The 56,407-nt window shown below is 70.5% G+C and carries 53 protein-coding genes and 1 pseudogene (2 of these 54 running past the window's edge); 19 read left to right on the plus strand and 35 right to left on the minus strand.

The genetic code is table 11. From position 1 onward, the window contains the following. Both ACGFNK_RS40145 and ACGFNK_RS40150 read right to left on the minus strand, forming a co-directional pair. Window positions 1–1,193, minus strand: the 5' portion of a protein-coding gene (locus ACGFNK_RS40145) for an ATP-binding protein (RefSeq protein ID WP_393424526.1). The gene continues 232 nt to the left of window position 1, outside the view; 1,193 of the gene's 1,425 nt are visible here — the first part of the coding sequence; it begins with the start codon at window positions 1,191–1,193; its stop codon lies beyond the left edge, outside the window. After that, window positions 1,190–1,369, minus strand: a pseudogene (locus tag ACGFNK_RS40150) (winged helix-turn-helix domain-containing protein); the annotation flags it as partial. The gene ACGFNK_RS40145 and the pseudogene ACGFNK_RS40150, both read right to left, overlap by 4 nt. Before the next feature lie 269 nt (window positions 1,370–1,638). Between ACGFNK_RS40150 and ACGFNK_RS40155 the strand changes: the two are divergent. The 3 genes from ACGFNK_RS40155 (at window position 1,639) to ACGFNK_RS40165 (ending at window position 4,950) form a co-directional block, all read left to right on the plus strand. Beyond that, window positions 1,639–2,328 carry a PepSY domain-containing protein gene (locus ACGFNK_RS40155; protein WP_393424529.1) on the plus strand — a complete coding sequence of 230 codons (690 nt, stop codon included), beginning with the start codon at window positions 1,639–1,641 and terminating at the stop codon, window positions 2,326–2,328. A gap of 461 nt (window positions 2,329–2,789) precedes the next feature. Next, complete coding sequence (locus tag ACGFNK_RS40160) at window positions 2,790–4,004, plus strand: NAD(P)/FAD-dependent oxidoreductase (RefSeq protein ID WP_393424532.1); 1,215 nt, start codon at window positions 2,790–2,792, stop codon at window positions 4,002–4,004. Window positions 4,005–4,014: 10 nt separating this feature from the next. Further along, the gene (locus ACGFNK_RS40165) at window positions 4,015–4,950 is read left to right on the plus strand and encodes a sigma-70 family RNA polymerase sigma factor (RefSeq protein ID WP_393424535.1); all 936 of its coding nucleotides are present in this window, start codon (window positions 4,015–4,017) and stop codon (window positions 4,948–4,950) included. A 291-nt stretch (window positions 4,951–5,241) separates the two neighbouring features. Here the strand turns inward: ACGFNK_RS40165 and ACGFNK_RS40170 are convergent, their stop codons facing one another. From ACGFNK_RS40170 to ACGFNK_RS40195, 6 genes are all read right to left on the minus strand, one after another. Continuing rightward, window positions 5,242–5,820, minus strand: a complete 579-nt coding sequence (locus ACGFNK_RS40170; protein WP_393424538.1) for a dihydrofolate reductase family protein — start codon at window positions 5,818–5,820, stop codon at window positions 5,242–5,244. Window positions 5,821–6,104: 284 nt separating this feature from the next. Further along, window positions 6,105–8,423: an SWIM zinc finger family protein gene (locus tag ACGFNK_RS40175; RefSeq protein ID WP_393424541.1), complete on the minus strand. Its 2,319-nt coding sequence runs from the start codon at window positions 8,421–8,423 to the stop codon at window positions 6,105–6,107. Further along, on the minus strand, window positions 8,423–11,272 hold the full coding sequence (locus ACGFNK_RS40180; RefSeq protein ID WP_393424544.1) for a DEAD/DEAH box helicase: 2,850 nt from the start codon (window positions 11,270–11,272) through the stop codon (window positions 8,423–8,425). The genes ACGFNK_RS40175 and ACGFNK_RS40180 overlap by 1 nt, the downstream gene beginning before the upstream one ends. Window positions 11,273–11,425: 153 nt before the next feature. Further along, window positions 11,426–12,007, minus strand: coding sequence for a sugar kinase (locus ACGFNK_RS40185; protein WP_393424547.1), 582 nt, complete (start codon window positions 12,005–12,007; stop codon window positions 11,426–11,428). Further along, a complete protein-coding gene (locus ACGFNK_RS40190; protein ID WP_386344997.1) occupies window positions 12,004–13,155 on the minus strand; it encodes an ROK family glucokinase in 1,152 nt (383 codons plus the stop codon). The genes ACGFNK_RS40185 and ACGFNK_RS40190 overlap by 4 nt, the downstream gene beginning before the upstream one ends. A gap of 249 nt (window positions 13,156–13,404) precedes the next feature. Continuing rightward, complete coding sequence (locus ACGFNK_RS40195) at window positions 13,405–14,142, minus strand: GntR family transcriptional regulator (RefSeq protein ID WP_344387457.1); 738 nt, start codon at window positions 14,140–14,142, stop codon at window positions 13,405–13,407. 127 nt (window positions 14,143–14,269) lie between these two features. Between ACGFNK_RS40195 and ACGFNK_RS40200 the strand changes: the two genes are divergently transcribed. Continuing rightward, the gene (locus ACGFNK_RS40200; protein ID WP_393424551.1) at window positions 14,270–15,280 is read left to right on the plus strand and encodes a Gfo/Idh/MocA family oxidoreductase; all 1,011 of its coding nucleotides are present in this window, start codon (window positions 14,270–14,272) and stop codon (window positions 15,278–15,280) included. Window positions 15,281–15,433: 153 nt separating this feature from the next. Here the strand turns inward: ACGFNK_RS40200 and ACGFNK_RS40205 are convergent, their stop codons facing one another. Continuing rightward, window positions 15,434–16,105 (minus strand): response regulator, encoded by a 672-nt coding sequence (locus ACGFNK_RS40205; RefSeq protein WP_393424554.1) that lies wholly within the window; start codon window positions 16,103–16,105, stop codon window positions 15,434–15,436. 79 nt (window positions 16,106–16,184) lie between these two features. Then, the gene (locus ACGFNK_RS40210) at window positions 16,185–17,459 is read right to left on the minus strand and encodes a histidine kinase (RefSeq protein WP_393424735.1); all 1,275 of its coding nucleotides are present in this window, start codon (window positions 17,457–17,459) and stop codon (window positions 16,185–16,187) included. 243 nt (window positions 17,460–17,702) lie between these two features. On the opposite strand from ACGFNK_RS40210, the gene ACGFNK_RS40215 reads away from it, so the two are divergent. Then, entirely contained in the window at window positions 17,703–17,903 is a 201-nt protein-coding gene (locus ACGFNK_RS40215) for a hypothetical protein (RefSeq protein WP_393424557.1), read from the plus strand. A 42-nt stretch (window positions 17,904–17,945) separates the two neighbouring features. On the opposite strand, the gene ACGFNK_RS40220 is transcribed toward ACGFNK_RS40215, so the two are convergent. From ACGFNK_RS40220 to allB, 4 genes are all read right to left on the minus strand, one after another. Beyond that, a complete protein-coding gene (locus ACGFNK_RS40220) occupies window positions 17,946–18,338 on the minus strand; it encodes a ribonuclease domain-containing protein (protein ID WP_393424560.1) in 393 nt (130 codons plus the stop codon). 117 nt (window positions 18,339–18,455) lie between these two features. Continuing rightward, window positions 18,456–19,085: a dihydrofolate reductase family protein gene (locus tag ACGFNK_RS40225; protein WP_393424563.1), complete on the minus strand. Its 630-nt coding sequence runs from the start codon at window positions 19,083–19,085 to the stop codon at window positions 18,456–18,458. A 129-nt stretch (window positions 19,086–19,214) separates the two neighbouring features. Beyond that, entirely contained in the window at window positions 19,215–20,360 is a 1,146-nt protein-coding gene (alc, locus tag ACGFNK_RS40230; RefSeq protein WP_393424566.1) for an allantoicase, read from the minus strand. A gap of 5 nt (window positions 20,361–20,365) precedes the next feature. Beyond that, on the minus strand, window positions 20,366–21,736 hold the full coding sequence (gene allB / locus ACGFNK_RS40235; protein ID WP_393424569.1) for an allantoinase AllB: 1,371 nt from the start codon (window positions 21,734–21,736) through the stop codon (window positions 20,366–20,368). A 253-nt stretch (window positions 21,737–21,989) separates the two neighbouring features. Between allB and ACGFNK_RS40240 the strand changes: the two genes are divergently transcribed. Continuing rightward, window positions 21,990–22,805: an IclR family transcriptional regulator gene (locus ACGFNK_RS40240; RefSeq protein ID WP_393424572.1), complete on the plus strand. Its 816-nt coding sequence runs from the start codon at window positions 21,990–21,992 to the stop codon at window positions 22,803–22,805. A gap of 90 nt (window positions 22,806–22,895) precedes the next feature. On the opposite strand, the gene ACGFNK_RS40245 is transcribed toward ACGFNK_RS40240, so the two are convergent. After that, entirely contained in the window at window positions 22,896–23,180 is a 285-nt protein-coding gene (locus ACGFNK_RS40245) for a DUF5955 family protein (protein ID WP_386344984.1), read from the minus strand. A gap of 214 nt (window positions 23,181–23,394) precedes the next feature. Here ACGFNK_RS40245 and ACGFNK_RS40250 point away from each other — a divergent pair, with 214 nt between their 5' ends. Both ACGFNK_RS40250 and aceB read left to right on the plus strand, forming a co-directional pair. After that, window positions 23,395–23,994 carry an NTP transferase domain-containing protein gene (locus ACGFNK_RS40250; protein ID WP_393424575.1) on the plus strand — a complete coding sequence of 200 codons (600 nt, stop codon included), beginning with the start codon at window positions 23,395–23,397 and terminating at the stop codon, window positions 23,992–23,994. A 165-nt stretch (window positions 23,995–24,159) separates the two neighbouring features. Further along, window positions 24,160–25,782, plus strand: coding sequence for a malate synthase A (gene aceB, locus ACGFNK_RS40255; protein ID WP_393424578.1), 1,623 nt, complete (start codon window positions 24,160–24,162; stop codon window positions 25,780–25,782). A gap of 18 nt (window positions 25,783–25,800) precedes the next feature. Here the strand turns inward: aceB and ACGFNK_RS40260 are convergent, their stop codons facing one another. From ACGFNK_RS40260 to ACGFNK_RS40270, 3 genes are read right to left on the minus strand one after another with little or no spacing between them, the layout of a single operon-like run. Beyond that, window positions 25,801–26,079 (minus strand): SelT/SelW/SelH family protein, encoded by a 279-nt coding sequence (locus ACGFNK_RS40260; RefSeq protein ID WP_344393872.1) that lies wholly within the window; start codon window positions 26,077–26,079, stop codon window positions 25,801–25,803. Beyond that, the gene (locus tag ACGFNK_RS40265) at window positions 26,076–26,990 is read right to left on the minus strand and encodes a HipA family kinase (protein WP_393424582.1); all 915 of its coding nucleotides are present in this window, start codon (window positions 26,988–26,990) and stop codon (window positions 26,076–26,078) included. The genes ACGFNK_RS40260 and ACGFNK_RS40265 overlap by 4 nt, the downstream gene beginning before the upstream one ends. 59 nt (window positions 26,991–27,049) lie before the next feature. Next, window positions 27,050–28,558, minus strand: a complete 1,509-nt coding sequence (locus tag ACGFNK_RS40270) for an IucA/IucC family protein (RefSeq protein ID WP_393424738.1) — start codon at window positions 28,556–28,558, stop codon at window positions 27,050–27,052. 82 nt (window positions 28,559–28,640) lie between these two features. On the opposite strand from ACGFNK_RS40270, the gene ACGFNK_RS40275 reads away from it, so the two are divergent. Next, entirely contained in the window at window positions 28,641–30,152 is a 1,512-nt protein-coding gene (locus ACGFNK_RS40275; protein WP_393424585.1) for an IucA/IucC family protein, read from the plus strand. A 34-nt stretch (window positions 30,153–30,186) separates the two neighbouring features. Here ACGFNK_RS40275 and ACGFNK_RS40280 read toward each other — a convergent pair whose 3' ends face one another. Beyond that, complete coding sequence (locus ACGFNK_RS40280; RefSeq protein WP_393424588.1) at window positions 30,187–30,822, minus strand: winged helix-turn-helix transcriptional regulator; 636 nt, start codon at window positions 30,820–30,822, stop codon at window positions 30,187–30,189. A gap of 86 nt (window positions 30,823–30,908) precedes the next feature. On the opposite strand from ACGFNK_RS40280, the gene ACGFNK_RS40285 reads away from it, so the two are divergent. Beyond that, window positions 30,909–32,117 (plus strand): pyridoxal phosphate-dependent aminotransferase, encoded by a 1,209-nt coding sequence (locus tag ACGFNK_RS40285; protein ID WP_393424591.1) that lies wholly within the window; start codon window positions 30,909–30,911, stop codon window positions 32,115–32,117. A gap of 134 nt (window positions 32,118–32,251) precedes the next feature. On the opposite strand, the gene ACGFNK_RS40290 is transcribed toward ACGFNK_RS40285, so the two are convergent. The 12 genes from ACGFNK_RS40290 to ACGFNK_RS40345 all read right to left on the minus strand — a co-directional run bounded on the left by ACGFNK_RS40290 (window position 32,252) and on the right by ACGFNK_RS40345 (window position 41,781). After that, window positions 32,252–34,468, minus strand: a complete 2,217-nt coding sequence (locus tag ACGFNK_RS40290) for an alpha-N-acetylglucosaminidase (RefSeq protein ID WP_393424594.1) — start codon at window positions 34,466–34,468, stop codon at window positions 32,252–32,254. Window positions 34,469–34,652: 184 nt separating this feature from the next. Beyond that, entirely contained in the window at window positions 34,653–35,051 is a 399-nt protein-coding gene (locus ACGFNK_RS40295; protein ID WP_393424597.1) for an acyl-CoA thioesterase, read from the minus strand. Between the two features lie 96 nt (window positions 35,052–35,147). Beyond that, entirely contained in the window at window positions 35,148–35,807 is a 660-nt protein-coding gene (locus ACGFNK_RS40300; RefSeq protein WP_393424600.1) for a hypothetical protein, read from the minus strand. A 118-nt stretch (window positions 35,808–35,925) separates the two neighbouring features. Further along, window positions 35,926–36,459, minus strand: a complete 534-nt coding sequence (locus ACGFNK_RS40305) for a hypothetical protein (protein WP_393424603.1) — start codon at window positions 36,457–36,459, stop codon at window positions 35,926–35,928. 50 nt (window positions 36,460–36,509) lie between these two features. Continuing rightward, entirely contained in the window at window positions 36,510–37,883 is a 1,374-nt protein-coding gene (locus ACGFNK_RS40310) for an 8-oxoguanine deaminase (RefSeq protein WP_393424606.1), read from the minus strand. Between the two features lie 72 nt (window positions 37,884–37,955). Then, the gene (pucL, locus tag ACGFNK_RS40315; protein ID WP_393424609.1) at window positions 37,956–38,849 is read right to left on the minus strand and encodes a factor-independent urate hydroxylase; all 894 of its coding nucleotides are present in this window, start codon (window positions 38,847–38,849) and stop codon (window positions 37,956–37,958) included. Window positions 38,850–38,855: 6 nt separating this feature from the next. Next, window positions 38,856–39,197, minus strand: a complete 342-nt coding sequence (gene uraH / locus ACGFNK_RS40320) for a hydroxyisourate hydrolase (protein WP_393424612.1) — start codon at window positions 39,195–39,197, stop codon at window positions 38,856–38,858. After that, window positions 39,197–39,715 (minus strand): 2-oxo-4-hydroxy-4-carboxy-5-ureidoimidazoline decarboxylase, encoded by a 519-nt coding sequence (uraD, locus tag ACGFNK_RS40325; protein ID WP_393424615.1) that lies wholly within the window; start codon window positions 39,713–39,715, stop codon window positions 39,197–39,199. The genes uraH and uraD overlap by 1 nt, the downstream gene beginning before the upstream one ends. Before the next feature lie 72 nt (window positions 39,716–39,787). Next, window positions 39,788–40,156: a helix-turn-helix domain-containing protein gene (locus tag ACGFNK_RS40330; RefSeq protein WP_386344954.1), complete on the minus strand. Its 369-nt coding sequence runs from the start codon at window positions 40,154–40,156 to the stop codon at window positions 39,788–39,790. Next, the gene (locus ACGFNK_RS40335; protein ID WP_393424618.1) at window positions 40,153–40,404 is read right to left on the minus strand and encodes a hypothetical protein; all 252 of its coding nucleotides are present in this window, start codon (window positions 40,402–40,404) and stop codon (window positions 40,153–40,155) included. Before ACGFNK_RS40335 ends, ACGFNK_RS40330 begins: the two co-directional genes overlap by 4 nt. Before the next feature lie 223 nt (window positions 40,405–40,627). Then, the gene (locus ACGFNK_RS40340; protein ID WP_393424621.1) at window positions 40,628–41,005 is read right to left on the minus strand and encodes a VOC family protein; all 378 of its coding nucleotides are present in this window, start codon (window positions 41,003–41,005) and stop codon (window positions 40,628–40,630) included. Further along, window positions 41,002–41,781, minus strand: coding sequence for an ArsR family transcriptional regulator (locus tag ACGFNK_RS40345; protein WP_393424624.1), 780 nt, complete (start codon window positions 41,779–41,781; stop codon window positions 41,002–41,004). Before ACGFNK_RS40345 ends, ACGFNK_RS40340 begins: the two co-directional genes overlap by 4 nt. Window positions 41,782–41,866: 85 nt before the next feature. Here ACGFNK_RS40345 and ACGFNK_RS40350 point away from each other — a divergent pair, with 85 nt between their 5' ends. Next, on the plus strand, window positions 41,867–43,138 hold the full coding sequence (locus ACGFNK_RS40350) for an APC family permease (RefSeq protein ID WP_393424627.1): 1,272 nt from the start codon (window positions 41,867–41,869) through the stop codon (window positions 43,136–43,138). Between the two features lie 60 nt (window positions 43,139–43,198). Here the strand turns inward: ACGFNK_RS40350 and ACGFNK_RS40355 are convergent, their stop codons facing one another. Beyond that, window positions 43,199–43,825 carry a DUF2218 domain-containing protein gene (locus ACGFNK_RS40355; protein ID WP_393424630.1) on the minus strand — a complete coding sequence of 209 codons (627 nt, stop codon included), beginning with the start codon at window positions 43,823–43,825 and terminating at the stop codon, window positions 43,199–43,201. 123 nt (window positions 43,826–43,948) lie between these two features. Between ACGFNK_RS40355 and ACGFNK_RS40360 the strand changes: the two genes are divergently transcribed. Further along, a complete protein-coding gene (locus tag ACGFNK_RS40360; RefSeq protein WP_393424633.1) occupies window positions 43,949–44,632 on the plus strand; it encodes a TetR/AcrR family transcriptional regulator in 684 nt (227 codons plus the stop codon). Window positions 44,633–44,701: 69 nt separating this feature from the next. Here ACGFNK_RS40360 and ACGFNK_RS40365 read toward each other — a convergent pair whose 3' ends face one another. From ACGFNK_RS40365 to ACGFNK_RS40375, 3 genes are read right to left on the minus strand one after another with little or no spacing between them, the layout of a single operon-like run. Continuing rightward, window positions 44,702–46,366 carry a hypothetical protein gene (locus ACGFNK_RS40365; RefSeq protein WP_393424636.1) on the minus strand — a complete coding sequence of 555 codons (1,665 nt, stop codon included), beginning with the start codon at window positions 46,364–46,366 and terminating at the stop codon, window positions 44,702–44,704. Further along, window positions 46,363–48,636, minus strand: a complete 2,274-nt coding sequence (locus tag ACGFNK_RS40370) for a hypothetical protein (protein ID WP_393424638.1) — start codon at window positions 48,634–48,636, stop codon at window positions 46,363–46,365. Before ACGFNK_RS40370 ends, ACGFNK_RS40365 begins: the two co-directional genes overlap by 4 nt. Then, entirely contained in the window at window positions 48,633–49,388 is a 756-nt protein-coding gene (locus tag ACGFNK_RS40375; RefSeq protein WP_393424641.1) for a hypothetical protein, read from the minus strand. The genes ACGFNK_RS40370 and ACGFNK_RS40375 overlap by 4 nt, the downstream gene beginning before the upstream one ends. A gap of 272 nt (window positions 49,389–49,660) precedes the next feature. On the opposite strand from ACGFNK_RS40375, the gene ACGFNK_RS40380 reads away from it, so the two are divergent. The 7 genes from ACGFNK_RS40380 to ACGFNK_RS40410 all read left to right on the plus strand — a co-directional run. Beyond that, window positions 49,661–50,737: a sigma-70 family RNA polymerase sigma factor gene (locus ACGFNK_RS40380; protein WP_393424644.1), complete on the plus strand. Its 1,077-nt coding sequence runs from the start codon at window positions 49,661–49,663 to the stop codon at window positions 50,735–50,737. A gap of 117 nt (window positions 50,738–50,854) precedes the next feature. Further along, a complete protein-coding gene (locus ACGFNK_RS40385) occupies window positions 50,855–51,850 on the plus strand; it encodes an ABC transporter ATP-binding protein (RefSeq protein WP_393424647.1) in 996 nt (331 codons plus the stop codon). Further along, complete coding sequence (locus tag ACGFNK_RS40390; protein WP_388677498.1) at window positions 51,847–52,617, plus strand: MlaE family ABC transporter permease; 771 nt, start codon at window positions 51,847–51,849, stop codon at window positions 52,615–52,617. Before ACGFNK_RS40385 ends, ACGFNK_RS40390 begins: the two co-directional genes overlap by 4 nt. 3 nt (window positions 52,618–52,620) lie before the next feature. Further along, a complete protein-coding gene (locus ACGFNK_RS40395) occupies window positions 52,621–53,454 on the plus strand; it encodes an MlaE family ABC transporter permease (RefSeq protein ID WP_386350171.1) in 834 nt (277 codons plus the stop codon). Between the two features lie 23 nt (window positions 53,455–53,477). Continuing rightward, complete coding sequence (locus ACGFNK_RS40400) at window positions 53,478–54,716, plus strand: MCE family protein (RefSeq protein ID WP_393424651.1); 1,239 nt, start codon at window positions 53,478–53,480, stop codon at window positions 54,714–54,716. Beyond that, complete coding sequence (locus ACGFNK_RS40405; protein WP_393424654.1) at window positions 54,713–55,765, plus strand: MCE family protein; 1,053 nt, start codon at window positions 54,713–54,715, stop codon at window positions 55,763–55,765. Before ACGFNK_RS40400 ends, ACGFNK_RS40405 begins: the two co-directional genes overlap by 4 nt. 128 nt (window positions 55,766–55,893) lie before the next feature. Beyond that, window positions 55,894–56,407: the 5' portion of an MCE family protein gene (locus ACGFNK_RS40410; protein WP_393424741.1), read on the plus strand. It continues 467 nt past the right edge of the window; 514 of the gene's 981 nt are visible here — the first part of the coding sequence; the start codon lies at window positions 55,894–55,896; its stop codon lies beyond the right edge, outside the window.

Here is a 56,407-nt window from a genome sequence, read left to right on the forward strand (position 1 = left end):
TCGGCGTCCGTGCGCAGGGTGACGGCGATGCGGTCGCGGGCGTGGCGGCGGGCGTTGTCCAGGAGGTTGCCGAGGACACGGCAGATCTGGTTGCGGGAGCCGCGCACCTCCACGGACTTGACGCTGTCGAGGGTCACTCCGTCCCGGGAGGACACCTCCTCCGCCACGACCTTCGCCAGGTCGAAGCGCGCGTCCGGCGGGGGCCGCTCCCCCGCGTCCAGCCGGGCGAGCAGCAGCAGGTCGGCGGCGAGGCTCTGCAGTCGTACGGTGTCCTCGACGGCCCCGTCCAGGTCCAGCAACTCCGGGTGCGCGGCGCCCACTTCGAGCTGGGTGCGCAAGGACGCGATGGGGCTGCGCAGCTCGTGTGAGGCGTCGGCGACGAACGCGCGCTGCCGCTCGACCGAGGTCTCCAGGGCGGCGAGAGTCTCGTTCGTCGTGCGGGCCAGGCGAGCGATCTCGTCGTGCGTGTCCGGCTCGGGGACGCGGCGGGAGAGGTCCTCGGAGGCGGTGATGGCCCCCATCTCGGCGCGGATGCCTTCGACGGGGCGCAGCGCCCGCTTGGTGACGACGTACGTCACCCCGCTGACCGTCAACAGCAGCAGGGGCAGCCCTATCAGCATCGTCGTCAACGCGGTGCTGACGGCGTCCTTTTCGGTGGAGAGCGGGGCGCCCGCGTAGACGGTGAGCAGGACACCTCCCGGCGTGATCAGGTCGACCGCGGCGAACCGGTACTCCGCTGTCACCCCCTCGACGGTCGCGGCGCCCTCGCCGTACCAGGTCTCGTCGGCGATCTCCCCGGCGGAGAGAGTGCCCCCGTCCTCCGCCTCGCGATCGCCCTCCGCCTTGTCGTCGGCGTCGTCGTTGGTCTCGGAGTTCAGCCGGTCCGAGGCGACGGCGGTCACGTTCATGGCCTCGACGTCCTCGCCGGCCGCGACGGGCTTCTCGTTCCGGTCCAGGACCTCGACGGGGTTCTCGTCGCCGTCCGGCAGCTTCAGCTCGTCGTACGCGAACCCGTTCGCCAGCGCCGAGGCGGCGTTGCGGGCGACGGAGTCGGCCTCGGCATCCGCCTTGTCGGTGAGGGAGAACCGCAGCGAGAGCAGTACGGCGGTGCCTGCGGCGACCAGGGCTATGGCGACGACGACGGTCGTGGCGAGGGTGGCGCGGGCCCGCACGGAGCCGAGACGACGGTTCACGGGCGGGCCTCCAGTCTGTATCCGGCCCCGCGTACGGTCTTGATGAGTGCGGAGCCGACCTTGCGGCGGAGAGTGCTGATGTAGACCTCGACGATGTTCGGGGCCCCCTCGTACGCGAAGTCCCAGGCGTGGTCCAGGATCTCGGACTTCGACACGACCTCACCGGCTCTCACGGATCGGCACGTCGCGGCCGGCGGCGCGCAGGGCGGCCTGCACAGGCGTTCAGCTCTGGGGAGCCTCGAGCAGCGCGGTGGTGGGAGACGGGCGGGTGCATTCGTTCAGCTTGGCAAACCGAACCTGAAGTGGCTTTCAGGTGGCTTCAGGTTCGCTTCAGCGTCGATCGGCCAGATTGGTTCCCGTCGAAAGCAGATGAGGCAGACAAGCCGACTGCAACCGTCAACAACATCCGTTACTGGTCGCAACCAGTCGCATTCTGGAGGAACCCGTGAAGCGCAACGTCGTCATCGCCACCATCGCGGCCGTCGCCCTGATCGGCGGCGGCACCGCGACCGCCCTCACGGTCACGGGTGACGACGAGGCGGTGGCGAAGAAAACCGTGACGGTGTCGAACGACGACACCAACCGCCACGACGTCGACAACGCCGACGGCACGGCCCAGGACAGGGCCGAGGACCAGTCCGCCCGCGCCACCGACGAGGACGCCGAGGACAAGGCCGAGAACGCCGCCGACGCGAAGGCCGGGCAGATCACGGCCGCCGACGCGATCAGGGCGGCGCTGAAGCACACGACGGGTACGGCGGTCGCGGCCGACCTGGACGACGAGGGCACGGCCCACGTGTGGGAGGTCGACGTGCTGACCAACGGCGGTGCCTGGCACAGCATCCAGATCGACCCGGCCAACGGCAAGGTTCGCGGCTCGCACACCGAGAAGGACGACGACGGCGACGATGCCGCCGAGACCGCGCAGGTCCGTGCCGCCCTGAAGGGGAGCTCCGTGACCGCCGCGGAGGCCGCCGAGGCCGCCGCCAAGGGCACGGTGACCTCCGTCGACCTCGACGAGGAGAGCACGGACCAGGCTTGGGAGGTCGACACCACCGCCGCCGACGGCACCGGCAGCGACTGGCGCGTGAACCCCGACTCCGGCAAGGTCACCGCCGACCGCTCGAACGACTGACCCAGGCACACGAACCACCGGGAGGAGTGACCCGGCCGCCCCCGTCGGCCCACGGTCACTCCCCCAGGAGGACCGCGTCTCCTTCCTCCATACCAGGAGACCGACTCCTCCTCCCTCCCCGGGAAGGCCGAAACCTCCACTCCCCCTTGAGGAAGGACGCCTTCCCCACCCCATAGGTAGGGGCACCCGACACCGGGTGCCCCTACCGCCGCGTGCGGGTTGCTCAGCGCCGCCGGTGGGCTCGTTCGCCGCCGCGGGCCTGCCCACCACCGTGTGGGCTTGTTCACCGGCCGTACGCAGGCGCTGTGTGGTTGATGCCGCCCCCTGTTGCGGACGCGCCTCCGGCGCGCCCGCGGAGAGCCACCCGCACCGTCCGGTGACCCACCTCACACCCGGCTCCTGTCAGGAATCGCTGCGCTGTCCCGCTCAAGGGGGCAAGCGATTCAGACAGGAGGCACACCATGAAGCACCGCATCCTCGTCCTCGGCGCCGGTTACGCCGGGGCCTTCGCCGCCGGGAGCCTGGCCCGCCGCCTCTCGCCCGCCGACACCGAGATCACCGTCGTCAACGCCGAGCCGGTCTTCGTCGAGCGGATGCGCATGCATCAGCTCGCGGCGGGCCGGGAACTCGCGACCCGGCGGCTCGCCGACGTGTTCGCGGGCACCGGGGCACGGCTGCGCGTGGCGCGTGTCACCGCGGTGGATCCGGAGCGCAGGACCGTCGCCGTGACCGGCGAGGACGGAGACAGCGAGCTCGGGTACGACACGCTGCTGTACACGCTCGGCAGCCGGGTCGCCGACCACGGTGTCCCTGGTGTGGCCGAGCACGCCTTCGACGTCGCGGGACGGCCGTCGGCGCTGCGGCTGCGCGCACGCCTGGACAGTCTGGGCTCAGGCGGCACCGTGCTGGTCGTCGGCGAGGGCCTGACCGGCATCGAGACCGCCGCCGAGATCGCCGAGTCGCGTCCCGGTCTTTCCGTGGCGCTCGCCGCCCGTGGTGAGCTGGGAGCCTGGCTCTCCCCGGGGGCCCGGCTCCACCTGCGGGAGGCCTTCGACCGGCTGGGCATCACCGTCCACGAGCACACCGGCATCGAAGCCGTCGGGGCGACGTACGCGGTCGGTGCGGACGGCACCTCCTTCCCGGCCGACGCGACCGTGTGGACGGCCGGGTTCGCCGTCGACCCCATCGCGGCCGCCGCCGGTCTCCAGGTCACCGAAGACGGCCGGATCGTCGTCGACGACACCATGCGCTCGGTCTCACATCCGGACGTCTACGCCGCGGGCGACAGCGCGTACGCGATCGGCGCGAACGGCCGGCCGCTGCCGATGTCCTGCGCCTCGGCAGGACATACCAACATGCAGGCGACGGACGCGATCGTGGCACGGCTGACCGGACGCCGGGTTCCGAACGTCAAGAAGACCTACATCGGCAACCACATCAGCCTCGGGCGGTACGACGCGATCTTTCAGATGGTCGACGGCGACGTACGGGCGAAGCCCTGGTTCGTGGGCGGCCGGAAGGCCGCGCGGTTGAAGGCGGGCGTCCTCAAGGGCAGCCTGTGGGGCGTCTCGCACCCGACCTTCGGCATGCCGAAGCGCAAGCGCCGCCTGACCGCCACCACGACGGCTGCCGGCACCACGGCCGTTGCCACCGCGCCCGAGAACGCTGCCGCATAAGGTCGTCTGCATGGAGAGCACCGTTGATCGCTTCGAGGCCGGCCGGGCACGGCTGGCCTCGCTCGCGTACCGTCTGCTCGGCTCGGCAGCAGACGCCGAGGACATCGTGCAGGACGCGTACCTGCGCTGGCACGCCGCCGACCGGGAGCGGATCGAGGTGCCGGAGGCGTGGCTGACCAAAGTCGTCACCAACCTGTGCCTGGACCGGCTCCGCTCGGCACCGGTGCGCCGCGAACGGGCGGCCGGCGCCTGGATGCCCGAGCCGCTTCTCGACGGCGACCCGATGCTCGGCCCGGCCGACACCTTCGAGCAGCGCGAATCGGTGTCGCTCGCCGTCCTGACCCTGATGGAGCGGCTCTCGCCGGTCGAACGGGCCGTCTACGTCCTGCGCGAGGCGTTCTCCTACCCCCACTCCGAGATCGCCGGGATCCTCGACATCTCGGAGTCCGCGAGCCAGCAGCACGTCCACCGGGCCCGGCGCCGGGTCGCAGCCGCGCGCCGCGGCGGCGGTGAGGTCGACCCGGCGTCCGCGCGCAAGGTCCTCGAGGAGTTCCTCGCCGCCGCGTCCTCTGGTCGTACCGAACGTCTGGTGGCGCTCCTCACCGACGACGCGACGGCGATCTCCGACGGCGCGGGCCTCTCCAGGACGCTGTGGCGCTACGAGACCCCCGAGCGCGTCGCCGCCGTGATGCGGACCGCATTGAAACCCACTCCCGCGAAGCGGCGCCTGGTGGGCGGCTCGCCCACGATTCACATCGGGCAGGTCAACGGCTGGCCCGCCGTGCTCCTCGTGCTCGAGGACCGGATCGTGGGCGCCGCGGCGTTCGAGATCAGCGACGGCAAGGTGGCGGCGTTGCACGGCTTCGGCGCCGCGGAACGGCTCGCCCGCCTCACCGGGATGTGGCGGCAGCACGAACCCGACGCGCCGGCCATCGGCCAGTGGTGACCGGCGTCTCCGCCGCGTCATGCGCAGTTCCAGCGGATGCGGAGGCCGATCTGTACCGAGGTCGATCTGGACCGAGGCCGATCTGCTCGGAGACCGATCTGTACGGAGGCCGATCTGCTCGGAGACCGATCTGTACGGAGGCCTTCCCGCCGTGGTCGGTTCCGGCATGGTCGATGATCCGGCCGGGCGCAGCCGGACCGGGACCGGGATCGATGTGGTCGTGCTCGCGGCTCAGGAAGCAGGCGTCATCGCCGAGCCGGCTGCTTGACGCGGTGGGGTGCATGGCCGGACTCAGACATGCAGGGTGGGCCGGTAGATGAGCTCTTGGATGTGGCCGTCGAGCGTCCGGCTCTCGATCAGCTCGAGGTCGAAGTCGGCCGCCCCCTGAAAGATCGGGTCCAGCCCGGTCTGACCGGTGACCACAGGGAAGAGCGTCACCTGGACACGGTCGACCAGACCGGCGGCCATCAGTGCCCGGTTCATCGACAGGCTGCCGTGCGAGCGCAACGGCACCTCGGACTCCTCCTTGAGCCGGGCGACGACGTCGACGGCGTCACCGCTCACGACGTTGGCGTCCGGCCAGTCGAGAGCTCCTTCCAGTGTGGTCGACACCACCGTTGCCGGCAGGCTCCTCATCCGGGTGACCCATGGATCACGCACCTCGGACCCTTCGGTGCTCGAGGCCAGCATCCGTGCGAACGCCCGATACGTGTTGGCGCCGAAGACCATCCGCTGCTCCTCGCGGTACAGGGCGAGGCGGTGGTCGAGCAGCTCGGGACCTTGCTTGCCCCAGTAGCCGGTCCAGTTGCCACTGGCGGCGCCGAAGCCGTCGAGGCTGGAAAAGACGTCGAACGTGTAGGTAGCGGCCATGATGCTCTCCTCGAGTGCGGTTGATCGTGTGTTGGAGATACAGACCGGCAGCCGCGGCGAGACTCATCGCCCTCGGACTCCTGGAATCCGGCTGCTCAGGGACGGCGAGACGTACGCGGTGATCCGCATGCACTGGGAAGCCGCGCGCCGGCAGATGGCGAGCTCAGAGGACTGACTTCCGGGGGCTTCGTGGTGTCGGCTGGTTCAGCCGGTGCGCGGGAGCTCCTCGTCTCACACAGGTTTGGGGTTGGGACTGGCCTCGTTGGTCGTCATGGGTCTTGGCGTCATGGGTCGGTCGGTGAGCCCAGGCCGGTGAGGGCGCCGACCGGGTCGAGGTCGGGGGTGCCTCGGGGCCACCAGTCGTCGTGGCCCGGTTCCGATTCGTACGCGTACCAGAGGCCGTCGTGACCGAGGCGGAGCTGTATGTGGCCGCGAGGGTGGGTGAGGTGGTTGTGCCAGGGGCGGAAGGCCGGGAAGTCGGCGGCCAGGAGGAGGGGGCGGGCGCGGTCGAAACGACCCGCCGGCGGGTCCCAGGGTTCCTCGAGGACGGCGAGCCCTTCGAGTCCGCCCTGGCGCCAGGCGGCGACCGCGCGTGCCAGGTCGGCGGCGGTGCGGCCGGCGGCGGAGGCCAGGGACGCGTACAGGGCGCGGGTCGTGGCAGTGAGGCCGGAGCCGGGGCGGGCGGCGGCGAGGCGGACGGCGTCCTGCCAGAGGGTCAGCTCCGCTGCCGGGTCACGGCCTGTCGTGAGCAGCGCGTGCGCTCGGGTGGCCGCGTCGGTTGCCAGCTGATCGAGGGCGAACGGGTCCGGGCCGCCGGGGGCCGCCGGATAGGAGGGCGGCTGCCCCGGGTGTGCGGGCGGGGGCAACGGCTCGGGCAGAGGCGGGAGTTGGCGGGGCGCCAGGGCGTCACGGGCTCGTACGCCGGGGAGTTCGGGTTCTTTGCCTTCCCGGCCTTCCTGGCCTGCGTGGGCCGAGCGGGCGGCCAGGGCGGCGTTGCGGCGCGACAGCGCGTCCAGCAGCTCGCGCTCGCCTCGGCCGCGCAGCAGGAGCAGCACGAAGGGGTCTTCGTCCAGCAGCCGTGCCGTCTGATAGCAGAGGGCGGCCGCGTGCTTGCAGGGGTGGCCGTAGTCGGGGCAGCTGCAGTGCGGTTCGAGATCTCCGGGGCCGGGCAGCAGCTCGACCCCGCACTCGGCGAGCGACTGGGGCATGTCCTTGTCGAGCAACGCCGCGATGTGCCCCGGCCGTTCGGCGGCGGCTTCCAGGAACCGCTCCCAGTCCTCGTCAGCGAGCGTACGCATCCGGATCTGCACCCGGTACGGCCGCGGCCGGCTCCCGTGCACATACGCGAGCACGAGCCCCGGCGTGACGGTCACGGCATCCACGTGTCCCTGCCCCGCGTACACCCGCCCGCGCGCAAGCCGCGCCGGGTCCAGCGCGGCCTCCTCCAACGCCCGCACCCAGGCGTTGCCCCACCAGGTCTCGGCGAACCTGTCCCAACCTGGGGGCCGCGGCGGCAGGGCGGGGAAGGTACGGCGCAGGTCGGTGCCGTGGGCTGGGGAGGCCATGGGCCGGGATGGGGGCGTGGCGTGCGGCTGGAGGGCTCCGCCGGGCACGGAGGTGGAAGGGGACGACGAAGCGTCCGCGTCGGTCTGGGGCCCCGTGGGTCGCGTACGGGCACCTCGGCCCACGGAACCGACAGCGGACGCGGGTGCCGCCCTGGGTGGGGACTGTCGCTCGGTGGGCGCAGGAGCGGCCTCCGGAGTCGTTGGCGAGGGTGTGGTGCCGCGTGATTCGTCAGGCCTCGTCGTCCGGGCCTGTCCGGCCGGCCACGGCGGCGCTTCGGAGGCGTCGCTCAACCAGTCGGCCAATTCCGGAGCCTGAGCCGCGGCGCGACGGCTGGCGGTGCTCGGCGACGGTTCGGGGGCAGGTGTCCTCCTCGCGTCAACGGGGCGACTCGGACCACCAACTCCCTTGGCCCCTGCGGCCGTGCGAGCAGTCCGGCTCCCTGCGGATCGCGCGGCGCGCAGCGCCTCGCGGGCCACGTCACCGGGACGCGGCGTACCGGACGCCCTGCCGCTGCCGGGCCGACCACCGGCGTCGGGACGGCCGACGGCCGACGGCTCGGACGTCTCCCCGGAGCGCACGGTGCCCTCGGCTCCCGCCGCTCCGGGCACCCCGTCGCCGGTCGGCGGGGACGTCGCTGCCCCGCCTTCCGCGTGAGCCGCGGCGCCCTCGCCCCGACTGGTCGCGCCTCGCAAAGCCTCACGCGCCACGTCACCCGGACGGGGTTCATGCGGTTCCGTCCGCCGCCGGTCGGCGGTCGTCCCGGCGGCTGCCTGCTCCGTTCCCCGTGCTGCCGGTCGCGTCTGAGGCGCGGCGGAATCGTCCTCCTCCGGGGCGACCCCGGCGTTCCCGGCCTCGCCACGCCGCGCGGCCCACAGGGCACGGCGGGCCACATCGGCAGGCCGGGCATCACCGGATGAGCTCGACGGGTCCGGCCGAACACCTCCGTGCGGCGGCTGCACGGACGGGCCCGGCTCGGCGGCCGTGCTGCTCTCGGCGGAGCTGTCGCGCCCTGGCGATGCGTTGGGCTCGGCTGACATCACGCCGACCTCCGCAGTGAGACCAGGTCCGACAGCTCGCGGTCGGTCAGTTCGGTGAGGGAGGCCTCGCCGGAACCCAGGATCGCGTCGGCCAGCGCCCGCTTCGAGGCGAGCATTTCGGCGATGCGGTCTTCTACCGTGCCCTCGGTGATGAGGCGGTGGACCTGGACGGGCTGGGTCTGGCCGATGCGGTAGGCGCGGTCGGTGGCCTGTTCCTCGACGGCAGGGTTCCACCAGCGGTCGAAGTGGACGACATGGCCCGCGCGCGTGAGGTTCAGGCCCGTGCCGGCCGCCTTCAGGGACAGGACCAGGACAGGCGTCGCCCCGCTCTGGAAGCGGTCCACCATGTGTTCGCGCTCGGGCACCGGCGTACCCCCGTGCAACAGCTCGACCGGTACCGCCCTGGCCGCGAGGTGGGAGGTGATCAGTCGCGCCATGCCGACGTACTGCGTGAAGACGAGCGCCGAACCGTCCTCGGCGAGCAGCGTGTCCAACAACTCGTCGAGCAGGGCGAGTTTGCCGGACCGGGCGGCGAGCCCGTCGCCGGTCTTCGGCGGGACGTCCTCCTTCAGGAACAGCGCGGGATGGTCGCAGATCTGCTTCAGCGCACCCAGCAACTTCAGTACCAAACCCCGGCGGGCGATGCCCTCCGTCGTCTCGATCGCCAGCATCGACTCGCGCACCACCGCCTCATAGAGCGCAGCCTGTTCACGGGTGAGCGGGACCGGGTGGTCCGTCTCCGTCTTGGGCGGCAGCTCGGGGACGATGCCCGGGTCCGACTTCTTGCGGCGGAGGAGGAAGGGGCGGATCAGTCGGGCGAGGCGGCCCACGGCTTCCTCGTCCTCGCCGTTCTCCACCGCGCGCGCGTGCCGGGCGCGGAAGGACTTCAGGGGGCCCAGCAGTCCGGGGGTCGTCCAGTCGAGCAGGGCCCAGAGTTCGGAGAGGTTGTTCTCCACGGGGGTCCCGCTCAGGGCGACCCGGGCCGGCGCGGGGATCGTCCGCAGGGCCTTCGCGGTCGCCGAGTACGGGTTCTTGACGTGCTGCGCCTCATCCGCGACGACCATGCCCCACCGCTGCTGGGCGAGCCGGGCCGCCCCCGACCGCATCGTCCCGTACGTGGTGAGGACGAATCCGCCGTCCAGGTCCTCCAGTGTGCGGCCCGCTCCGTGGTAGCGGCGGACGGGGACGCCGGGGGCGAACCGGTTGATCTCCCGCTGCCAGTTGCCGAGCAGCGAGGCCGGGCAGACCACGAGGGTCGGCTCGCGGCGGGCCCGCTTCAGGTGGAGGGCGATGACGGAGACGGTCTTGCCGAGCCCCATGTCGTCGGCGAGGCAGCCGCCGAGGCCGAGCGAGGTCATCAGGTCGAGCCAGGCCAGCCCGCGCAGCTGGTAGTCCCGCAGCCGCGCCGTCAGACCTGCGGGCGGCTCGGCGGGCCGCACCCCCGCCGTCAGCCGGTCACGCAGCGCGGCCAGCGCGCCGACGGGCACCGCCTCGACCGTCTCGCCGTCGACCTCCGCGCTGCCGGTCAGCGCGGCGGAGAGCGCGTCCACAGGGTCGAGCAGACCCAGCTCGCGTTTACGCGCCTTGCGGACGAGGGCCGGATCGACGAGCACCCACTGGTCCCGCAGCCGTACGACGGGCCGGTGTGCCTCGGCCAGCGCGTCCATCTCGGCCTCGCTGAGCGGATCGCCGCCGAGCGCCAACTGCCAGCGGAACTGGAGCAGTTCCTCGCTCTCGAAGAACCCGGTGCCGTCCGTCGCCGAACCGGGCGCCGGACGCACCACCGCCGCCGCGCTCAGGTCCTGGGCGAGGTCGCGAGGCCAGTGCACGGCCACACCGGCCGCGCCGAGGCGGGTCGCCGCGACGCCGAGCAGATCGGACAACTCGTCCTCGGACAGCGCGAGTACGTCCGGTACGTGCCGTTCCGACAGCCGGTCCAGCGGCGGCCAGACGCGGGCCGCGCGCCGCACGGCCAGGGCCGCGTCCACGCGCGCGCGTGGCCCGAACGTCGCGTCGGCCTCGCCGGCCCACAGTGCCGCGGCGTCGACGACGAGGGTGGGGTCGGCGAGGCTGTGCACCTGGACGACGGCCGCGCCCGCCCGCCGCGCGGCCTCGCCGTCGTCGGTGTCGCTGTCGTCGAAGAGGTCGTACGCGGACAGGTCCAGGCGTAGCGAGATCCGTACGCCCGCGTCCATGCCCGCGGCGACCTCCGCCGCCCAGTCCCGGGCGCCCGGCAGCCGCTGCGGCTCGCGCGCGGCGAAGGGTTTCCCGACGGCGTACGGCGCGGCCTCGGTGCGCGGCAGGGTGTCGGCCACTGCGTCGAGGAAGGCGCGCATCAGCGCTTCCGGGTCGGGCAGCTGGAGGGGGCTCCGGCCAGGCAGGGGGACGGCATGTCCCTCGTACGGGAGGGCCGCGGCCATCGCCCTCAAGTGGGCGATGTCGTCCGGATCCAGCGGTCCCGCGCGCCAGGCGTCGTGGCCGTCCCGCGTCAGTCCGGGCAGCAGTCGCCCACGCGCGAGGAGCCGCAGCGCGTGCAGTGCGGCGGCGCCCCAGCACGCCGTGGCGGGATGTGCCGCGGAGTCCCGCCTCGCCCGTACGAGCAAGGGCAGCGCCTCGCCGACCGTGAGGCTCAGTGCGGGCGCCGGTCCCCGCCTGATTCCCGCGCCGTGCCGCCGTACGACCGTCAGCTCGGTCCGCTCACCCTCCGGCAGTCCCCCACCGTCCGGGTCCCAGAAGGCGATCCGCCCGTCCCGCGGCAGTCCGGCAGGCAGAAAGACGGCAGCGAGCCGAACCGGCACCGCGGTCCGCGCGGCTTCGCCCACGCGCCCCTCGACTTCCCCCACACTCATGCTCCCGGCCACCTCCCTCACCCCAGTCAGACCGCCCCGACCGGTCAGAACACTCGTCGTCGGACCAGTCGGACCAGTCGGATCACTCGTTTTCGACTGTACGGGCCGGGTCTGACAATCGGGCCCGGCGGCCGAACCAGAAGGTCAGGAGGGTCAGGGCGTCGTTCTGGAGACCACGAACACCATGGGACGGCCTGGCTTCGACCAGTTCACGACCATGTCCAGCGTGGGGGTCGGGTTCGTCCGCGCGCGAGTGAGGCCCGACCAGGGGCCGGGTCCCGTGAAGTCCCAGTCGACGATGTTCCGGTGGCGGGCGCTGATGGGGAAGTCGTCCTTCTCCAGGGCGGCGCGGCTGGTTCCGATGCTCTTGAGGAACGTGTCGAGGCCGTCGTCGCTGGTGCGGAACTGGGCGTACAGCCGACTGGTCCTCCAGTTGTTCGTCTCGTAGTACGCGACCTTTTTCGAGCCCGGCGGGATCGGCACATGGTAGAGACGGCGCTGGACACGCGAGGGCCAGTCAGGGGTGAGGCCCCTCGCGGCGTACTTCTCCTCCTTGTTCCTGCCGCTGTCGCGACTCTGGTTGGCGGAGATCACCAGATAGCCGGCCGGGATACCGATCAGCAGCACGATGATCAGCAGCGTCAGCGCACGGCGGCGGATCATGTGGCCCCGGCCCTCGGGCGGGCGCGGCTCGTGGGGCGACGGCGTCTGCTGGGGCAGCGAGGTGGCCGTCACAGCGACCCCTGTGTCGTACGGCGCGACTGCACATACCGCTCGTATCGCTCATAGCGCTCCACCCGGCGCCGATTGGCACGCCGGAAGCGGCGGGCGACGAGCCGGGCGAGATCGGCGGCGCCGACCATGCCGGCCTCGGGGCCGAGCTGGGCGCGGGCGATACGGGCCTCGGGGCGGTAGCCGCGACCGGTCAGATGACGTCGGAAGGCGTCCCGCGCGGGGCCGATCAGCAGGTCGTCGGCCGCCGAGACACCGCCGCCGATCACGAAGCAGGAGGGGTCGAGCGCGGCAGCCAGGTTCGCGATGCCTACGCCGAGCCACTGGCCGATGTCCTGGAGCAGCTCGACGCACATCGCGTCGCCCTCGCGGGCCAGTTCGGTGATCATCGGGCCCGTGATCTCGGAGATGTTGCCCTTGACGTGCTCGATGATGCCGTACGCCACCGGGGAGTCGGCGGCGGCAAGTTCCCGGGCCTCGCGCACCAGCGCGTTGCCGGAGCTGTACTGCTCCCAGCAGCCGCGGTTGCCGCAGGGGCATCGGTGGCCGCCGGGTACGACCTGCATATGGCCGAACTCGCCCGCCACACCGAACTTTCCGCGCTTGACCTGGCCGTCCTCCAGTATCGCGCCGCCGATACCGGTACCCAGCGTGATCATGACCAGATGGTCCTCGCCGCGGCCCGCTCCGAAGCGCCACTCGGACCAGGCGGCGGCGTTGGCGTCATTGTCGACGAGGACGGGGACGGCGAGGCGGCCGGAGATGCGGTCCCTCAGAGGCTCGTTGCGCCATGACAGATGGGGCGCGAACAGGACGCGGTTGCGGTCGGCGTCGACCCAGCCGGCCGCACCGATGCCGACGGCGTGCACGTCGTGCCGGTCGGAGAGGTCCAGGACCAGCTCGACGATGGTGTCCTCGACGACCTTGGGGCTCTTGGACTTGTCGGGTGTCTCGGTGCGGACCTTCTCGAGGATGTTGCCGTCCGCGTCGACGACACCCGCCATCACCTTCGTACCGCCGATGTCGATGCCGACGGTGGGAACGCGGGGAGCCGTCAGATGCGATCGGCGCTCACGCGTGCCGACGGTCCGCAGGACGGTGGCCCTTGCGGAGCCGCGGTGTGCGAGGGCGAGGTCGCGGTAGGTGCTCATCGCGCCGATTCTGCCGCACGAGGGCGCCGACTTGCACAGGGAGCCCCTTCGCTTCGCTCGGTACCGCCCGGAAACTGCAGGCCGATTACCAGGTCACGGTGCGTCGTGGCTGGTCGCTCCCCCACTCTCGGCTTCTCCCCCACTCTCGACTTCGCTCGAGCGGGGGGACCCCCATGAGCGGGGGGACCCCCATCGCGGCGGAGCCGCCGATTAGGGGCGCCCGCGCACCGCCCGCGGGAAAAGGGGAACTCACGGGCGTACCAGTAGCTGGAACTCGAACGAGTAGCGCGACGCCCGGTACGTGTGGGTGCCGTATTCGACCGCCCGGCCCGTGTCGTCGAACGTCGTGCGCTGCATCGTAAGGAGGGGGGCGCCTTCGGGTTCGCCCAGGCGGTCCGCCTCCACGATGGTGGCGGCTCGGGCTCCTACCGTCTGGCGGGCGCTGTGCAGGGTGATGCCCGCGGCTCGCATCAGGCGGTACAGGCCGGTGGCCTCCAGCTGGGAGCTGTCCAGGTCGAGGAGGCCGGGCGGCAGGAAGTTGCAGAGGTACGCCATCGGCTCGCCGTGGGCCAGGCGCAGCCGTTCCACCCGGTGTACGTCGCTGCCCTCGGCGACCGCGAGGGCGGCAGCGATCTCGGCCGATGCGGGGACGACGGTGTTGACGAGGACCCGGGTGGCGGGGCGCTGGCCGGCCGCCTCCAGGTCGTCGTACAGGCTGCTGAGTTCCAGGGGGCGCTTGACCTGGCTGTGTACGACCTGGGTGCCGACGCCGCGGCGGCGTACGAGGAGGCCCTTGTCGACGAGGGACTGGATGGCCTGGCGGACCGTCGGCCGGGACAGGCCGAGCCGCGCGGCGAGCTCGATCTCGTTGCCGAGGAGGCTGCCGGGCGTGAGCGCGCCGTGCTCGATCGCCGCCTCGAGCTGTTGGGACAGCTGGAAGTACAGCGGCACCGGACTGCTCCGGTCGACGCTGAGCTGGAGCGTCACGGTCGGATCCACTTCTGGTTTGGGCACGGGGCGAGCGTAGCTCTGGTGAATGATGACGGGAAGTTGTGAAGTTCGATTGTCAGGACAAAGCTTGACAGAGGGCTGGTTCCAGCCGCAGGTTGTTTCCATGCGCATCGGACTTATCGGAACGGGTCGTATCGGCACATTCCACGCGACTGCTCTCAGTCGCCATCGTGAGGTCGGTGGCTCTCTCATCGTCACTGATGCGGACACCGCCCGGGCCCGTGCGCTCGCGGACCGCCTGGGCGCCACGGCCGCTCCCGGCGTCGAAGAGATCTTCACCTGGGGCGTGGACGCCGTCGTCATCACCACGGCCACGTCGGCACACGCCGAACTGATCGGTCGGGCAGCACGCGCGGGGCTCCCGGTGTTCTGCGAGAAGCCCATCGCCGTCGATCTGCCGGGCACGCTCGAGGCACTCGCCGAGGTCGAGGCGGCCGGAACGATCCTGCAGATGGGCTTCCAGCGCCGCTTCGACGCGGGCTACACGGCCGCACGCGAGGCGGTGCGCTCGGGCAGCCTCGGGCGGCTGCACACCGTGCGGGCGATGACGTCGGACCAGACGCCGCCCCCGGTCGCGTATATCCCGCTGTCGGGCGGCCTGTACCGGGACTGTCTTGTGCACGACTTCGACATCCTGCGCTGGGTCACCGGCCATGAGGTCACCCAGGTGTACGCGATGGGCTCGGACGCCGGGCCGGCGATGTTCCGCGAGGCGCGCGACATCGACACCGCCGCGGCCGTCCTGACCCTGGACGACGGCACGCTCGCCACGGCGACGGCGACCCGGATGAACGGTGCCGGATACGACGTACGTATGGAACTGGCCGGTGAGCTGGACCAGATCGGCGTCGGCCTGGACGACCGCACGCCGATCGGCTCCACCGAACCGACCGGGCCGCCGCCCGCGACCAAGCCGTGGACCGGTTTCCTGGAGCGCTTCGCGCCCGCGTACGAGGCGGAGCTGCACGCCTTCGTCGAGGTCGTGCGCGGGGAGCGGGCCAACCCGTGCGACGGCCGCGAGGCGCTGCACGCGCTGCGCATCGCCGAGGCCTGCGAACTCTCGCGGCACGAGCGCCGGTTGGTGTCCTTGGCGGAGATCCCAGGCCGGGACTGAACGCTCCGCTGGAGAGGCGGTTCGAAGGCTGCGGGCCGTCTGTTGTTGGGCGCCCGCGCGGCGGAGCCGCACAGGTCACAGCCCCGCGCCCCTGAAGGGGCGCGGTACCGCACGGGACTTCGGCCAGTCCGCTGTGCCGGCCGCTCCCGGCGCTCAGTGCTCGTCGCCCTCCAGGAGGCCCGCGTCGTACGTCAACAGCGCGATCTGTACTCGGTTGTTGAGGTCGAGCTTGGCGAGGATGCGGGACACGTGTGTCTTGACGGTGGCGACGCTCATGAACAGCTCGCGGGCGATCTCGGCGTTCGAGTGCCCCTGTCCGACGGCGACGGCCACCTCGCGTTCGCGGTCGTTGAGTGCGGCGATGCGGGTACGGGCCGTCGTGCGCCGGGTGTCCAGGCCACCACCGGCGGCGTGCTCCATCAACTGGCGGGTGACCGTGGGGGAAAGCACGGGGTCGCCGGCCGCGACACGGCGTACGGCCTCGAGGATGTCCGCCGGTGGAGTGTCCTTGAGGACGAATCCGGCGGCACCCGCTCGCAGGGCCCTCAGGACCTGCTCGTCGGCGTGAAAGGTCGTCAGCACGACGACTTGCGGCGCATCCTCACGCCCCCTGAGCCGTTCCGTGGCGGCGAGTCCGTCCACGGTCGGCATCCGGATGTCCATGAGCACCACATCGGGGCGGGTCCGCTCGACGAGTTCCTCCACCTCGCTCCCGTCGGCGGCCTCCCCCACGATTTCCAGATCATCGGCACCGCCCATCATGAAGGCCAGCCCGGCGCGAACCAGCGGGTCATCGTCGACGAGGAGCAGACGGATCGGAGTCATGGACCTCACGTAATCATGAAGTGGGGGCGCCTATGGGGGTGTTGGGCCGGGGTGCGTTCAGCGGGCAAAATGCGTTCACCTAGCCGCCCGACGCCCAGGGCAACCAGGCCGACACCTCGAAACCCCCGTCCCCCACCGGCCCATGCGAAAGCCGGCCCCCCGCCAGCATCGCCCGCTCCGTCAACCCGATCAACCCCTGCCCGGACCCGGGCACCAGCGGCACCTCCCCCGGCGGAGCCGGATTGCGTACGGACACGGTGAGTCCCGAACCCGCCGCCCCCGAAACGGACACCGTCACCTCCGCCCCGGGCGCATGCTTGCGCGCATTGGTCAGCCCCTCCTGGGCGATCCGGTACGCGGTACGCCCCACGGAGGCGGGCACAGCGGCGGCATCGTCAACGCGGTTGTCGAGGCTCACCTTCATCCCGGCTTCACGCGACTCGGAGACCAGCGCCTCCAGCGCCCCGAGCGTCGGCTGAGGCCGCCCGGGCTCCCCCGACTCCGCACCGCCGGGCCCGGCCCGCAACACCCCGATGATCTCCCGCAGGTCCTGCAACGCCTCGTGCGCACTCTCCCGGATGACCCCGGCAGCCCGAGCCACCTCCTCCCGAGGCGCGTCGGGCCGGAACTCCAACGCCCCCGCATGCACGCTCAGCAACGTCAGCCGATGGGCCAGTACGTCGTGCATCTCGCGAGCGATCCCCTCCCGGGCCAGCCGCTGCGCCTGCTCGGCACGGAGCGCGGCCTCCGTCTCGGCCCGCCGCGCGCGATCCCGCAGGCTCAGCAGGAGCTGGCGGCGGGAGCGGACGAACATGCCCCAGCCGACGATCGCGGCGGTGAGCACCCACCCGAGGAGCACCGACGCGACGTAGTCGAGATCGGGCTCGGGCCGCACATAGTAGAAGAGCGGAAGCAGCGCGGCGTTGACACCGCCGACCCAGGCGACGTACTTGAAGGGCCGGTGCACGGCCAGCGTGAACAGCGCGACCAGGCCCACCCCGCCCGCCGTGGTCGAGACGAAGCTGACGGGAACCATGGCCGCGGCGAGGCCGGCCGGCCAGCGGCGGCGCAGCCAGACCGCGGCACAGGCAAACGCACCGACCCACTGGTCGGCGACTTCCAGCGCGTACGGGAGGTCAGGGGCCTGGGACAGGGTGTCAGCACCGAGCAGGCCGACAATCACGGCCAGCAGGAAGGCGGCGAAGTCCACGACCCAGTCCCGCACGGTACGCCGTGGCCGTCCCGTCCGCCCGACACGCGCCACCCGGTCGGGGTCGATCTCGACGGCGACCGCCGAGGGCAGCCAGCGCCGCCCGGGCAGTGGTAACGGGGCGGCCCCCGGCTCCGGTGTCAGCCCCGCCGCTCCTGTCCCTACCGCTCCCGGTCCCGCCCCCGACGCGCGCTCGTTACCGCTCACGGTCGGCAAATCTACGCATCAACGGCCACCCGCATCGCCCCTCTGTGCACGATCGCCGACCAAAGTCGCACCACCGAAGACTTTCGACGCGCCCCCTCCGCCCGGACTCCAGACTTCCGTCGGACATACCTCGCCCCGCGGCCGATGAACGTGGGGGGTCCGCGGGGCGAGGATCCTGCCATGAAGCAGGTTCTGGAGTTTCTCGGCGCGATCGCCTTCCTGCAGGGCGCGGTCGGCCTGATCCACGAGTTCACCGACTGGGACATCGGCCTCATACAACGGCTCGACTTCCTCGACGGCTACGAGATCTACGCGAGCATCGCGCAACTGGTGCTGTCGATCGCACTGTTCGCAGTCGCCGAGAGCCTGAAATCCGGGTGACCGGCAGCGGTGACCAGCAGCCGCACGGGGGGCGGCTGCTGGTCAGCAGCTGTAGTTGACCAGCCGGAACGACTCGTAGTGGTCCGCCGTGTAGTAGTCCTCCTGCTGCTCCTCACCCGTGACGATGCGGCGTGCACCGCGGTCGTCGGAGCCGGGCGTGATCACCGTGTACTCGTGGTAGTAGCCGGTGTTCTGGTCAGGAAGGATGCCTTCGCGGTTCTGGAAGACGGTGCCGTCCTGGGGGAAGGGGAAGGGGCCGCCCGACTCGATCAGGTCGAGCGTGTCGTGCGCCTGGGACGGCAGTGCGCTGTAACAGACGTTGCCGACGGCGGCCGGCGCCGCGTTCGCGGGGACCGTGGCGGCGCCGCCGATGAGCAGGGCGGATGTGAGGGCGACCAGAGCGCCGATGCGAGTGCTGCGTGGGGGGAATCTCATGGCTCCTAGCATGACGCGCGTAGACGCTGGCATGTCAATGTCAACGGCGACAATTTCGCCCGGCAAGTCGCATGATTTTTCCGGGAGTTAACCTGCCGCGCCGCCGGCACATCGGCCCTACGCAGTCTCCGTCGGCAGCTCGTACGAGCCGTACTCCGGACGCCCTGCCAGCTCATACGTGTGGATGGCGACACCCGTGCTCGTGATGCGCGCCTCGGTGTGAGTGAACGCGGTCGGTACGGCGCCTTCGGCGAAGAGACGGCGGCCCGTGCCGAGCACGACCGGGAAGGTCAGCAGATGCACGGTGTCGACGAGGTCGAGTGCGAGCAGGGACTGGGCGAGGTCGCCGCTGCCGTGGACCTGGAGCTCCCCGTCGGTGTTCTCCTTGATCGCGGTGACCTCCTTGGCGAGGTCTCCGCGGACGACCGTGGTACCGGCCCAGCCGGCCTGCGTCAGGGTCGACGAGGCGACGTACTTGGGCAGGGAGTTGAGCTTGCCCGCGACCGGGTCGGCCGGGTCGGTGACCCTGGGCCAGTGCGCGGCGAAGATCTCGTACGTACGTCGCCCGAGCAGGAACGCGCCCGCCCGGGCGAAGACCTCGTCGATGAACCGTCCGAAGTCCTCATCGCCGTACGGAACGCTCCAGCCGCCGTGCTCGAACCCGTCGCGTGTGTCCTCGTTGGGACCGCCTGGCGCCTGCATGACGCCGTCGAGGGTGACGAAGCTGGTGAGACTGAGCTTGCCCATGATGACTGCCTTCCTTGGAGGGAGGTGTTGTCTCTGTCATCAGCTCAGACCGCTCCTGCGCCCGCAACTCATCGGTCCGTGGACTCGTGTGCGCGGCGTCGGGCTGACAGGGGGTTCATCGCCCCCGCCTCAGCCCCCCACTTCCCGAAGCCGCCCCCGCAACCCCGCAACCCCCTCCTCCGTCAGCGCCCCGAACAGCCGCAGCCGCGAGATCCCCCCATCCGGGAAGATGTCCACGCGCGCGTGCGTACCCACGACCGGTACGGACAGGACGAAGCGATGGTTCGTATCCGGCTGGAGGCGGGTCCGGGGCAGGACCTCGACCCAGTCGCCGCTGCCACCGCTGGCGCTCTCGGTGTCCCTCACCGACACCGAAGCCCACCCGGCCGAATTGCCCTTCAGATACGCCGTATCGATCTCGATCGCCCGGATCTCGGACCGAGCGACAAGCCGGTAGCGAATCCAGTCGTGGCCGGTGTCACGACGCCGACGCGTCTCCCAGCTGTCGTCCATCTTCCGGGAACGGCCGGGCTGGATGGTGTTGGTGGCGGGCGAGTAGAAGAGGTTGGACGCGTCCTCGGCCTGGCCGCCGTTCTCCAGGGCCACGACGTCGAAGGTGCCGAGCACGGACAGCCACTCGGGGTCCGGCACGACCTCGCCGTACACGCGGAGTCGGGCGATGCCGCCGTCGGGATGCTGGTTGACGCGCAGATGCGTGAACCGCTGCTCCAGGGCGACGTCGAAGCCATTGGCCGCGTGGCCGCCAACGGCCGTACGGGGCACGAGAGTCGTCCACTTCACGTCGTCCGACAGCAACTCCTCCGGCGACGGAGACCCCGGCACCGACACGCCCTCGACCGACACCGCCTGCGGATAGTTGCCGCGGAAGTGCGCGGTGTCGACGACGATGCCGCGTACGACACCGGGGGCGCCGAGGCGTACGAGCGCCCAGTCGTGGTCCTCGGCCGTGGGCCAGGGATGCTCTGCGGAGGCGCCCCGGCGGCGCCGTGTCTCCCAGCCGTCCATGATCTTGCCCTTGTGCCCGAAGCGCTCGGGGTCGAACTCGGCACGCTCGGGCACGAGCAGATTCTCGCGCTGCGCGAAGAACTCGTCGTTGGCGGCGATGACACCGGCACCGAGCCGGCGGTCGGCGAGGTTGGCGTACCGCGTGAAGGGGAAGTCGGCGGTGCGGTAGTCCGCGTACGGGTCGCCGCCCCCGTACGGGCTCGCGTCGCCGGTGAAACGAGCCAAAGGGGATTGCTGCTGCGCCGTCACGGTGATCAGTTGTTCCTCTCGAGAAGTCGGCCGGCGGGTTCACCGAACTCGCCGTCGGCCACGATGCGTTCGCCGCGCAGCCAGGTGGACTTGACGACGCCGTGCAGGGTCCGGCCCGCGTACGCCGTGACCCGGTTGCGGTGGTGCAGCGCGGCGGGGTCGACGGTGAAGGTCTCGTCGGGCGCGAGGACCGCGAAGTCGGCGTCGCGGCCGGCCTCGATGGCGCCCTTCTGGGAGAGTCCGGCCAGCTCGGCGGGGCGCGCGGACATCCAGCGGACGACGTCCTCGAGGGACCGGCCCCGTCTGCGCGCTTCCGTCCAGATCGCCGAAAGGCCCAGCTGGAGCGAGGAGATGCCGCCCCAGGCGGTGGCGAAGTCGGCGGTCTTGAGGTCGGCGGTGGAGGGCGAGTGGTCGGACACGATGCAGTCGATCGTGCCGTCGATCAGGCCCTGCCACAGCGCGTCCTGGTTGGCCGCCTCACGGATCGGCGGGCAGCACTTGAACTCGCTCGCCCCGTCCGGGACTTCCTCGGCCGTGAGCGTGAGGTAGTGCGGACAGGACTCGACAGTCAGCCGTACGCCCTCCTGCTTGGCGGCGGCGATGAGAGGAAGCGCGTCGCTGGACGAGAGGTGCAGCACGTGCACGCGCGCGTGAAGGCGCTCTGCCTGCGCGATGAGCTGGGCGATGGCGGTGTTCTCGGCGTCGCGCGGCCTGGAGGCGAGGAAGTCGGCGTAGGTGCCGCCGCTCCTCTGAGGGGCGGCGGCAAGCTGGTGCGGGTCCTCGGCGTGCACGATCAGCAGGCCGCCGAACCCGGCGATCTCGGCCAGCGAACGGGCGAGTTGCTCCTGGTCCAGCTCGGGGAACTCGTCCACTCCGGAGGGCGACAGGAACGCCTTGAAGCCGAAGACTCCGGCGTCGTGCAGCGGTCGCAGGTCCTTGACGTTGTCGGGCAGGGCCCCGCCCCAGAAGCCGACGTCGATGTGTGCCTTGGACCGGGCGACGTCCTTCTTGGTACGAAGATGGTCGACCGTCGTGGTCGGCGGAAGGGAGTTGAGGGGCATGTCGATCAGCGTCGTGATGCCACCGGCCGCCGCGGCGCGCGTGGCGGTCCAGAAGCCCTCCCACTCCGTGCGGCCCGGGTCGTTGACGTGCACGTGGGTGTCGACGAGGCCGGGCAGCAGGACGTGGTCGCCGAAGTCCTCCAGCCGCGCTCCGGGGGGCACCTCGGCGTCGTACGGCAGTACGTCCGTGATCCTGCCCGCGGCGACCGCGACCGAGGCGGCGCGCGACCCTTCGGGAGTGATGACACGCGTCGAGCGCAGGATGAGTTCGCCCTGACGCACGCCCCGCCCTTCGCTCCATCGGTCGTCTGACACCCGGACCCCTCTCTGCCGCTCTGTTCCGCTCTGCCGTTTCCTTCCGCCTCTTCCACACTGCGGAATTCAACGTTATGTTGAAGGAGTCTTCACCGCAGGCTTCACCTCGTCAAGAGCACACCATTCGCCTGGATCCTTCCGTAAAGTGGAATTAACCTTCCATGAAGCAGAACGTAGTTATCCACAGCCGGTCAGTCAACACACTGACCGGCCGATAGGCTGCCTCTCCTGCCGGACCTGAAAGGAACGCCCCGTGCCGACGTCCAGCGCCAGCGACGCCCCCGCGGATGCCTCCGCATCGAAGAACTCCGGATCCAGCGGTGGCGTCCAGTCCCTCGAGCGCGCCTTCGATCTGCTGGAGAGAATGGCGGACGCGGGCGGCGAGGTTGGCCTCAGCGAGCTCTCCGTGAGCAGCGGGCTTCCACTGCCGACGATCCACCGGCTGATGCGCACGCTGGTTGCCTGCGGTTACGTACGACAGCAGGCCAACCGCCGGTACGCGCTCGGCCCCCGCTTGATCCGCCTCGGCGAGTCCGCGTCCCGACTGCTCGGCACCTGGGCCCGGCCCTATCTGGCGCGCCTGGTCGAGGAGACCGGCGAGACGGCGAACATGGCGCTGCTCGACGGCGACGAGATCGTGTACGTCGCGCAGGTCCCGTCCAAGCACTCGATGCGGATGTTCACCGAGGTCGGCCGCCGGGTGCTGCCGCACTCCACCGGCGTCGGCAAGGCCCTGCTCGCCCACCTCCCGGCGAACGAGGTGCGCGCACTGCTGTCCCGTACGGGCATGCCGGCCGCCACGGAGAAGACGATCACCTCGCCCGACGCATTCCTCACCGCGCTGGAGGAGGTACGCCGCTCCGGGTACGCGGTGGACGACAACGAGCAGGAGATCGGCGTCCGCTGCCTGGCAGTCTCCGTGCCCGACTCCCCCACCGCGGCGGCAATTTCGATCTCCGGCCCGGCCGGCCGCGTCACAGAGGAGATGACGGAGAAGACGGTGCCCGTGCTGCAACAGATCGCGGTGGAACTCTCGGAGGCACTGGCAAGTTCGGGGCCGGGCGCCTGATCGGGGCGCCCCCGCAGGGGCGCGAGGCAGTGACATGGTGCGGCTCCGCCCACAACGGACCCGCAGCTTCGAACCGTTCCAGCCCAGCGCTCAGCGGCCCGGCTCCCCGAAGAGCTCCACCGCACTGCGCACATCCTGCAGCCCCGGCGCCAGCGCGCTCACCGAGCCGATGGAGCCGGCGATCAGCAGCAGCGAGCGGCGCAGCCGCGGTACCTCCGGGATGCCGCTGACCGTCATCGCGGCGAGCGCGGCAAGCTCGTCCTCCGCGATTCCACGGTCCGGGAGCTCGGCAGGATGCGCGGCGAGTTCGCGGCGCAGCCTGGACACCGCGGTCCTGAGCTCCGCCACCCTCGGATCCTCGTCGCTGCCGGTCACTGGCCTCTGTCCCAAGCTCCGCAACACAGCTCTCCCCCCTCGCACTCCTTTGTGCGCCGGATGTACTGCTTCTGTCGAACACCCCGTGGCGTCGGTCAGGCACCGGGGACCGCGGGCCAGTAAACGCCACCCGCAGCGGTGGGCGCCACCACAAGGGCCGAAATTCAGTCGTTGGACACCATGAACTCGCCGTGGTGTCAGGTATGCAGGAGGCATGACAGCGAAACGGGACCAGGTGGCGGGCCTCCTGCTCGCGGCGGGCGGAGGCCGCCGGCTCGGCGGGCGGCCCAAGGCGCTGCTCGAACACCGGGGGCGCCCCCTCGTCGAGTACGCGGCGGGGGTGCTGCGCGCGGGCGGCTGCGCCCAGGTGCATGTGGTCCTGGGGGCGCGGGCGGGCCTTGTCCGTTCCAGGGCCGTACTGCCCGACTGCGTCCTGATCGACAACGCCCGGTGGGAGGAGGGCATGGGCTCCTCCCTGCGGGCCGGGCTCCACTCGCTGGCCGGAACGGGGGTGCGGGCAGCCCTCGTATCACTGGTCGACCAGCCCGGCATCGGGCCGGAGGCGGTGGCCCGCGTGCTCGCCGCGTACGCCTCCGAGACATCGCTCGCGGCAGCCGCGTACGACGGTGTACGCGGCCATCCCGTGCTGTTCGGCGCCGACCACTGGCCCGGCATCAGCGCGACTGCGGTCGGGGATCGCGGGGCACGCGCCTACCTGAAGGCGAACGAGGACGCGATCACGCTTGTCGAGTGCGGTGATGTGGCGCAGGCGTATGACATCGACACGGAAGGCGACTTGATCCACCTCGAGTGAGGCGCGCGTCACCGAGCGCCCGCCCTTGTTGTCCCGGCGCTTGGCTCGACTCAGAGCATCTCGACATCAACAAAACATTGAACTTCCACCATGAGGAAATTAGTATCCACTGGCACCCAGTGCCGCCGTGTACTGAAGTCAGCTCGCTGAAGGAAGTGACAGCTCATGTCCGCACCAGCGCCGTCCTCGCTGGCCATCGTCGACGCCGAGCCCCTGCCCCGGCAGGGTGAGGTCCTCACGGACGCGGCGCTCGCCTTCTTGGCCGAGCTGCACCGGCGGTTCACGCCCCGGCGTGACGAGCTCCTCACCCGTCGCGCCGAGCGCCGTGCCGGGATCGCCCGTACGTCCACGCTCGACTTCCTCCCCGAGACCGCCGCCATCCGGGCCGACGACTCCTGGAAGGTGGGCCCGGCACCGGAGGCCCTGAACGACCGCCGCGTCGAGATCACCGGCCCCACCGACCGCAAGATGACCATCAACGCCCTCAACTCGGGCGCCAAGGTCTGGCTCGCGGACTTCGAGGACGCCTCTGCGCCCACCTGGGAGAACGTGGTCCTCGGCCAGCTCAACCTGACCGACGCGTACGAGCGCCGTATCGACTTCACGTCCCCCGAGGGCAAGTCGTACGCCCTGAAGCCGGCCGAGGAGCTGGCTACGGTCGTGATGCGCCCGCGCGGCTGGCACCTGAACGAGCGCCATCTGGTGGACGATTCGGGCACCCCCGTCCCGGGCGCGCTCGTCGACTTCGGTCTGTACTTCTTCCACAACGCGCAGCGCCTGCTCGACCTCGGCAAGGGCCCGTACTTCTACCTCCCCAAGACGGAGTCGTACCTGGAGGCCCGCCTCTGGAACGACGTGTTCGTCTTCGCGCAGGACTACGTCGGCATCCCGCAGGGCACCATCCGCGCCACCGTCCTCATCGAGACGATCACGGCGGCGTACGAGATGGAGGAGATCCTGTACGAACTCCGCGACCACGCCTCGGGGCTGAACGCGGGCCGCTGGGACTACCTCTTCTCCATCGTCAAGAACTTCCGTGACGGCGGGCCGAAGTTCGTGCTGCCGGACCGCAACGCGGTGACGATGACCGCTCCGTTCATGCGCGCGTACACCGAACTCCTCGTGCGCACCTGCCACAAGCGCGGGGCGCACGCGATCGGCGGCATGGCGGCGTTCATCCCCTCGCGGCGCGACGAGGAGGTCAACAAGGTCGCCTTCGAGAAGGTCAAGGCCGACAAGGACCGTGAGGCGAGGGACGGCTTCGACGGCTCCTGGGTGGCGCACCCGGACCTGGTGCCGATCGCGATGGCGTCCTTCGACGCGGTGCTCGGCGAGAAGCCCAACCAGAAGGACCGGCTGCGCGAGGACGTCGACGTCAAGGCCGCCGATCTGATCGCCATCGATTCGCTGGACGCGAAGCCGACGTACGCGGGCCTGGTCAACGCCGTCCAGGTCGGCATCCGCTACATCGAGGCCTGGCTGCGCGGCCTCGGCGCGGTCGCGATCTTCAACCTGATGGAGGACGCGGCCACCGCCGAGATCTCCCGCTCCCAGATCTGGCAGTGGATCAACGCGGGCGTGGAGTTCGAGAACGGCGAGAAGGCCACGCCCGAGCTTGCCCGCAAGGTTGCCGCCGAGGAACTGGCCGCCATCCGCGCCGAGTTGGGCGACGAGGCCTTCGCGGTCGGCAACTGGCAGCAGGCCCACGACCTGCTCCTGAAGGTGTCGCTGGACGAGGAGTACGTGGACTTCCTGACGCTGCCCGCGTACGAGCAGCTCACCGGCTGAGCCAGCCGGCAGGCCGAGTCAGTCCGCCGGTTTCTCCGAGTGGCCCAGGGTCCTGCCCGGGGCCACTCGGTCGCGTACGAGGCGCTTGACGGCCGTCGGCTCCGGGAAGCCCTGCTCGCGCCGGTCCCAGACCACCTCGTCGTCGACGCGTACGACGAACACCCCGCCCGTGCCCGGCTTCAGGGACAGCTCCGTCAGCTCGGTCTCGAACGTGGTCAACAGCTCCTGCGCCAGCCATGCGGCGCGGGGCAGCCAGCGGCACTGGGTGCAGTACTCGATCTGAACGCGGTGGGTCATCCGAGGTGTACCGACCAATCCTGTTCCGCCGCCGGTTTGCCGTGCAGGTCGGGGACCCGCTGGAGCCACTTCGGACGGCCTCGCTGACTCTTCGCCGCGCGGAGGGCCTCCTCGGCGGCGAGTTCCTCCCGGGTGGGGAAATCCGTGGGCAGCCACGCCGCCGATGCGCGCACGCGCGCGTGGAGGTAGCCGGTGTAAGCCTCGCGCAGTTCGTCGGGCGTGGCGAAGCCCGGCTCGTCCGCGAGCCAGGCGTCCGGCACTTCGGCCGTGATCTCGCGGAGCAGCCGTTCGGTCACGCGGGGCGCCAGCTCGGCGTCGGCTGCCCGTACGTCCGGGGCGTAGTGGCCGAGCGCGTGGTGCCGGAAGTCATACGCCTTCTCCGGTTCCGTCGCGTCCCAGCGGTGGTGGAAGACGAGGGCGGCGCCGTGGTCGATCAGCCACAGGTGCGGGGGCGCGATGCCGAACGTGGGCCAGACCATCAGGTTGGAGCTGTGGACCGTACGGTCCACGTTGACGGTCAGTGCGTCGAGCCAGACGATCCGGCCCGCCTCCAGCGGGTCCACGCGGAACGTCTCGGCGATCTCGGGCGTGAAGTCCCTCGCGCCCGGCAGGAAGTCCATGCCGAGGTTGATGCCGGCGCTGGCGCTGTGCAGGTCCCGCACCTCCTGATGCGGCTCCGCGTCGGCGATCGACGGGTCGAAATGCACCAGGACCAACTCGGGGAACCGCAACCCCAGCGCACGGGCCAGCTCACCCACGATCACCTCGGCGACCAGCGCCTTCCTGCCCTGCGCGGAGCCGGTGAACTTCACGACGTACGTCCCCAGGTCGTCGGCCTCGACGACTCCGGGCACGGAGCCGCCGGACCTCAGCGGGGTCACGTATCGGTCGGCAGTCACTTCGCGCAGCACACCGGCCACTGTAAATCAGCGGGTCACCGTACCCACTGGCATTTCCGGCGCCACCATCTCTACCGCAAGGGGTTGGCCAGTGGCAGATACCGGGCATCCGCCCCGTCCGCCCCCGTCCACCGCAACAGCAGGTTCGTCTTGCCGGGCAGTGTGGGAGCCCTGATCAGCTCCCCCACCTCCGGCACCTCCGCCTCGTAGCGCCTCAGCTCCCGCCGTGCGGCAGGCCAGAGCTCCACCCCCGGATACCGCTCCTCCAACGCCCCGGCGATCTCAAGGAGGTTGTTGACGACGAGGCAGTACACCAACCGCTCCCACCCGGCGGCGCGCGTGACGTCGGGCAGCAGTTTCACGCCCTCGGCGTCCCGGAAGAGTGCCTGCACCGGCAGACCGGCGCCATCCACGGCGACCACCGTGTTCTGCAGATGCGCTTCCAGTACGACACCGTGACGGGCGAACAACTCCAGTGCGGGCGGAACGACTTGACGCACGTACGCCGTCCACCAGTCGGCCGGGGCGGAGAGAGAGTCCAGCGGACTGCCGTCGAAGGCTTCCGTGAGGGCCGCCGCCAGCAGGGGGTTCACGCCGGGGAGGACGTGGTCCCGCAGGCCGTCGCGTACGAGGACGGCGAGTTCCTCGAAGGCGAAGCTCGCGGTGCGGTAGCCGCGGTCGCTCAGCCAGGCCGCGGGGCCGTCCACGGCCGCGAACGCCGAGGTGACCGCCGCGTCCGTGCGGTGGAGCTTGAGGAGGTCATGACGCCAGAGGCGGCGGATGTCATTGGTGATGCGGACGTCGAGGCTGAACTTCAGGAAGAGGTCGGCGGCAGGGTCGTACACCGTCCGAATGGCCGCCGTGGGCCAGACCGGGGACGGCGCGCGGCCGAGTCGTACGAGGCGGCCGTCGGCGAAGGCCTCGCGGATCTCCGGTCGGCTGCCGACGAGGTCGAGCTGCCAGGGGTGGGCGGGCAGGAGCCGGTAGCCGGGAGGGGCCTGGCCCAGCGCGTCGATCGCCCGCAGGTCGCCCTCCTCGACGACCGCGTCCTCGCGCACCCCGAGCAGGACGAGCGGGAAGCGGGCGTACGCCTCGGGGGCGTAAGGGAGCCAGCCGGCGACCGGGCCGCCGCCGCGGGCCTTGGGCGCGGGATGGTAGGGGTGCCCGGTGATCAGGGACTGTTCGGAGCGCTGATACGGGTCCTCGGGCGGGGTGGCCCCGTCGCGTGCGACGAGGAGCGCCGCCACCGCGTCCCGGCTGTCGATCATCTCGGTGGGCAGCTCGGAGTTGGCCAGGCCGGTGTGCCGGCGCAGCTCATCGGCGGTGAGTTTGACCAGCTCGGCGTGGGTGAGGCGGTGCCAGGCCCCGGCGGCGTACACCTCGGGCTCGGCGGGCCGGCGTCCGCCGCGTACCCGCAGCAGCCGTCTCCCGCCCGGCAGCCGGTACACGGGCCGCTCACCGGACCCCGGTGCCGGCTCGGCCACCTCCCGCAGCAGACAATTGAGCAGCGGCGCTGCCGCGTACGCGTCGGCGGCCTCTGCGACGTCGTCCCTGGAGGGCATGGGCTCCACGCGATCCATTCGTTCCATACGGGTAGTGACGATCAGTATGTCTGCCGTAGTACCCGGTCCCGACGCCCTCCCATCACCGAGGAGCCACGCCGTGCACCATCCCCCCACCCCGGCCGAGGCCGAGTCCGCCCTCGCCGCCGAGCTGCGCACCGCCGGCCCCCACCTGCTGCCGGGGTACGCCGCCGAGCTCCCGGGCGCCCGGGCCGCCGTGCTGACCCGGCTGTGGCGTGGTCTCGCCCATGAGCCGCTGCCGTGGATCACGCGCCGGGAGCAGGGGCGCGAGGGCCTGACACTCCATCTGGCCGACGGCCGCCGGCTGCACGGACCGCACTCGGATGCGTACGGAACTGCCGCCTGCGTTACGGAGGTTGGGCTGGACGGTGCCGCGTACGACCACCCGGCCGCGCTCATGACCGCGCTCTCCTTCCCGCACGGTGACGCCTTCGCCGCCGAACTCGACCACAGCGTCGCCTCGTTGGCCCTGTCCCGCGCCGACCAGCCGCCCCTTGACGTCCCTTCCGCGACCTGGGAGTGGGAGCAGCGGATCGTCGACGGGCATCCCTTCCACCCCAGCTGCCGTTCCCGACCGGGCTTTTCGGTGTCCGAGCAGTTGGCGTACGCACCCGAGCACCGGCCGGTGGTCGAGCTGGGCCTGGTCGCCGCGCCGGAGGAGGCCTGTCTGGTGGCGGGCGAGTGGCCGTACCGGGAGGCCGGACGGGTACTGATCCCGGTGCATCCGTGGCAGGCCCGGCATGTGCTGAAGGACGAGACGCTGGTGGGCGGGGCTGGTGTCACCGCGCACCCCCTCATGTCGCTGCGCACCCTTGCCGACGCCGAGCCCGGCGGGCCGCACATCAAGACCGCGCTGAGCGCCCGGCTGACGTCGGCGGTGCGGGACATCTCGCTGTACTCGATCGCCACGGCCGCGACGGTGTCGGCATTCCTGGACTCCGTCGCCGCCCGCCTGGACGGCCTCCTTCACATCACGCGCACCCTGGGGGCGGTCACCGCCCACACACCTGACCTCGCGGCCGCGGTGCGCGAGGCGCCGGAGACGTACGCGGCGGATGGCGAGCGGGTGGTGCCCGTCGCCGCGCTCACCATGACCGGTCTGCCCCAATCCCCCTCCTGGATGGCCGAGTTCACGCGGCTGGCGCTGACGGTGTGTCTGCGACTGCTGGAGCTGGGCGTGGCGCTGGAGGCCCACGGCCAGAACCTCCTCGTGGTGCTCTCCCCCTCGGGCGCCCCGACCCGCCTGGTCTACCGCGACCTTGCCGACATCCGCATCAGCCCGGCCCGCCTCGCCCGCCACGGCATCCCGGCCCCGGACCTGTCCGGCCGGCTGATCACGGACGACGAGACGACCCTGCGCCGCAAGCTGTTCGGCTCGCTCGTCACGGGCACGCTGGGGGCGACGGCGGGTTCGAGCGCGGTGCTCGGCGAGGCCCTCTCCACGGCCGTACGAGACCTGCCGCGCACGCCTGACCTGGCGGCCGTTCTGGACGGACCGCTGCCCACGAAGGCGCTGACGCTGATGAGGCTGTCTCCGGAGCGGCCCGGGGACATCTGGGCGGGGGTGCCGAATCCGTTGGGGGCAGCGTGAACCGCCGCGGGCTGGGAGGGGCGGTGTCGTGTCGTCAGATGTCCCGTAGCTCCTTGGCCAGCGGCCCGTCACCCATCACTTCGACACGCCCGGCCCGTATCGCCTCCTGCAGCGTCAGACCGCCACCGGCGAGTGCCGTGCACGTCCCCGAGTCGAGGGCGAGCCGGGCATCGGGGTCCTCGGGCGCCGGCCCCTCCGCGTACACGGGTCCGCCGCCCTCGGCGCCGATACGAACGTAGAACTCCCCTTCCTCCAGCCGTATTTGTACGACCCCGTCGCCAAGTCCCGCCAGGCAGCGCAGCAACGGCAGGGCGAACCAGTGGGCGCGCACCGCGTCGGTGGGCCGCCGTTCCTCCAGCAGGGGCGCACCCCACTCGCCCAGTGCCTGAAGGACGGGGAGCAACTGGCGTCCGCGGTCGGTGAGTTCGTACACGAAGGCCGCTCCCGGCGGAGGCAGCCGGCGTCGGCTCGACAGCCCGTCCCGTTCCATGTCCCTGAGCCGGGAGGCGAGGACGTCCGTGCTCACGCCGGGCAGATCCGCGTGCAGGTCGGTGTAGCGGCGCGGACCGGCGAGGAGCTCGCGGACGATCAGGAGGGTCCAGCGGTCACCGACGGCGTCGAGGGCCCGGGCTGCGGAACAGTACTGGTCGTAGCTTCGGCGAGGTGACATGCGACGCAGTCTAGACATGTTGTTGGACTTTCCAAGCCGCTACTTGGTAAAACCAAGCAACACACCAACCTGGAGGTGCGCACCGCATGGAGTTCCGGCAGTCGAGCAAGCTCAGCGAGGTCTGTTACGAGATCCGGGGTCCGGTCATAGAGCACGCGAACGCCCTGGAGGAGGCGGGCCACAGCGTGCTCCGGCTGAACACCGGCAACCCGGCGCTCTTCGGCTTCGAGGCGCCGGAGGAGATCCTCCAGGACATGATCCGCATGCTGCCCCAGGCGCACGGCTACACCGACTCCCGCGGCATCCTCTCGGCCCGCCGGGCCGTCGCCCAGCGCTACCAGGACCTGGGCCTGGAGGTCGGCGTGGACGATGTCTTCCTCGGCAACGGCGTCTCGGAACTCGTCTCGATGGCGGTCCAGGCGCTGATCGAGGACGGCGACGAAATTCTCATCCCCGCCCCGGACTTCCCGCTCTGGACGGCGGTGACGACGCTCGCGGGCGGCAAGGCGGTGCACTACCTCTGCGACGAACAGGCGGAGTGGTACCCGGATCTGGCCGACATGGCGGCGAAGATCACGGACCGTACCAAGGCCGTCGTCATCATCAACCCCAACAACCCGACGGGCGCGGTCTATCCGAAGGAGATCATCGAGGGCATTCTCGACCTCGCGCGCCGCCACGGCCTGATGGTCTTCGCCGACGAGATCTACGACCAGATCCTGTACGACGACGCCGTGCACCACTCGGTCGCCTCCCTCGCCCCCGACCTGGTGGTCCTCACCTTCTGCGGACTGTCCAAGACGTACCGCGTAGCGGGCTTCCGCTCCGGCTGGATGGTCGTCACGGGCCCACGCCAGCACGCCCGCGACTACCTCGAGGGCATGACGATGCTGGCCTCCATGCGGCTGTGCGCCAACGCGCCCGCCCAGTACGCCATCCAGGCAGCGCTCGGCGGCCGCCAGTCCATCCGCGAACTCACCGCACCCGGGGGCAGGTTGCGCGAACAGCGTGACCGCGCCTGGGAGAAGCTCAACGAGATCCCGGGCGTCTCCTGCGTGAAACCGAAGGGTGCGCTGTACGCGTTCCCGCGCATCGACCCCCAGGTGCACAAGATCCACGACGACGAGAAGTTCGTCCTCGACCTGCTCCTGCGCGAAAAGATCCAGGTGGTCCAGGGCACCGGCTTCAACTGGCCGCGCCCCGACCACTTCCGCATCCTCACCCTCCCGTACGTCGACGACCTGGACGCGGCGATCGGACGAATCGGGCGGTTCCTCAGCGGGTATCGGCAGTAGTCGGCGGCAACTCGGCCGTAGGGGTCTGGGGCGCAGCAGCCCCCAGCGGGGTCCTGGGGCGGAGCCCCAGGAAGATGGGGGGAGGGTAGGGCGGCGGGGGTGAACCCCATGGGCTCGAGGCCGCCCGGCCCCACTCAGGAAGTCGCGGTGAGCTGGTCGCGCACCCGGACGGCGGCCTCGTACGTGTCCCCGACCGGCCGCGTCGCCAGCCGCCCGGGCTCCCGCGTCCAGCGCTCCTCGAGCGCGAACCAGTCGATGGCCCTCGGTCCCCGCCCCTCCTCCAGCGCGGCCCGCAGCTCGTCGAAGTACGTCGACCACCGCAGCCGGTACAGCCCGCCGAGCAGGCCCGCCCACTCCCGGTTCGCATAGTCGCGCAGCCCCGCGTCCGCGCCCTCCCGGGTACCCCACACGGTCAGCAGCGACAGATTGTCGTACGCCAACTGGGCCCGCTCCACTTCGTCGGCGCCCCAGGCCCGCGCGTCGGCCACCCAACGCCCCACCAGATGACGGGAGTCGGTGGCCATCAAGGCCTCCAGTACGTCGATCAGGGCGAGCCAGTCCCCGGCCAACCGGTCCAGCTCGGTGGCGTCCCCGGCGTCGTACGCCTTCTTGATGCGGGGCAGGAGGACGCGGCTGCGGTTGGAGGCAGCCTGGCGGGCCACGTCGAGGAGGTCGTAACGGTAGGCGGAGGAGTTGCGAAGGCTCGCGGGCACCTTCAGCAGTTCGTCGAGCGCGGGCTCGAACTCCTCGGCGTTGTACCGGAGTTGCTTGGGCGACCACTTGGCGGCCGACTTGACGGTGAGCGAGGGGCGGGCGCCGAAGAACCCGTCGGCGCCCTCGCTCCACGAGTCGGCGCGGGTCGTGCCGTACGCGGTGCGGCGCAGGATGTCCCAGGCGGCCTCGGCGTGCGGATCACGCGTGCCGTAACGGGAGTGCGCCCAGTCCCTGAACCATGCCTCAAGGTCCAAGTCGCCCTCTTCCCAGGCGAGTTCGGAGAAGAGGTCGAAGGCCGCGGGGTTGTTGTCGGCCGCCTCCGGCATCAGGGCGACACCGCGCAGAGTGCTGCCCTCCTTCGTACGCCACGTGTTGTACAGCTCGGCCCAGTCGGGGGTGTTGGCGCCCATCGTCGTGTGGCCACCGAAGTTCCAGATGGAGCCGAAGGCGTACGGGGTGTCACCCCAGTCGGCCTCGCGGTCGACGACGGTCGGGAAGCGGTCGGACAGTCCGTCGACGACGAGCATGTGCCGCTTGTCGACGGCGTCGACGATCGCCCTCGGCGGGTTGCGCTGCCAGCCGAGGATCACCCAGATCGCCTCCGGATGCGCGGTCAGCAGCGCCCTCTCGACACCTTTCGCCGCATCGGCGACCGGTACGTCTCCGGGGTCGCCGCCCTCGTGGAGCAGGTCCATCTTGTAGAGCGTCGAGGGGCCGAACATCTCGTCCTGGACGCGGTAGAAGGTGGCCGCCACCCGCGCGAAATGGTCGGTACGCGGGTCCAGCCAGTCGGGCCGCACGAGGCCCATCCACTCACCCTGCGGTAGGGGTCGCGCGCCCGGGTTCCGCTCGGCGAAGCCCGGCGGGACCGTACCGAAGAAGCCGGGGAACACCGGCGTCATGCCCAACTCCCGTACCCGGTCGACGATCCGCCGACCCAGCGCGGCCCGCGCGGCGAGCAGCTGCCGCGACACCGGATACGGAAACGCGCCCATGTTCTGCATCAGGAACCACGGCTGATGGGCCGGGCCCGCGATCCACGCCCGCAGCTCCTCGTCCGTGTGCCCGAACTCCTGGAACACCCGGTGGTAGAGCGCGTCCGCGCCGATGTACACCAGCACCTCGTTGTAGCCGTGCAGCGCCAGTACGTCGAGCTCGCGCTCCCAGTACGACCAGTCGTTGTACGCGCCCGTGTAGCCGTCGTTCGTGTCGTTCAGGACGAAGCGGTGCGGGACATTGGCCTGCCGGGTGACGGTGCCTTCGAAGCCGGGCAACTGCTGGGGGAGGTCGAGCTGCTCACCGGCCCAGCTGATGTTGGCGTGCGCGATGTGCTTCAGGTACCAGCGCAGTCCGGCGAGTTGGGTGCCGGGTGTGGTGCCGATGATGGTGATCCGTCCCGTACTGCCCGAGACCCGGAAGGCGTCAGCCCTTCCAGCGGGGCTCGTCGTCTCGAATCTCAACTGCTGCCAGTGCCGCGGCAGTAGCCGCCGCGCCGCCCTGCTCGCTGCGTCGGCCTGACTCACTGAAGCCCCCTTGGCGTCCGTGGCGGAGGAACTTTTCGCGGGTGTGTTCGAGCAGGCTACGACACCGGCCGATCCGGCAACCGCAATCAGAAACGCACGACGAGCAAGCGGCATTTGGGTCTCCGGTTCGACAGCTGAGGGATGCCGTGGAGAGGAATACCCTGTGAATGAGGAGTTCAGCTTGGAAATACGGCCACATGGCGGAGAACGCGTCATGAATGGGCAGTCGGTTTCGCCACCGACTGCCCGTCACAGGGCCGCCGACGTGCCAGATCAGAGCCCGGTCCGACGTGCCGGATCAGAGCCCGAAGAGCCGCGGATCACTCGCCAGGGCGCGGAAGTACTCGCGTGGCTCCGCGACCAGCTTTCGCTCCTTGAGGTCCATCAGGCCGCCGGTGGCCGTGATTTCGGCGGCGACCGTGCCGTCGCTCTTGCGTATCTCCTGCTCGACGCGGAAGATCTTGCTCTCGTCCATGAGGAAGTCGCACGTCACCTCGACCTCTTCACCGGCCCGCAGCTCCCGCTTGAAACGGATGGTCGTCTCCAGCGACACCGGCCCCACCCCCTTGGCTATCAGGCCGGACTGACTGATCCCGGCGGCCTGCAGTAACGACCAGCGGGCGTGCTCCGCGTAGTTCAGATAGACGCTCTGGTTGAGGTGGCCCTGGACATCGGTCTCGTACCCACGGACGGTCACCCGGACGGAAAACGGCCCGGACGCTCCTGACGCTTCTGACACGGCTTCCCCTTCATTTTCTCGACGGTGGTGATCACTCAGCTTGGCATGCTCGTCTCACACTCGTCGCGGGGAAGCCAGCAGATAGCGTGCTCGCGTACGAGGCTCCGTGTACTCTCCGACCTGCCAACCCGCCTTCTCCAGGGTGGCCGCACAGCCCTGCCGCGACTCGGCGTCCGTCACCTGCACCGCGACCGCCTCGGGCTGCGGTGTCGCCCGCACCCGGTAGCCGTCGGCGTCCGCCCCCGCGGGCCGGTGCCCCGCCGCCTCCAGCGCGAGCGCGGCGGCCTGCACCAGATGCGTACGCTCCCATCCGCACGGCCGGTCCACGGCGCCGTCCGGATTGGTCATCCGCCGCAACTCCAGAAGCCCCTGCCAGGCGCTGTGCACCTCGCGTATGCGCCCCGGCCCCGAGTCGACGCCCTCCTCACCGCCGACCCGGGCGGCGAACACCCCGGTGCCGGCGGACGCACGGGCGCTGCCCGCCTCCGCGACCTCCCGTCCGTCCGGGCCACCGGAGGCCTCCGCAGCCGCCTCTTCGCGTATCCGATGCCCGGCCGGTGTCAGGAAGTGATCGTGCGGCGGCCGGGGATGACGAAAGGCGAGCCCGCGCTTCACCAGCGCCGCGAGCTGGCTCTCCGTACCCCTGAGCCGTCCCGTCACGGGATCGGCGGCATCGATGACACGCCGCTGCGCGGCGGTAGGCGGTCGTGTCACGGCGTGCTCCTCCCCGAATCCGGCTCGGCCTGATCGGTGAGCGATCACTGAGCCCATTCGAAGACTACGACCCGGGTCTGACACTCACCTTTCGTCCGTCACCCCCCGCATTCGTCCGTCACAGTTCGCGAGCCCACCGTTCCAGCTCCTCGAAGTCCCGCTCCCGCAGCCCCTTGCGCGGATCGATCGGCAGCAGGAGGGCGGCCGCGTCGTAGTGCGCGGCGACATGCCGTACATCGAGTTCGGTGATCATGTCGTCGACCCACACGAAGGGCCGGCCGGCGGCCCACGCCACGACGTGCCGCGTCTTCCAGTACAGCCCCTCGAGATCCCTCACGAACAGCTCGGGCCACTCGATCACCGGCAGATCGCCCGGCAGCCCGATCACCGGCGCGATCATCTCGTTGGCCTCGTGCATCCAGGTCGTGGCCCACGCCAGCTCATACGGCAACGCCCTCAGCCGCGCCCCATGCCCCGGATTGAGCCGCACCCGCAGCCCTCGCCGCAGCCGCCGCGACCCCGGCACCTGCCGCGCGGACCAGTTCGCGGGATGCAGCCGCCGCGTCACATACCCGCGTGGCCGGACCAGCCGCGCGCCGTAGGGATTGAGCGGGCCGTCGACGTCGAGCAACAGCAGCGGTTGGTCAGTCATGAATCGTGATTACCCACGATGACGCAACTGCACTTCGCGGCACCCCACGTTCAGGCCTGCGCGGCGATCTGCGCGAGGCGCCTCGCCTCCGACCGCGTGGAGCGGGCGATGGTGTCCTCGTCCACGTGCAGCAGGCGGCCGTTCTCGGCGATCTGCCTGCCGCCGACGAAGGACGCGGTGACCGGTGCCGCCGCGCCGAAGACGAGGGCGGCGACCGGGTCGGCGATGGAGGCGTGGGCCAGGGTGTCCAGGTTCCAGAGCACCAGGTCGGCGAGCTTGCCCGGCTCCAGGGAGCCGATCTCCCTTGCCCTGCCCAGGACTTGGGCACCGCCGTAGGTGCCGAGACGCAGCGCCTCACGGGCGTTCAGGGCGGCTTCCCGGTGTGCGCCGAGGCGGTTGATGAGGAGCGCGTTGCGCAGTTCGGTGTGCAGTTCGCCGGACTCGTTCGACGCCGTGCCGTCGACTCCGAGGCCGACCGGGACACCGGCAGCGAGCATGTCGGGGACGCGTGCGATCCCGGCCGCCAGCCGGGCGTTGGACGAAGGACAGTGGGCCACGCCCGTCTTCGTACGGGCGAAGGCGGCGATGTCGGAGTCGCTCATATGGACGCAGTGCGCCATCCACACGTCCTCGCCGAGCCAGCCCGTGGACTCGAAATAATCGGTCGGGCCCAGGCCGAACAGTTCCTTGCAGAACTGCTCCTCCTCGACGGTCTCCGAACCATGCGTGTGCAACCGGACGCCCTTGCGGCGGGCCAACTCGGCGCCCTGCTTCATCAGTTCGGTCGACACCGAGAACGGCGAGCAGGGGGCCACGGCCACCTGCGTCATGGCGTCGAAGGAGTCGTCGTGGTGTTCGTCGACGGTCGCCTCGGTGGCGGCGAGCGCGCCTTCGAGGGTCTCGACCGCGAAGTCCGGCGGCAGACCGCCGTCCTTCTCACTGCGGTCCATGGAGCCGCGGGCGAGGGTGAAGCGGACGCCCGTCTCGCGGGCGGCGCGGATGATCGCGCCCGACAGGTCACCGGAGTCCTTCGGGAACACATAGTGGTGGTCCATCGCGGTGGTGACACCGCCGCGGGCCAGCATGGCGAGCGAGCCCTGGGCCGCCGCGTACGTCATCTGCTCGTCGATGCGCGCCCATGTCGGGTAGAGCGCGACGAGCCAGTTGAAGAGGTTGTGATCCGTGGCGAGGCCGCGGGTGAGCCACTGGTAGAAGTGGTGGTGGGTGTTGACCAGGCCGGGGGTCACGAGGTGACCGCTCGCGTCGATACGGCGTACGACGTCCCGCAGGTCCTCGGGAGCCTTTCCCGCGCCCAGCGACTCGATTCGGTTGTCGGCCACGACGACGTACCCGGAGGCGTACTCGGTGTCGTCGGCGTCCACGGTCGCGATCGCGCAGTTCTCGATGACGATGCGCTGGGCCATCGTGCGTCTCCTAGTTTCCGTACGTCCGTAGCTTTCCGTACGTCCGTAGCTTTCCGTACGTCCGTGTCCGCGTCAGAGGTTGCTGAGGTCGACCGGGATGCGCGCCTCGCACCCGTCCCGCAGGACGGTGGCCTCGATCAGGCCGTACGGGCGGTCGGCCGCGAAGTACACCTCGTTGTCGTTCTTGAGGCCGAATGACTCCAAGTCGACGAGGAAATGGTGCTTGTTCGGGAGTGAGAAGCGGATCTCGTCGATCTCGTCGCGGTGGTCGACGATGCGCGCGCCCATGGCGTAGAGCGTCTGCTGGAGTGAGAGGGAGTAGGTCTCGGCGAAGGCCTGGAGCATGTGCTTCTTCACCTGCTCGTAGGACGTCTCCCAGTCGGGCATCTGCTGTTCGTCGTCAGTCCAGTTGAAGCGCCAGCGGCTGGAGACCTCGGTGGCGAGGATGCGGTCGTACGCCTCGGGGAGTGTCGTGTACTTGTCCTTGGCGTAGCCCCAGAACTCGGAGTTCGTCGAGTTCATCACGACCAGGTCCTTGAGGCCCGAGACGACCTCCCACTTCTCGCCGTCGTACGTGATCTGCGCAAGGCGGGTCTCCTGGCCCTTGCGGACGAAGGAGTGGGCGCCCTCGCCGGAGTTCTCGATGCGCTCCCAGGCGTATTCCTCGACGCGGACGCGGGCCCGGTGGATCGGCTCCTGGCTGGTCACGAAGTGGCGGGCGAGGTGGATGCCGAACTGCTCGGCGGACTCGATGCCGTGCTCCTTGGCGAAGGCGTACACCGTGTTCTTGGTGGTGTCGGTCGGCAGGACGTTCGCGTTGGAGCCGGAGTAGTGGACCTCGTCCATGTCGCCGCTCAGCGACACCGAGACGTTGAGGTCCTTGATGTGGTGGGTGGCACCGTCCCGCGTGACGCGTACGACACGGTTCTCGGCCTTGCCGTACTGGTTCTGTCCAAGGATGGGCATCGTGCACTAGCTCCCTCGGTATACGGAGTAGCCGAACGGATTGAGCAGCAGCGGTACGTGGTAGTGCTCTCCGGGCGTCACGGCGAAGGTGACCGTGACCTCCGGGAAGAACGCAGCCTCGTCCCGGTGCGCGGAGAGGTACGCCTCGGTCTCGAAACGGAGGCGTACGTGCGTGGTACCCGCCGGCAGCGCCGGGAGGTCCTTGCAGCGGCCGTCGGCGTCCGTGGCGGAGGTGCCGAGCGCCGTCCACTCGGCGCTGCCGCGTGCCGACAGCGAGACGGGCACGCCCTGGGCGGGGCGGCCGATGCTGGTGTCCAGGATGTGGGTGGACACCGATGCGGTACTCATCAGTCGTCGTCCTGTTCTTCCACGAGTCGGGCGAGGCGGATGCGGTTGATCTTGCCCAGTTCGGTGCGGACGATCTCGCGCTCCTGCTCCGGCGAGTTGCCGATCCGTACCTTCACCGCGTCACGCATCTTCTCGCCGGTCAGGCCGGTGGCGCAGATCAGGAAGACATGGCCGAACCTGTCCTGGTACGCCAGGTTGAGTTCGAGCATCTCGGCCTTCAGCTCCTCGGAGGCGCCGGCCATGCCGCGCTGCTCACGCGAGCTCGTGGGGTCGCCGGGCTTGGGGCGGCCGATGGGCGGGTGCCCGGCCATGGCTTCCGCCAGGTCGCCTTCGGTCAGCTCTGCCATGGCGGCGTCACTGGCGGCGAGAAGGTCGTCGGCCGTGGCGTACGGACGCCCCGCGAGCAGCCTGCACCCCCACTCCGCCGAGGCACATGCCTCGTGGAGCGCCGCGGCGGCAGCGTGCTCCTCCAGGGCGTTGAAGCGGGCGAGGCCCGGCGTCGAAGAACTCGAAGTCACCGGACCAGCTAACGCCCTGCGGCCACACGACGTCAACAGTTTGTTGAAAAAACCGGTCGGAGGGGCCTCTGCTCAGGCCTCTTTCTCGCGGTTCAGGTAGTTGTAAACGGTGAAGCGACTCACCCCGAGGGCACTCGCCACGGTTTCCACGCCGTGCCGTACGGAGAACGCTCCGCGCGCCTCGAGGATCCGTACGACCTCCTGCTTGGCCTTGCGGTCGAGCTCGGCCAGTGGCTTGCCCTGCTTGCGTTCCAGCGCCGCGAGGATGTGGTCCAGCGAGTCGGCGAGCTGCGGCAGGCGTACGGCGACGACGTCGGCGCCCTCCCAGGTGAGTACGACATCGTCCTCGCCCGCTTGGTCGGGCGGCAGCATCTCGCCGCCCATGGCGTCGACCAGGGGCTTCACGGCCGTGATGAAGGGTTCGTCCCCGGTGCCGGTCACGCCTCGCCCTCCGCGATCACGTTGAACTGCAGCGAGATCCGGGTGGCGCCGGACTCCAGGGTCTGGCGCAACAGGGCGTCCACGGCGGTGAGTACGGCGTCGGCGCTGCCCTCCGCTGTGTTGCCGAACGGGCCGACGTCCACCGCGTCCAGCTCTGCCGCCTCGATGACCTCCCGCGCGACCAGCGCGTGCGGCGGCGCCTCGTCGAGGTCGAAGGGCTCGGTCGTGAACTCCACTCTCAATCGCACTGTGCCCCCAGAACACGCCTATGACCTGCTATTTTTCCCAGATCACCCACCGCGAGGGCGCATCAGGGCACAACAGGGATGCATCAATCGGCTGCTTCACAGCGGCGATGCACTCCAAGCCAATCACTTTCACCGGGACGGAGCCGCTTCGTCCGCCCCGAGGCGACCCTAACCGACCAGGGCACCCCTTCGACCAAGCACTGCGTCGAAGATTGCGGTCCGACTAGTGGGCGGGTTCGAAGAGTTCGATCAGGTTGCCCGCGGGGTCGGTGAGCAGGATCTGATGCCCGCCGGGGCCGGAGACCATGTCGCTGTGGAAGGTCAGTCCGGCGCCGCGTAGCCGGTCGATCTCGGCGTTCAGGTCGTCCACGATCAGGTGGATGCGGTTGCGGCCGGGGCCGGTGCCGGCCGGGGTGGCGCGGGCGCCGGAGCTGGCCGGGCCGGACAGCAGCAGTCGCAGCGGCCCGCGTGTCACGTCGGCGAAGGCGGGGGCGGCGCTGGTGCGAAGGGTGAAGCCCAGGTGGGTGGTGTAGAAGTCGACGGCCGCTTGGACGTCGTCGACGAGGTACCGGACACTGGCCAACTGGTCGGGCATGGTCATGGCTCTACCTCCCGTGGTGTGAGAGCAAGCTGCGGCAGCAGGTAGCGGATGCGGGTGTCGATCTCTGCCGCCGTACGGACGAATGCGGGGTAGCCGGTCCGGTCGGGGCCGTCGGCTGCGGCGGGGTCGGGGATGCTCCAGTGGACCAGCCGCGGATGGTCACCGAAGTCGGGGCAGACCTCGCGGACCTTGTCGCACAGGCTGATCACGTAGTCGAACCGGCGGTCGGCCAGTGCGTCCAGGTGCCGCGAACTCTGCCCCGAGATGTCGATGCCGTGGTGCTCACGCAGGGCCCGCACGGCACCGGGATGGATGCGGGGTTTGGGGTGGCTGCCGGCGCTGGTCACCTCGACCTGACCGTTGGTGCGGTGACGCAACAGTGCTTCGGCGATCGGTGAGCGGGCGCTGTTGCCGGTACAGGCGAACAGCACGGCGGGTCGTCTCGCCGATGGCTTCGTCGACGGCGGCGGGGCGGGATCGAAACCCAGCGCCGGGTGCAGGGCGGTACCGGCATGGGCGAGCGCGTGCGCGCAACGCTCCAAATCCAGGTGGTAGTAGCTGTCACGGGCATCGAAACTGCTACGCCGGGCGGTGACCAGCCCACCGCCGCGCAGCAGCCGCAGATGGTAGGAGACCAGGTTCTGCGGCTGTCCGGCCCGTTCCACCAGTTCACGGACCCGGTAGTCACTTGAGGCCAGCTCGGTCAACAGCCGCCACCGCAGCGGGTGAGCGGCCAGATGCACAAACGCCGGGGCGGCATGACCCGAAGACCTCATAAAGCGAGAATACATCAAATACGGTTGATGTACCTTGCTGGCGGGGGCCATCGCGGCCCCACCGCCGGAAAGACGGAGGCACGTCATGGGCCAGCCCAGCGAGACCGCATCACCCCAGCTCCAGCGGCGCCTCGGCGTCACTGACGCCGTGCTGATCGGGCTGGGCTCGATGATCGGCGCGGGCATCTTCGCGGCGCTCGCCCCGGCCGCCCGCACAGCCGGCTCCGGACTGTTGGCCGGTCTGGCGGTGGCCGCGGTCGTGGCCTACTGCAATGCCACGTCCTCCGCCCGGCTGGCCGCCCGCTATCCCGCCTCCGGTGGCACCTACGTCTACGGGCGCGAACGGCTCGGCGACTTCTGGGGCTACCTGGCCGGCTGGGCCTTCGTGATCGGCAAGACCGCCTCCTGCGCCGCGATGGCGCTCACCGTCGGCTCGTACGTCTGGCCCGCCCAAGCCCACACGGTCGCGGTAGCCGCGGTGGTGGCGCTGACCGCCGTCAACTACGCCGGGATCCAGAAGAGCGCATGGTTCACCCGAGCCGTCGTCGCCGTCGTCCTGGCAGTGCTGGCGGCGGTCGTGGTCGCGAGCCTCACTTCCTCGGCGACGGACACGAGCCGCCTGGACATCGGCTCCGACTTCGGCGTCATCGGCGTCCTTCAGGCCGCGGGCCTGCTGTTCTTCGCCTTCGCCGGGTACGCCCGCATCGCCACCCTCGGCGAGGAGGTCCGCGATCCCGCGCGCACCATCCCTCGCGCCATCCCACTCGCCCTGGCCCTCACCCTGGTCGTGTACGCGGCGGTGGCCGTCGCCGTCCTCACCGTGCTCGGCCCCCACGGGCTGGCCGCCGCCGAGGCGCCGTTGTCGGAAGCGGTGCGAGCCGCCGGTGCGGACTGGCTGGCGCCCGTCGTGCGCGGCGGGGCGGCCGTCGCCGCGCTCGGCTCCCTGCTCGCTCTGATCCTGGGCGTCTCCCGGACCACTCTGGCGATGGCCCGCGACCGGCACCTGCCGCACGCCCTGGCCAACGTTCACCCGCGCTTCCAAGTGCCGCACCGCGCCGAACTGCTGGTGGGCGCCGTCGTCGCCGTCCTGACCGCCATCACCGACCTGCGCGGCGCGATCGGCTTCTCCTCCTTCGGCGTTCTCGTCTACTACGCCGTGGCCAACGCCTCGGCCTGGACACTCACGAGGGACGAGAACCGCCCGCCCCGCATCGTCCCCGCGGTCGGCCTGGCCGGGTGCCTGCTGTTGGCCTTCACCCTGCCCGCCGCTTCCGTCGCATGGGGCACCGCAGTCCTCGTTCTCGGCATCGCCGCCTACGGCATACGCCGAGCCGTCACCGCCCGCCGGACGCCCTGAGCCGCGCCACCCTGCCCGGGCAGCGGCCTCGCCGCGAATCGCTCGCCCTCCGCAGGCCGTTCAGCGGCTCTTCGTGGCTCGGCCGCGACGAACGGCGAACCCGCCCAGGACGGCGACCTTCACGAGGACGACCGCCAGGACGCCGCCAACTGCCCAGCCGGTCCACTGCAAGTTGGCCAAGACGGCACCGCCCAGCCCCAGATGTACGGCGAGGACAAGCGCGACGATCGCCACGAGTCCCACCACCCTGAGGTGTCTGCGACGCGGCACAGCTCCCCCGCCCGGCGCCCCGGCGCCGGTGTGGGAACCCGCAGAAGAATCCAGTCTTTGCCACCTCACCTTCAGCCCGTCGCGCCGGCCGAACCTTTCGACGTGACCGGCGGCAAGGTCCTGCAGCCGCCTCAGTTCCTCGTCGCCCGCGGCTTCGACACGCAGCGTCAGCACACTCGGGCCGGCCTGCAGGGTGATCCGGCCCCAGGCCAGGCTGACTTCCCCGTCGGTGTCGGACCAGTCGACGCGGGCCTGCTCCGCCACGGCCCGCATGGCACTCGGCATCTGCGCGTCACCGCCCAGATGGGCGCGGGGCCGGTGCCCGAGGTGGCGCCCCTTGTTGGAGAAGTGCTTGCAGAACTGGACGAGATACCGACTGGGGCGTTCCGTTTCGACGCGGGCTTCGGCGGTGGGCATGGCGTTTCCTTCGTGAGGGCGGGTCAGGTCCGGGTGGGGACTGGCTGCCAATCAGCTTTATCAATACACACTGTCTCTATCAATCCATACTGTCACGGCATCGCCGGTCCGTATACTGGGGCCGTGCCCAAGCTGTGGAACGAGACGATCGACGCCCACCGCGCCGCCGTACGCGCCGCGGTCCTGGACACCACCGCAGCGCTGGTCGCCGAGCACGGGTTGACATCGGTGACGATGTCGCGGATCGCCAAGGATTCCGGTATCGGCCGCGCGACGCTGTACAAGTACTTTCCGGACGTCGATTCGATCCTGCTCGCCTGGCACGAACGGCAGATCAGCCACCACCTCGACCACCTCGCCAAGGTCCGGGACCAGACCGAGGGCGCCGGTGAGCGGCTGGAAGCCGTGCTGCGGGCGTTCGCCCTCATCTCCCACACATCCCGCAGTCACCACGACGGCGACCTCGCGGCGTTCCTGCACCGGGACGAGCAAGTCAACCAGGCACAGCGGCGACTCCACGGCATGGTCGAGGCGCTACTGGCCGAAGGCGCTCGGACCGGAGCCGTCCGCGGCGACATCGCCCCCGCCGAACTCGCGAGCTACTGCCTCCACGCCCTGACCGCGGCAGGCGACCTGCCGTCCAAGGCCGCGGCCCACCGGCTCGTCGCGGTCACCCTGGCCGGGCTACAGCCCGGCCCCGCCGACGCCCCGGAAGGCTCCCCACAGGCCGACGGCACCGGCGACTCCACGCCTCCGCCGGACCACCACGGGCACCACTCCGCGCATGACCATCACCTGGACGGCTGACGAGCGAAGCAACGCGCCCCGAGCGGCCACAGCGAGCCGCGCGCGGATCGGGCTCCGCCCGCTGCCGGTTCACGGGCGTGGGCAGGTCTGCCCCGGCTCCTGGTAGGTCCGGTAGAGCGGCGACCGGCTGAGCCGCTCCTTCGGAAAGGTGACCACGGGTACCGGTTTGCACACCGGCCACAGCCCGGCCGCCGCCTCGTGCCGCACGCGCTTGTCGGCCCCGATGTTCTCGTCCACGAAGGTGAAGACGCCGCTCGCGCCCTGCACGCACCCTGCGGCGCAGCGTGGGAGAGGGCTTCCCCGGCGCAGTTCGTCGTAGACGTCCTGGTGGTCCACGGAGCCGACCCCGTTGTCCTGGGCCGCGGCCACGGCGGTGCCCACGGCGGTGAGGGCGTCGTGGTACATCACGGCGTAGCCGTCACTGAGGGCGTCGGCTTTCTCCTTGCCGAAATACCGGTCGTAGGAGCCGGCGAAGCGCCCGAAGGCCCGGGGAACCTGGTCGTCACCGTCCCTGCCCGCAAGCCAGCGGGGCGCGTCCACGGCGGCCGCGGTCACGATCTCGATGTTGTGCTGCTCGGCGATCCGACGTGTTTCCGGCGTCTCGGTGACGGGGTCGCGGCCCGTACTGACGCGCAGGATGCGCAACGGCTCGTCGTCCGGGTCCCGGTAGCAGGAGGGCCGCTGGTCGATGGTGTCCAGGAAGTCCGGCAGGTCCGCGTCGCGACCGGCCAGGAACACCGTCTCGGCGCGGGCCGCGCACATCGTGTCCACCGCCCGCCGGAAGACCCGGGCATCGCCCCGGTCCAGCCCTTTCATTCCCCGGTACGTCTCGATCCGCCGTTGCACCGGGCCGTCGTCGATGCCGTACTCCTCGCCGAACTCCTCGCGGAAGACGGTGCGGAGGTTCGCGACGTAGTTGTCGTCCTGCTCGTCGGCGATCATGAACGTGTTCTCGCGGTCCACCTTGTTGTCGCTGTCGGTCACGTACTGCTTGAGGGAGTCGACGAGGTGGTCGGTGGAGGGCGAGACCTTGAAGAGGTAGGGGTCTTCCATGTCGCGGGAGCTGAGCACCGCGCTGACCGCCGGAATCTCTTGGGGCGCGAGCCCCTGCTGCACGGAGTCGAGCGTGTGGTTGTCGCTGTTGGGAAAGCCGATGGCGGCGACGAGGGGGGCATCGCCGGTGCGCCGGGAGGCCAGTTCGTCGGTCACGGTCTTCCAGTGGGCCAGATCCTCGCCGACGTTGGCGAACAGGAGCTGGACGGCGGTGTCATCGGTGGCGGCCCCGTTGTTGTGGCTGTACTGGGCGACGTAGGCACCCTGGAGGGAGTGCCGGATCAGGTCCTTGGACATGGCCGCGCCGGGAGTCGTGGAGGTGTACGGCATGACCACGGCGACGCTCACCAAGGGCTTGCCCGATTTCCGTGCCGCTTCCCGGGCCGCCTTGTTCTCGTCCTCGATCCGGCCCATCACGTCGGCGAGGCCCGGGTCGAAGGCGTACGCGGCAGCCGTGACGCCGATGCACTCCTCGCCGGCGTCGGTCACCACGCGCCGCAGCTCCTGGTTCTCGGTGCAGTAGTCGCGGTTGTCCCGGTAGGCGTCCAGGCCCCACCAGGCCCCGGCTCCCAACAGCACGGAGACCACCACCCACAAGGCCACCACATCGATCAGGCCGAGTACCCGGAAGCGCAGCCGGCTCGGCAGCCAGACCCAGTTGCGGCGGTCCGTACGGCTCATCGCGCCCCTCCCGTGCGTGGCTGGTCGCCCTGCCAGTGGCGTTCGAGAGGCCAGTCCTCGCCGTCCTTCACGGCGCGCGGCCAGCGGATGGCTGCCTGGGCCAGGACCGCGCGGCCGGTCAGATGCTGGGCGGAGAGGAACGACAGGTCCTGGCCTATCCGGTCGACCAACGTCCGGTCCGCCTCGGCCAGTTCGTCCGCCGCATACCACAGGGCGTGCAGGAGCCGGTTGACGGCCTGCTTCTCCAGGCCCACTTCCGGGTCCGCCTGGAGTTGCAGCCGGTCCCGGCGCCCCTTTCCGACCTCCTGGCACTGCTCGAACCAGACGTCGCCCGGCGGGCGTGGCGCATGGGCCACGGTGCGCAGGATGTGCAGCCAGTCGACCGCGTCGCCGTCGTCCCTGAGGAACTCCGCGTGCAGCCAGTCGACGACCTCCCGCGCCTCTCCCCCGGCGAGCCGGTGCCACAGAAAGCGGGACCGCTCGGCCCTTTCCGCCTGCCCCGAGCGGCCTTCGGCCCGCTGCCGGTGGTGCTCGGCGAGCAGGGCGTGCGCGCTGAACCAGTCCACCCCGCTGCCGCCGCGCCCGCTGCGCATCTGATGCACCAGCAGGGCGCGCAGAAACCGGTCCGTGATGAACGGCCGGCTGCCCGTTCCCCGGGACCAGCGCTCCCGCTCCAGCTGGGCGGCGGCTCCGTCGGCCGCGGGCAGGCCGTCGATCCGGCGTGGCACCCACCGCTCGGCCAGTTGCTCGGCCGCCTCCCGGTCCCAGGCCAGGGAGAACAGGCAGAGCTCGTCGTGGTTCTCGCTGCCCACAAGGGTGTTGAGCAGCCGCCAGATGACGGATTCGCCGACGCCGTCGGGATGGGTCAGGTCGAGGAGTTCCTCGGCGGTCACCCACCCCTCGGTGCCCGCCTTGCGCACCACGGCGTCGCACAGGCGGCGGGCTCCCATGGGGTGGCCCCGGGTCACATCGTGTACGGCGGTGGCGATGTACGGATCGAAGGAGGCCTGCTCGTCGCGCTTCAGCATCCGCTCCACGTGTTCCGTGTCGAGCGGTGGAAGGGGCAGGACCAGTACGCCCGCCGAGGGAGCGGGACCACTGCGCGTCCACCGGGAGTTGGTGCCGACTTCGTGCAGGGAGCGGTACGTGGCCTCCGGGTAAGGGTCGTTGTCCTCGTCGGGGGCGTCGTCCCGGGTGGACGGGTTGTCGTCGCCGCGCAGTTCGGTGGCGATCACGACCAGTTGGTCGCGGGCGTCACGGCTGAGCCGCGCCCGTTGCTCCAGGAGCAGTTCGAGGAAGTCGCGCCCGATGTCGGTGTGCACGTTGTCGAGGAGGAGCAGCGGACGCGGGGCGCGGTTCGCCCGCCGGAAGGGCCCGTAGCGCACATCCGCGAGGAACGCGGCCATCAGCATGCGCTCGACGCCACGCCTGAACCCGCGGCCCTGGTGGAACTCCCGGCAGAGCCGGGCCACGGCCCCCGCACGCTCCGCGGCCGGCACCGGCCGCGCATGCGCGTCCGCGCCCGGCGGCAGTCCGCGCAGCCGGTTGTCGGCCTCTCTGCGGTAGCTCTCGTACCAGCCGACCAGCTGGCGGGAGGCGAGCCTGCGCGAGCGCCATCGGTACTGCCTGCCCAGATACGTACGCACCGCCGCCTCGGGAAACGCCGCGGGGTCCGGTGTGACCCCGTCCGGGGGAACGGGCAGCGCCGGGCGGAAGAGCGAGGCCCAGGTCGAGGGCGGGCCTTCGCCCGTCGGAGGTCCCATCAGGGCCGCCGCGTGCCGGTCGGCCACCCGCAGCTCGTCGTCGTTGCCGGGGCGCCGGGCGGACACCACGGCGAGCAGCCCGGCGGTGGTCCGGGGAAAGCGGAGCCGTCCGAACCCGGCGACGGGACGGGACAGTTGGGTGACCAGCTCGACCAGAACCTCCACCGCGTGGGAGTTGTTGGAGATCTCCGGGCCGACCCTGACCCGCTCCTCCAGTGCCGCGCAGTTGATCCGCGCGAACGGCACGCGCGGCCCTGGCCAGGGGCCCGCATCGGGCGCGTAGGCATTCTGGAGGTCGTCCAGCAGGGCGCTCTTGCCGGTGCCGTGCCGCCCGCTGAGCAGCAACACCGGCAGATCCTCGGCGAACTCGTGGCGTGGCCGTCTGCGGTGCTGGTCGCGTTCGAGTCCGACCAGGCGCGGCACCAGCTGCCGCAGCAGGGGCTGACGTGCGTACGCCTCCGGAATCTGGCCCTCGGGCACGAGGGCGGGGCCTGCGGGATCGATCATCCCAGCCTCAGCATCGACTGGATGATCTCCGAAACCATGCCGGACGCCATGTCCCTGCCCACCGACCTGGACCCGGCCTGTGCCAGGTCACCGCTGTGCTGCAGGAAGCGCTGCAGCATGCCCGGGTCGGGCTGGGCACCGCGCCGCGAGGCGTCGGTCAGGGCCTCGGCGAGCTCGCGCACCTGCTGCAACTCGCTGTCGCTCTCGGACAGGTCGGGGCGGGACGCCTGCACCAGCTGGGCCAGCTGCTCGAAGGACAGGAACACTCCGGCGCCCTGTTCGCCGACGCCGACGTGCACGGGAGTGGGCAGGCTCAGGTGGTCCCTGGCGTACTCCAGGTCCTCGAAGGCGAGCTGCCGGCCGCAGTAGAAGGCCTCCCGCGTCCAGAGGAAGCCCTCTGCGTTCTGCCCGCCGCTCTGGTGCTGGCCCGCCCTGTCCCACCAGGCGAACAGGGCCGCCTTGGCGTACCGGCGCCGGCTGTCCCGGTCGGCGTACGCCTCGTCCCAGGCCCGCGCCTCCGCGAGCCCGGTGGCGGTCGGGCTGACCAGCGGTGGCACGGCACCGGAGTCGTTGTGCACGGCGATCCAGCCGAGTGCGGCAAGGCGTTCCACGATGCCCTCGACCAGTTCCAGGCTGCACCGCTCATGGTGTGCGTATGCGTCGCTGGCCACGCGCCTGCCGGCGACGCCGCCGCTCTCTTCGGCCAGCCAGAGGAGAAAACGCGCGGATGCGGCTCCTGTCTCGTCGTACACGGGGGAGAGACCATCCGTGGGCACTGCCCGGGATCCGATCATCGTCCGCCCCCAACTCCCGTGACCAGCCATGGCCGTTCGTCTTCCCCGAAGTGCTCAGCCACACACGTGGCACATGGGGTTCCTTCAGATCTCCACGACCGGCCGTCGGCGGTGACCGCCGGAGGCACAACGCATCCCCCTCCACAAGCCCGACTACCGGACGGTAATGTCGCCCCACGCCGCCGGACGGTACGAGCACGAGGCCGGTGGATGAGCGCGAAGGGGCCCTCATGGCGACGGACATGCCTGCGGAGACCATGCCTGCACAGACGACGGCGGCCGACGACCGCTGGCAGCGCATGTGGAGCCACCGCGAGCACCTGCTCAAAGTGGCCCGGCGCAGGTCGATGAGCCTGGAGGACGCCGAGGACGCCGTTCACGAGGCGATGCTGCGCGCAGCGGAACGCCCCGACCTGGACGACGAGCGACTCGCGGCCTGGTTGACGACGGTGACGATGCGGCTGTGCGTGGACCGCTACCGGCAGGTCAACCGCGAGGCCGAGGTCCGCACGAGCCCGACGCTGATCGCACCCGGACCGGTGCCCGTCGAGGAGGCGGTGTGCGACCGGGCCGAGGCCATGTGGCTGGCCGTCCGCAGCGGCGAGCTGCCCGCACGCCAGGCGGAGGCGCTGCGGCTGAAGTCGGAGGACCTGGACGTCGGTCAGGTCGCCGTACAGATGGGGCTCAGCTACCGCACCGTTGAGTCACTGCTGGCCCGGGCCCGGCGGACGCTGCGCAACTCACTGGCGGCGACGCTGGGGTTCGCGCTGTTCCTGATCGGGCGGGGGCAACCGCGCGGGGGCGCCAGGACGCAGGCCGTGGCGGCCGCCTCGACGGCAGCGACCCTGGCGGTGGCGGGGTTCGTGCTGCCGTACGCGTATGACGGTGACGGGGGCGGGTCGGCTCCGCGGCCCACCGTGTCGGGGCCCGCCGAAACGCTCCGGCCCGACGGCTCAGGCCGGGACGGCGCCCCTGACGCACGAGAGGCAACGGACGTCACGGCGGTTCCCGAGCCCGGGGCATCACCGTCGGCCGACGACCGGTCAGTCCTCCCCCTGTCCGTGCCGCCCCTGCCAGAGGTCTCGCTGTCGGCGCTGCCCGAGCTGTCGGCGCCGGATGTTCCGCAGGTGCCCGAGGTACCGGGCGTGTCCGGCCTTCCGGACGTCTCCGTCGATCCTGAGCTGCCGGGCACACCCCGTGACGCGGCCGTACCGGTCGAGCCCTCCGTGTCCACGAAGCCGGACTCCGCCGACGTACCGTCGCCCCCACCCGCGATCGACGCACCCACTCCGAGCCTGCTCCCCTAGCGCCCGCAGCGTCCCCGAAACCCACTCGAAAAAAAATCCGCCTCCGTCGCGACGGACGCCCTGCCCCTCCCCGTAGAGCAGATGTCGGAGCTGCTCCACGGCTGAAGGGCGGAACGGATGGGTGTCGAGATCTGTGTGGAAGGGCTGACCAAGTCCTTCGGGCACCAGGTCATCTGGCGGGACGTGTCACTGACGCTGCCCGCCGGGGAGGTCTCCGTCATGCTCGGGCCCTCGGGGACGGGCAAGTCGGTGTTCCTCAAGACGCTCGTGGGGCTGTTGAAGCCGGAGCGGGGGTCGGTGCGGATCGCCGGCCGGGACATCACCAAGCTCCGTGAGCACGATCTGTACGAGGTGCGGAAGCTGTTCGGCGTGCTGTTTCAGGACGGCGCGCTGTTCGGGTCGATGAGCCTGTACGACAACATCGCCTTCCCGCTGCGCGAGCACACCCGTAAGCCGGAGAGCGAGGTCCGGCGGATCGTCCTCGAGAAGATGGACATGGTCGGCCTGATCGGCGCCGAGGAGAAGCTGCCCGGCGAGATATCCGGCGGAATGCGCAAACGGGCCGGGCTGGCGCGGGCCCTGGTCCTCGACCCCGAGATCATCCTCTTCGACGAGCCCGACTCGGGCCTCGACCCCGTCCGCGTGGCCTACCTCAACCAGCTCATCGTCGACCTCAACGCCCAGATCGACGCGACCTTCCTGATCGTCACGCACGACATCGCCTCGGCCCGCCAGGTCCCCGACAACATCGGGCTGTTGTTCCGCCGCGAGCTCGTCATGTTCGGGCCCCGCGAGAAGCTGCTGACCAGCGACGAGCCCGTCGTACGGCAGTTCCTGAACGGCCGGATGCAGGGGCCGATCGGCATGGCGGAGGAGAAGGACGCCGCCCAGGTCGAGCAGGAGCTCGCCCAGCTCCGCGAAGGCGAAGGCGACGGCGACGGCGAAAAGGGCGAGGGCACCAAGACACCCGGCAGTCAGGTCATGACTCCCCGCCTGCTGCCGGGCCCAGGCATCACCCGCCCACCCCGCTGGCAGGCGATCGCCCGGCGCGAGGCCGACCTTCACCCGGACCTTCACACCGGCCCGCACCGGAAGCAGGTGGCCGACGCATGAGCCTGTCGCCGACCGGAGCGCTCAGACAGTCCGGCAATCTGTTCGCGATGGCCCTGGATGTCGTCCGGACCATGCCCCGGCGCCCTTTCCAGGCAAGGGAGTTCATCCAGCAGGCCTGGTTCGTCGCGAGCGTGACCATCCTGCCGACGGCCCTCGTCTCGATCCCCTTCGGCGCGGTCATCGCCTTGCAGATCGGCAGCCTGACGCGGCAGTTGGGCGCCCAGTCCTTCTCCGGGGCCGCCTCGGTGCTGGCGGTGCTGCGCGAGGCCTCGCCGATCGTCACTGCGCTGCTGATCGCGGGTGCGGGCGGCACGGCGATCTGTGCGGACCTCGGGGCGCGGAAGATCCGCGAGGAGATCGACGCGATGCAGGTGCTGGGCATCGACCCGATCCACCGGCTGGTCGTACCCCGGGTGCTGGCCTCGATGGTGGTGGCCGTTCTGCTCAACGGGCTGGTGTCGGTCGTCGGCGTCGCGGGCGGCTACTTCTTCAACGTCATCCTGCAGAACGGCACACCGGGCGCGTATCTCGCCTCCTTCACCACCCTCGCCCAGCTCTCCGATCTATGGGCGGCCGAGATCAAGGCCCTCGTCTTCGGAGCGATCGCCGGGATCGTCGCCTCGTACAAGGGACTGACCGCGAAGGGCGGTCCGAAGGGCGTGGGTGACGCGGTGAACCAGTCGGTGGTGATCACCTTCATGTTGCTGTTCGTGACGAACTTCGTGATGACCGCCGTGTACTTCCAAATCGTTCCGCAGAGGGGCTAGTCGATGCGTCCTACGCGGCTCATGCGCCCTCTCGACCGCCCGCTCCGCTCCCTCGAAGAGCTGGGCACCCAACTCGTCTTCTACGGCCGCTCATTGGCATGGACGGGCCGTACCCTGCGGCGGTACAAGAAGGAGATCCTGCGGCTGCTGGCCGAGGTGAGCTTCGGCCGTGGCGCGCTCGCCGTGGTCGGCGGCACGGTCGGCGTCATCGCCTTCCTGTCGTTCTTCACCGGCACGGAGGTCGGCCTCCAGGGGTACGCGGCGCTCAATCAGCTCGGCACCTCCAACTTCGTGGCGTTCCTGTCGGCGTACTTCAACACCCGCGAGATCGCCCCGCTCGTCGCCGGTCTGGCGTTGTCCGCCACCGTGGGGGCGGGGTTCACCGCCCAGCTCGGCGCGATGCGGATCAGCGAGGAGACCGACGCACTGGAGGTCATGGGCGTTCCGTCGTTGCCGTTCCTGGTGACGACCCGGATGATCGCCGGGTTCGTCGCCGTGATCCCGCTGTACGTGGTCGGGCTGCTGTCCTCGTACTTCGCCGCCCGCACCATCACCACCGGCTACTACGGGCAGTCGGCGGGCACGTACGACCACTACTTCCAGCAGTATCTGCCGCCGGTCGACGTGTTCTGGTCGTTCGGCAAAGTGATCGTCTTCGCCGTCCTGATCATTTTGGTGCACTGCTACTACGGCTACTACGCGAGCGGCGGACCGGCGGGCGTCGGCGTCGCGGTGGGCCGCGCCGTGCGGACGTCGATCGTCGCCATCAACGTCCTGGACTTCTTCCTGAGCCTCGCGATCTGGGGCGCCAACACGACCGTACGGATCGCGGGGTGAGCGTCTTGAGAGTCGCGAAAGTAATGAGACTGCGGTTGTACGGCCTTGTGTTCATCGCTGTGCTCGCGCTGCTGCTGTCGCTCGCCGTTGCCGTCTACCAGCAGGCGTTCACCCCGGTCGTGCGCATCACGCTGGAGGCCGACAGTCTCGGCAACCAGCTCGATCCGCGCGCCGACGTCAAGCTGCGCGGGCTGCTGGTGGGCGAGGTGCGCGCGGTGCGGGCCGACGGCGAGAAGGCCACGCTGGACATCGCGCTCAAGCCGGAGCACGTCGCGCACATCCCCGCCGACGTGCACGCGCGGCTGCTGCCCAAGACGCTGTTCGGCGAGAAGTACGTCGACCTCGTGGCACCCCGCGGCTCCTCCGCCCGGGCCATCCGCGCCGGTGACGTCATCACCCAGGACCGTACGAAGGTCGGTATCGAGTTGCAGCAACTGCTGAACGATCTGCTGCCGTTGCTGCGGACCGTGCAGCCCGGCAAGCTCAACGCCACGCTCTCGGCGTTCTCCACCGCGCTGGAGGGCCGCGGGGACCGGATCGGCGACAACCTCGTCCGCGTCGAGGACTATCTGCGCCGCCTCAACCCGCACATGCCGTCCTTGAAGGAGGACATCGCGCGGTTCGCCGACGTCGCCGAGGTGTACGGCGACGCGGCGCCCGACCTGATGAAGATTCTGCACAACACCGTCACCACCAGCCGCACCCTCGTCGAGAAGCGGGACCAACTGGCCGCCGCGCTCACCTCGACCAGCGGCGTCGCGGGCACCGCGGACGAGTTCCTCGACGACAACGGCGACCGGCTGATCACCCTCGGCCGGGTCTCCCGCCCGACGCTCGACCTCTTCGCCCGCTATTCGCCCGAGTACCCCTGCCTCCTCGAGGGCCTGGTCCGGCAGGAAGAGGCCGCGGAGGAGGCGTTCCGGGGCGGGAAGATGCGCATCACCCTCGAAGTCGTCCGGCAGAGGCCCGCGTACGAACCGGGTGAGGAGCCGCGCTACGGCGAGCGGTCCGGGCCCAACTGCCGGGGTCTCCCGGGCCCCAGCGTGCCCGGACCCGATACCAGGCTCAACGACGGTACGGCCAAGGGGAGTTCGGGCAGCAGTCTGCCCGGCGGCATCGATGTGTCCGCCACCGAGGCCGAACAGCGCGCGGTCGGCTCCCTCGTGGCGCCCGCCATGGGCGTGCCCGCCGACGAGGTGCCGCCGGTCGCGACCCTGCTGTTCGGCCCGATGGCCCGCGGAACGGCGGTGAGCGTCGCATGAGCCCAGGACGTACGAAGGCGACGGGAGCTCGGCAGGCCGCCGCGCCGCTCGTCAAGTTCAGCCTGTTCGCGGTGGTGACGATCCTGGCGACGGCCCTGCTCGCCGCCACGATCGTCAACATCTCCTTCACCCCCGAGCACACGTACCGCGCGGTGTTCAGCGACGTCACGGGCCTGGAGGAGGGCGACGACATACGGGTGGCCGGGGTGCGGGTCGGCGAGGTCGAGGGCATCCGGATCAAGGACCGTACGCGGGCAGAGGTGAGCTTCACGGTCAGCGAGGACCGTCCGCTGCTGCGCAGCACCGGCGCGGTCGTCCGCTACCGGAACCTGGTCGGACAGCGGTACATCGCGCTGACCGAGGGCGCGGGCGACGGGACACGGCTGCGGCCCGGCGGCACGATTCCGCTGTCGCGGACCCGGCCCGCCCTGGATCTCAACGCGCTGCTGAACGGCTTCAAGCCGCTGTTCGCCGCGCTCAGCCCCAAGGACGTCAACCAGCTCGCCACCGAGATCATCAAGACGCTTCAGGGCGAGGGCGGCACCGTCAACAGCCTGCTCGCACACACGGCTTCGCTCACGACCACGCTCGCGGACCGCGACCAGCTGATCGGTTCCGTGATCGACAACCTCAACACGGTGCTGAAGACGCTCGACCGGCGCGGCGCCCGCTTCTCGGGACTGCTCAAGCAGCTGCGGCGGGTGATCTCCGGACTGTCCGCCGACCGCAAGCCCATCGGCGACTCGCTGGTGAGCATCGGCGACCTGACCGCGGCCACCTCGGGACTGCTGGAGGACGCGCGCCCGCCGCTCAAGGACGACATCGCCGGGCTGACCGATCTCACCGGAACGCTGAACAAGAACGAGAAGACCGTGGAGGGCGTGCTGAAGAGGCTGCCGAACAAGCTCAACGAGCTGACGGGGACGGCGTCCTACGGCTCGTGGTTCAACTTCTACCTCTGCGATTTCGACGGCCGGATCGTCCTGCCGAAGACGAAGCAGGTGCTCACTCCCGAGCTGCATGTGGCGAGGGCGAGGTGTGGCGGATGACGAAGCGCTTCTCCTCGCGCAGGACCCGCGGGCACCGCCCGGAACCCCTGGTGAAGGTCCGCATCGACCCACCGAAGCTGCCGAGGTTCCTGCGGCCGAGACTGCCACGGATACGGCTCCTGCCTCGACTGATCCCCTTCCGGGACCGGAACCCCGTCGTCATCGGCGCCGCCGGCCTCACCGCCCTCGCGCTGCTGACCTTCGCCGCGTTCAACGCCGACAGTCTCCCGCTGATCGGCGGAGGCCGGACGTACAGCGCGGCCTTCTCGGAAGCGGGTGGGCTCAAGGCGGGCGACGAGGTGCGGATCGCCGGGGTCAAGGTCGGCAAGGTCGAGGAGGTCGACCTGGACGGCGACCACGTCAAGGTCACTTTCAAGGTCAAGGGCGATCCGGCCTTCGGCACGGCGACCGGTGCGTCGATCCGCGTCAAGACGATCCTCGGCGCCAAGTACCTCGCGCTGCATCCGAAGGGGCCGGGACAGCTGAAGCCCGGCAACGAGATCCCGCTGCGGCGGACGGTGGCGGCGTACGACGTCGTGCAGGCCTTCAGCGATCTGACCACCACGACCGAGGAGGTCGACACGCAGCGGCTCGCGAAGGCGCTGGACACCATCTCCACCACCTTCCAGGACTCGCCCGCCG

Origin of the sequence: Streptomyces sp. NPDC048825, from assembly GCF_043198355.1 — a bacterium.
GTDB lineage: Bacteria > Actinomycetota > Actinomycetes > Streptomycetales > Streptomycetaceae > Streptomyces > Streptomyces xiangluensis.

Bases quoted from the DNA above. Each gene is read 5' to 3' on its own strand.
- ACGFNK_RS40290 (WP_393424594.1), bottom strand. From the start codon at position 34,468: ATGCCGCTTGCTCGTCGTGCGTTTCTGATTGCGGTTGCCGGATCGGCC.
- ACGFNK_RS40350 (WP_393424627.1), top strand. From the start codon at position 41,867: ATGGGCCAGCCCAGCGAGACCGCATCACCCCAGCTCCAGCGGCGCCTC.
- ACGFNK_RS40370 (WP_393424638.1), bottom strand. From the start codon at position 48,636: ATGATCGATCCCGCAGGCCCCGCCCTCGTGCCCGAGGGCCAGATTCCG.
- ACGFNK_RS40190 (WP_386344997.1), bottom strand. From the start codon at position 13,155: ATGAGCACCTACCGCGACCTCGCCCTCGCACACCGCGGCTCCGCAAGG.
- ACGFNK_RS40270 (WP_393424738.1), bottom strand. From the start codon at position 28,558: ATGGATCGCGTGGAGCCCATGCCCTCCAGGGACGACGTCGCAGAGGCC.
- aceB (WP_393424578.1), top strand. From the start codon at position 24,160: ATGTCCGCACCAGCGCCGTCCTCGCTGGCCATCGTCGACGCCGAGCCC.
- ACGFNK_RS40345 (WP_393424624.1), bottom strand. From the start codon at position 41,781: ATGAGGTCTTCGGGTCATGCCGCCCCGGCGTTTGTGCATCTGGCCGCT.
- ACGFNK_RS40400 (WP_393424651.1), top strand. From the start codon at position 53,478: ATGAGACTGCGGTTGTACGGCCTTGTGTTCATCGCTGTGCTCGCGCTG.
- ACGFNK_RS40385 (WP_393424647.1), top strand. From the start codon at position 50,855: ATGGGTGTCGAGATCTGTGTGGAAGGGCTGACCAAGTCCTTCGGGCAC.
- ACGFNK_RS40165 (WP_393424535.1), top strand. From the start codon at position 4,015: ATGGAGAGCACCGTTGATCGCTTCGAGGCCGGCCGGGCACGGCTGGCC.
- ACGFNK_RS40225 (WP_393424563.1), bottom strand. From the start codon at position 19,085: ATGGGCAAGCTCAGTCTCACCAGCTTCGTCACCCTCGACGGCGTCATG.
- ACGFNK_RS40175 (WP_393424541.1), bottom strand. From the start codon at position 8,423: ATGTCAGCCGAGCCCAACGCATCGCCAGGGCGCGACAGCTCCGCCGAG.
- ACGFNK_RS40170 (WP_393424538.1), bottom strand. From the start codon at position 5,820: ATGGCCGCTACCTACACGTTCGACGTCTTTTCCAGCCTCGACGGCTTC.
- ACGFNK_RS40215 (WP_393424557.1), top strand. From the start codon at position 17,703: ATGAAGCAGGTTCTGGAGTTTCTCGGCGCGATCGCCTTCCTGCAGGGC.
- ACGFNK_RS40180 (WP_393424544.1), bottom strand. From the start codon at position 11,272: ATGAGTGTGGGGGAAGTCGAGGGGCGCGTGGGCGAAGCCGCGCGGACC.
- ACGFNK_RS40355 (WP_393424630.1), bottom strand. From the start codon at position 43,825: ATGCCCACCGCCGAAGCCCGCGTCGAAACGGAACGCCCCAGTCGGTAT.
- ACGFNK_RS40340 (WP_393424621.1), bottom strand. From the start codon at position 41,005: ATGACCATGCCCGACCAGTTGGCCAGTGTCCGGTACCTCGTCGACGAC.
- pucL (WP_393424609.1), bottom strand. From the start codon at position 38,849: ATGCCCATCCTTGGACAGAACCAGTACGGCAAGGCCGAGAACCGTGTC.
- ACGFNK_RS40380 (WP_393424644.1), top strand. From the start codon at position 49,661: ATGGCGACGGACATGCCTGCGGAGACCATGCCTGCACAGACGACGGCG.
- ACGFNK_RS40260 (WP_344393872.1), bottom strand. From the start codon at position 26,079: ATGACCCACCGCGTTCAGATCGAGTACTGCACCCAGTGCCGCTGGCTG.
- uraH (WP_393424612.1), bottom strand. From the start codon at position 39,197: ATGAGTACCGCATCGGTGTCCACCCACATCCTGGACACCAGCATCGGC.
- ACGFNK_RS40405 (WP_393424654.1), top strand. From the start codon at position 54,713: ATGAGCCCAGGACGTACGAAGGCGACGGGAGCTCGGCAGGCCGCCGCG.
- ACGFNK_RS40390 (WP_388677498.1), top strand. From the start codon at position 51,847: ATGAGCCTGTCGCCGACCGGAGCGCTCAGACAGTCCGGCAATCTGTTC.
- ACGFNK_RS40305 (WP_393424603.1), bottom strand. From the start codon at position 36,459: ATGACTGACCAACCGCTGCTGTTGCTCGACGTCGACGGCCCGCTCAAT.
- ACGFNK_RS40205 (WP_393424554.1), bottom strand. From the start codon at position 16,105: ATGACTCCGATCCGTCTGCTCCTCGTCGACGATGACCCGCTGGTTCGC.
- ACGFNK_RS40395 (WP_386350171.1), top strand. From the start codon at position 52,621: ATGCGTCCTACGCGGCTCATGCGCCCTCTCGACCGCCCGCTCCGCTCC.
- ACGFNK_RS40250 (WP_393424575.1), top strand. From the start codon at position 23,395: ATGACAGCGAAACGGGACCAGGTGGCGGGCCTCCTGCTCGCGGCGGGC.
- ACGFNK_RS40365 (WP_393424636.1), bottom strand. From the start codon at position 46,366: ATGAGCCGTACGGACCGCCGCAACTGGGTCTGGCTGCCGAGCCGGCTG.
- ACGFNK_RS40285 (WP_393424591.1), top strand. From the start codon at position 30,909: ATGGAGTTCCGGCAGTCGAGCAAGCTCAGCGAGGTCTGTTACGAGATC.
- ACGFNK_RS40160 (WP_393424532.1), top strand. From the start codon at position 2,790: ATGAAGCACCGCATCCTCGTCCTCGGCGCCGGTTACGCCGGGGCCTTC.
- ACGFNK_RS40220 (WP_393424560.1), bottom strand. From the start codon at position 18,338: ATGAGATTCCCCCCACGCAGCACTCGCATCGGCGCTCTGGTCGCCCTC.
- ACGFNK_RS40200 (WP_393424551.1), top strand. From the start codon at position 14,270: ATGCGCATCGGACTTATCGGAACGGGTCGTATCGGCACATTCCACGCG.
- ACGFNK_RS40280 (WP_393424588.1), bottom strand. From the start codon at position 30,822: ATGTCACCTCGCCGAAGCTACGACCAGTACTGTTCCGCAGCCCGGGCC.
- ACGFNK_RS40310 (WP_393424606.1), bottom strand. From the start codon at position 37,883: ATGGCCCAGCGCATCGTCATCGAGAACTGCGCGATCGCGACCGTGGAC.